Source organism: Paenibacillus sp. JT22N1, assembly GCF_059692155.1.
This window is the reverse complement of record NZ_JCAUAW010000038.1, coordinates 1-48,199: the sequence shown is the minus strand read 5'-3', so window position 1 is coordinate 48,199 and position 48,199 is coordinate 1. Positions and strand designations below refer to the sequence as shown.

44 protein-coding genes and 2 pseudogenes are annotated in these 48,199 nt (G+C 44.2%); 7 read left to right on the top strand and 39 right to left on the bottom strand.

Going from position 1 to position 48,199, the window contains the following annotated elements:
* Nucleotides 1-382: transposase (locus AC58UU_RS37850; RefSeq protein ID WP_497322596.1), on the top strand; the 382-nt coding region annotated here is incomplete at its 5' end.
* Nucleotides 383-676: 294 nt separating this feature from the next.
* Here the strand turns inward: AC58UU_RS37850 and AC58UU_RS37845 are convergent.
* Nucleotides 677-1,492 (bottom strand): dienelactone hydrolase family protein, encoded by an 816-nt coding sequence (locus tag AC58UU_RS37845; protein WP_497322595.1) that lies wholly within the window; start codon nucleotides 1,490-1,492, stop codon nucleotides 677-679.
* Between the two features lie 714 nt (nucleotides 1,493-2,206).
* Entirely contained in the window at nucleotides 2,207-3,043 is an 837-nt protein-coding gene (locus AC58UU_RS37840) for an RCC1 domain-containing protein (protein WP_497322599.1), read from the bottom strand.
* A gap of 509 nt (nucleotides 3,044-3,552) precedes the next feature.
* On the opposite strand from AC58UU_RS37840, the gene AC58UU_RS37835 reads away from it, so the two are divergent.
* Nucleotides 3,553-3,954 (top strand): VOC family protein, encoded by a 402-nt coding sequence (locus AC58UU_RS37835; protein WP_497322594.1) that lies wholly within the window; start codon nucleotides 3,553-3,555, stop codon nucleotides 3,952-3,954.
* A gap of 459 nt (nucleotides 3,955-4,413) precedes the next feature.
* Here AC58UU_RS37835 and AC58UU_RS37830 read toward each other — a convergent pair whose 3' ends face one another.
* From AC58UU_RS37830 to AC58UU_RS37810, 5 genes are all read right to left on the bottom strand, one after another.
* The gene (locus AC58UU_RS37830) at nucleotides 4,414-4,611 is read right to left on the bottom strand and encodes a YjcN family protein (RefSeq protein ID WP_497322593.1); all 198 of its coding nucleotides are present in this window, start codon (nucleotides 4,609-4,611) and stop codon (nucleotides 4,414-4,416) included.
* A gap of 111 nt (nucleotides 4,612-4,722) precedes the next feature.
* On the bottom strand, nucleotides 4,723-5,019 hold the full coding sequence (locus AC58UU_RS37825; RefSeq protein WP_497322600.1) for a hypothetical protein: 297 nt from the start codon (nucleotides 5,017-5,019) through the stop codon (nucleotides 4,723-4,725).
* Nucleotides 4,916-5,149 carry a DUF3221 domain-containing protein gene (locus tag AC58UU_RS37820; protein WP_497322598.1) on the bottom strand — a complete coding sequence of 78 codons (234 nt, stop codon included), beginning with the start codon at nucleotides 5,147-5,149 and terminating at the stop codon, nucleotides 4,916-4,918. The genes AC58UU_RS37825 and AC58UU_RS37820 overlap by 104 nt, the downstream gene beginning before the upstream one ends.
* A 598-nt stretch (nucleotides 5,150-5,747) precedes the next feature.
* Nucleotides 5,748-6,014: a hypothetical protein gene (locus AC58UU_RS37815; protein WP_497322592.1), complete on the bottom strand. Its 267-nt coding sequence runs from the start codon at nucleotides 6,012-6,014 to the stop codon at nucleotides 5,748-5,750.
* 746 nt (nucleotides 6,015-6,760) lie between these two features.
* Nucleotides 6,761-8,332 (bottom strand): hypothetical protein, encoded by a 1,572-nt coding sequence (locus AC58UU_RS37810; RefSeq protein WP_497322591.1) that lies wholly within the window; start codon nucleotides 8,330-8,332, stop codon nucleotides 6,761-6,763.
* Between the two features lie 612 nt (nucleotides 8,333-8,944).
* On the opposite strand from AC58UU_RS37810, the gene AC58UU_RS37805 reads away from it, so the two are divergent.
* Nucleotides 8,945-9,388: a hypothetical protein gene (locus tag AC58UU_RS37805; protein ID WP_497322590.1), complete on the top strand. Its 444-nt coding sequence runs from the start codon at nucleotides 8,945-8,947 to the stop codon at nucleotides 9,386-9,388.
* 586 nt (nucleotides 9,389-9,974) lie between these two features.
* Here AC58UU_RS37805 and AC58UU_RS37800 read toward each other — a convergent pair.
* From AC58UU_RS37800 to AC58UU_RS37785, 4 genes are all read right to left on the bottom strand, one after another.
* Nucleotides 9,975-10,865, bottom strand: a complete 891-nt coding sequence (locus AC58UU_RS37800) for a carbohydrate ABC transporter permease (RefSeq protein WP_497322589.1) — start codon at nucleotides 10,863-10,865, stop codon at nucleotides 9,975-9,977.
* Nucleotides 10,866-10,890: 25 nt separating this feature from the next.
* Nucleotides 10,891-11,748: an ABC transporter permease gene (locus tag AC58UU_RS37795; RefSeq protein ID WP_497322597.1), complete on the bottom strand. Its 858-nt coding sequence runs from the start codon at nucleotides 11,746-11,748 to the stop codon at nucleotides 10,891-10,893.
* 178 nt (nucleotides 11,749-11,926) lie between these two features.
* Entirely contained in the window at nucleotides 11,927-13,558 is a 1,632-nt protein-coding gene (locus AC58UU_RS37790) for an ABC transporter substrate-binding protein (RefSeq protein WP_497322588.1), read from the bottom strand.
* A gap of 254 nt (nucleotides 13,559-13,812) precedes the next feature.
* Nucleotides 13,813-16,074, bottom strand: a complete 2,262-nt coding sequence (locus AC58UU_RS37785) for a helix-turn-helix domain-containing protein (RefSeq protein WP_497322587.1) — start codon at nucleotides 16,072-16,074, stop codon at nucleotides 13,813-13,815.
* Nucleotides 16,075-16,193: 119 nt separating this feature from the next.
* Between AC58UU_RS37785 and AC58UU_RS37780 the strand changes: the two genes are divergently transcribed.
* Entirely contained in the window at nucleotides 16,194-16,445 is a 252-nt protein-coding gene (locus AC58UU_RS37780) for a hypothetical protein (RefSeq protein WP_497322586.1), read from the top strand.
* 248 nt (nucleotides 16,446-16,693) lie between these two features.
* On the opposite strand, the gene AC58UU_RS37775 is transcribed toward AC58UU_RS37780, so the two are convergent.
* The 10 genes from AC58UU_RS37775 to AC58UU_RS37730 form a co-directional block, all read right to left on the bottom strand.
* A complete protein-coding gene (locus AC58UU_RS37775; protein WP_497322584.1) occupies nucleotides 16,694-17,560 on the bottom strand; it encodes an NAD-dependent epimerase/dehydratase family protein in 867 nt (288 codons plus the stop codon).
* 62 nt (nucleotides 17,561-17,622) lie between these two features.
* Nucleotides 17,623-17,952 (bottom strand): aldo/keto reductase, encoded by a 330-nt coding sequence (locus AC58UU_RS37770; RefSeq protein ID WP_497322583.1) that lies wholly within the window; start codon nucleotides 17,950-17,952, stop codon nucleotides 17,623-17,625.
* Between the two features lie 36 nt (nucleotides 17,953-17,988).
* Nucleotides 17,989-18,942: an aldo/keto reductase gene (locus AC58UU_RS37765; RefSeq protein WP_497322581.1), complete on the bottom strand. Its 954-nt coding sequence runs from the start codon at nucleotides 18,940-18,942 to the stop codon at nucleotides 17,989-17,991.
* Nucleotides 18,943-18,990: 48 nt separating this feature from the next.
* Nucleotides 18,991-20,190, bottom strand: a complete 1,200-nt coding sequence (locus AC58UU_RS37760; RefSeq protein WP_497322579.1) for an MFS transporter — start codon at nucleotides 20,188-20,190, stop codon at nucleotides 18,991-18,993.
* Between the two features lie 90 nt (nucleotides 20,191-20,280).
* Nucleotides 20,281-21,228, bottom strand: a complete 948-nt coding sequence (locus tag AC58UU_RS37755) for a hypothetical protein (protein ID WP_497322577.1) — start codon at nucleotides 21,226-21,228, stop codon at nucleotides 20,281-20,283.
* A gap of 31 nt (nucleotides 21,229-21,259) precedes the next feature.
* Nucleotides 21,260-22,240 (bottom strand): Ldh family oxidoreductase, encoded by a 981-nt coding sequence (locus tag AC58UU_RS37750; RefSeq protein WP_497322575.1) that lies wholly within the window; start codon nucleotides 22,238-22,240, stop codon nucleotides 21,260-21,262.
* 52 nt (nucleotides 22,241-22,292) lie between these two features.
* Nucleotides 22,293-23,246 carry an aldo/keto reductase gene (locus AC58UU_RS37745; RefSeq protein ID WP_497322573.1) on the bottom strand — a complete coding sequence of 318 codons (954 nt, stop codon included), beginning with the start codon at nucleotides 23,244-23,246 and terminating at the stop codon, nucleotides 22,293-22,295.
* A gap of 728 nt (nucleotides 23,247-23,974) precedes the next feature.
* Entirely contained in the window at nucleotides 23,975-25,054 is a 1,080-nt protein-coding gene (locus AC58UU_RS37740) for a GerAB/ArcD/ProY family transporter (protein ID WP_497322572.1), read from the bottom strand.
* Nucleotides 25,055-25,099: 45 nt separating this feature from the next.
* Nucleotides 25,100-26,260: a Ger(x)C family spore germination protein gene (locus tag AC58UU_RS37735; protein WP_497322570.1), complete on the bottom strand. Its 1,161-nt coding sequence runs from the start codon at nucleotides 26,258-26,260 to the stop codon at nucleotides 25,100-25,102.
* Nucleotides 26,257-27,786, bottom strand: coding sequence for a spore germination protein (locus AC58UU_RS37730; RefSeq protein ID WP_497322569.1), 1,530 nt, complete (start codon nucleotides 27,784-27,786; stop codon nucleotides 26,257-26,259). The genes AC58UU_RS37735 and AC58UU_RS37730 overlap by 4 nt, the downstream gene beginning before the upstream one ends.
* Before the next feature lie 308 nt (nucleotides 27,787-28,094).
* On the opposite strand from AC58UU_RS37730, the gene AC58UU_RS37725 reads away from it, so the two are divergent.
* On the top strand, nucleotides 28,095-28,580 hold the full coding sequence (locus AC58UU_RS37725) for a CBO0543 family protein (protein ID WP_497322568.1): 486 nt from the start codon (nucleotides 28,095-28,097) through the stop codon (nucleotides 28,578-28,580).
* Nucleotides 28,581-29,256: 676 nt separating this feature from the next.
* Here AC58UU_RS37725 and AC58UU_RS37720 read toward each other — a convergent pair.
* From AC58UU_RS37720 to AC58UU_RS37670, 11 genes and pseudogenes are all read right to left on the bottom strand, one after another.
* Complete coding sequence (locus AC58UU_RS37720) at nucleotides 29,257-30,684, bottom strand: serine hydrolase domain-containing protein (RefSeq protein WP_497322567.1); 1,428 nt, start codon at nucleotides 30,682-30,684, stop codon at nucleotides 29,257-29,259.
* Between the two features lie 98 nt (nucleotides 30,685-30,782).
* The gene (locus AC58UU_RS37715; RefSeq protein ID WP_497322566.1) at nucleotides 30,783-31,892 is read right to left on the bottom strand and encodes a HAMP domain-containing sensor histidine kinase; all 1,110 of its coding nucleotides are present in this window, start codon (nucleotides 31,890-31,892) and stop codon (nucleotides 30,783-30,785) included.
* The gene (locus AC58UU_RS37710) at nucleotides 31,877-32,551 is read right to left on the bottom strand and encodes a response regulator transcription factor (protein WP_497322564.1); all 675 of its coding nucleotides are present in this window, start codon (nucleotides 32,549-32,551) and stop codon (nucleotides 31,877-31,879) included. The genes AC58UU_RS37715 and AC58UU_RS37710 overlap by 16 nt, the downstream gene beginning before the upstream one ends.
* A 458-nt stretch (nucleotides 32,552-33,009) precedes the next feature.
* On the bottom strand, nucleotides 33,010-33,498 hold the full coding sequence (locus tag AC58UU_RS37705) for an NUDIX hydrolase (protein WP_497322563.1): 489 nt from the start codon (nucleotides 33,496-33,498) through the stop codon (nucleotides 33,010-33,012).
* A gap of 134 nt (nucleotides 33,499-33,632) precedes the next feature.
* Nucleotides 33,633-33,755, bottom strand: coding sequence for a hypothetical protein (locus AC58UU_RS37700; protein ID WP_497322562.1), 123 nt, complete (start codon nucleotides 33,753-33,755; stop codon nucleotides 33,633-33,635).
* A 135-nt stretch (nucleotides 33,756-33,890) separates the two neighbouring features.
* Nucleotides 33,891-34,368, bottom strand: a pseudogene (locus AC58UU_RS37695) (GNAT family N-acetyltransferase).
* Between the two features lie 581 nt (nucleotides 34,369-34,949).
* Nucleotides 34,950-35,411, bottom strand: coding sequence for a peptide-methionine (R)-S-oxide reductase MsrB (gene msrB / locus AC58UU_RS37690; protein ID WP_497322560.1), 462 nt, complete (start codon nucleotides 35,409-35,411; stop codon nucleotides 34,950-34,952).
* Between the two features lie 356 nt (nucleotides 35,412-35,767).
* Nucleotides 35,768-36,106, bottom strand: coding sequence for a bacillithiol system redox-active protein YtxJ (ytxJ, locus tag AC58UU_RS37685; protein ID WP_497322559.1), 339 nt, complete (start codon nucleotides 36,104-36,106; stop codon nucleotides 35,768-35,770).
* Between the two features lie 196 nt (nucleotides 36,107-36,302).
* The gene (locus tag AC58UU_RS37680; RefSeq protein ID WP_497322558.1) at nucleotides 36,303-37,049 is read right to left on the bottom strand and encodes an SDR family NAD(P)-dependent oxidoreductase; all 747 of its coding nucleotides are present in this window, start codon (nucleotides 37,047-37,049) and stop codon (nucleotides 36,303-36,305) included.
* Nucleotides 37,050-37,249: 200 nt separating this feature from the next.
* Nucleotides 37,250-37,702, bottom strand: a complete 453-nt coding sequence (locus AC58UU_RS37675) for a DinB family protein (RefSeq protein ID WP_497322556.1) — start codon at nucleotides 37,700-37,702, stop codon at nucleotides 37,250-37,252.
* A 356-nt stretch (nucleotides 37,703-38,058) separates the two neighbouring features.
* Complete coding sequence (locus AC58UU_RS37670; protein WP_497322555.1) at nucleotides 38,059-38,220, bottom strand: hypothetical protein; 162 nt, start codon at nucleotides 38,218-38,220, stop codon at nucleotides 38,059-38,061.
* A gap of 355 nt (nucleotides 38,221-38,575) precedes the next feature.
* Between AC58UU_RS37670 and AC58UU_RS37665 the strand changes: the two genes are divergently transcribed.
* Together AC58UU_RS37665 and AC58UU_RS37660 are read left to right on the top strand one after the other, a co-directional pair.
* Entirely contained in the window at nucleotides 38,576-39,166 is a 591-nt protein-coding gene (locus tag AC58UU_RS37665; protein WP_497322554.1) for a TetR/AcrR family transcriptional regulator, read from the top strand.
* Nucleotides 39,130-39,391: pseudogene (locus tag AC58UU_RS37660) on the top strand (IS66 family transposase); the annotation flags it as partial. The gene AC58UU_RS37665 and the pseudogene AC58UU_RS37660, both read left to right, overlap by 37 nt.
* Nucleotides 39,392-40,217: 826 nt before the next feature.
* Here AC58UU_RS37660 and AC58UU_RS37655 read toward each other — a convergent pair.
* From AC58UU_RS37655 to AC58UU_RS37625, 7 genes are all read right to left on the bottom strand, one after another.
* Complete coding sequence (locus AC58UU_RS37655; protein ID WP_497322553.1) at nucleotides 40,218-40,421, bottom strand: hypothetical protein; 204 nt, start codon at nucleotides 40,419-40,421, stop codon at nucleotides 40,218-40,220.
* Nucleotides 40,418-41,521, bottom strand: a complete 1,104-nt coding sequence (locus AC58UU_RS37650; protein WP_497322552.1) for a GerAB/ArcD/ProY family transporter — start codon at nucleotides 41,519-41,521, stop codon at nucleotides 40,418-40,420. Before AC58UU_RS37650 ends, AC58UU_RS37655 begins: the two co-directional genes overlap by 4 nt.
* Nucleotides 41,522-41,528: 7 nt before the next feature.
* Nucleotides 41,529-42,677 carry a Ger(x)C family spore germination protein gene (locus AC58UU_RS37645; RefSeq protein ID WP_497322551.1) on the bottom strand — a complete coding sequence of 383 codons (1,149 nt, stop codon included), beginning with the start codon at nucleotides 42,675-42,677 and terminating at the stop codon, nucleotides 41,529-41,531.
* Between the two features lie 15 nt (nucleotides 42,678-42,692).
* Complete coding sequence (locus AC58UU_RS37640; protein ID WP_497322550.1) at nucleotides 42,693-44,141, bottom strand: spore germination protein; 1,449 nt, start codon at nucleotides 44,139-44,141, stop codon at nucleotides 42,693-42,695.
* Between the two features lie 535 nt (nucleotides 44,142-44,676).
* Nucleotides 44,677-45,996, bottom strand: coding sequence for an epoxide hydrolase family protein (locus AC58UU_RS37635; RefSeq protein ID WP_497322548.1), 1,320 nt, complete (start codon nucleotides 45,994-45,996; stop codon nucleotides 44,677-44,679).
* Between the two features lie 279 nt (nucleotides 45,997-46,275).
* Complete coding sequence (locus AC58UU_RS37630; RefSeq protein WP_497322547.1) at nucleotides 46,276-46,689, bottom strand: CBO0543 family protein; 414 nt, start codon at nucleotides 46,687-46,689, stop codon at nucleotides 46,276-46,278.
* Nucleotides 46,690-47,153: 464 nt separating this feature from the next.
* Nucleotides 47,154-47,789 (bottom strand): 2OG-Fe(II) oxygenase, encoded by a 636-nt coding sequence (locus tag AC58UU_RS37625; protein WP_497322546.1) that lies wholly within the window; start codon nucleotides 47,787-47,789, stop codon nucleotides 47,154-47,156.
* Between the last annotated feature and the right edge of the window lie 410 nt (nucleotides 47,790-48,199).

The following is a 48,199-nucleotide window of genomic DNA, read 5'->3' as shown; positions in this document are numbered from 1 at the left end:
TGATTTAATCCAATCGATACCCGGTATTGGCACTAAGATTGCTGCAACAATTTTAGCTGAGATCGGGGAAATCGATCGGTTTGATCACGCAAAGAAACTGGTGGCCTTTGCCGGTGTTGATCCAAGTGTTTTTTCTTCAGGCAAGTTTGTAGCTACCCAAAATAAAATCACTAAGCATGGCTCCAGGAGACTTCGTACTGCCCTATATCAAGCTGTACGATGTGGTATTCGTAGTAATAGAAATAAGAAATTAAGGGCTTATTATGATAAGAAGCGTTCTGAAGGAAAGCTGTTCAAAGTAGCGATAATTGCTTGTGTGAATAAACTCATCCACTGGATTTTTGCCATCTTGACTACTAAGGAAGCATTCCGTTTAGAGTAAGTAACACAAAATGGAATTATATGGAATATATTTCCGTACTTTGCGGGACGGCTCTTTCCCATGCACTTTTTTAAGTATACCACCTCATGAATCCGACATTAATAATTAAATATTGACAAGCTATTAGCTGGAATAGTTGCCCTATAGTTGCCCTATAGTTGCCCTATAGTTGAGCAACAAGAGTGGAGCATCGCTTGGCCGCTGCTCCACTCTTGTTGCCCCCATTAATTCAGTTTCTTTGTGAATTAAAATGCCCGGAAGCCATTCTCCCGGGCATTTCTACTTTGTGAACGGTTAGACAAGATACTCGGCAAAAAACGAAATCGTTCGCGCGAAAGCATCTCTCGCCGCTTTTATGCGGTAAGTCGGACGACCGTCGTTGAAGAAGGCATGCGGCGTTTCGGGATACACATGAACCTCGATCGTTTTGCCGAGCTCCTTCATAGCCGCTTCAAACTCCGGAACTTTATCGGTAATCGCCGAATCTAACCCGCCATAGTGACCCAGAACCGGACATTCGATCGAGGACAGCTGTTCCTTCTGAATCGGCGATCCGTAAAAGATGACAGCAGCGTTCAGGGAAGAGTCCCGGCTTGCAAGCAGCGCCGACAACATTCCGCCCATGCAAAATCCGACGGCACCAATGCGACTTCCCTTCGTTTCCGGCCGTTCGTTTCGCAGCCAATGGCTTGCCGCAAGCGCCGCATCGATGAAAGTTGCCCGCGTAGCAGGATCGAACATTTGTTTCATCGTCGTCTGAATCGACACGCGTTCGTTCTCCGGATATGCACTCAGCGCCTCTTCGCGCTTTGCCGGATCCTGCCAATGCCCGTGAGGCAATTCGTCCATAAACCGGCGAAGCAGAAGCACGCTGTCCGGATCTAGTCCTGCCTTGTAGCTGCCCTTCTGACCGAACAATTCTGGAGCAAATGCAGCGTATCCCGCCTGCGCAAACCGACGCGTTACATCTTGAATATGAGCGTCGACGCCCCATATTTCCTGGAGCACGATTACAGCTGGCAAAGCGTTGTCATCCCGATCCGGTTTCGCGAAATAACCGGAGTAACTCTCCTTGCTCCCAAAACGTACCCACTCCGTGATCAAGCCCATGCTTCCAACTCCTATGACAGATTCTAGTAATAACTATACCACACTCAAACCACAATCGCTGAGCCACTCTTCCAAGGTTGACTCGATCAATCATGTTCTTTTTCCTAATGTGGTAATTAGATCGAACAGTGTCATAAGTATCAAGTCCTGGTAAAGATTCGCTCAATCCCTGCGATCTTCTTCGCTGAACTCTTATCATTTGAACAAGTTTTCCATCCCGGACTAATCACGTATAAAGGCATGATCGAGGGAGGCTTTGTTACATTATTTTTACCTAACGATATTTAATACAATCGTCACATAATCTTAAGTCTAATTTAAGCAATACCGGCTATTCTATAAATAGACCCCCTTTATATATAAGGAAAATCAGACTTACAACATTAAAACGGTGTAAGTCTGATATTCATCTATGCAGCATGTGAACAGTTTGAAGAGAAACTCACCGTGTACTCGTAATGGCCTCGTACTCGTTTTGACGTATACACCATTCTATGTGCTTTTTTTTCTTCGATTAACTTGCTTACGTTAGTGAAAAAGCTTACCTACCTAATTACAGTAACGTTCACCGTTAGCTTAACGGAAAATGATACTACCCAATGGTGTCGCTTAAACGGTACGCTATCATAATTCTTCAAATAACCATTTTAATTCTGTGTCCCCGACGCATCGGCACTTGGCTTTCATTATTATATGTATTATTAATATTGAAAACTAATTGCCGGGTAGTTGGATGCCGCGCCAGCCGCTTACATCGCATTGGCCATATTCATTATCACCCACAGCAACCACCGTGCCGTCCGATTTAAGACCGACGGTATGGGCACAACCCGCTGCAATCACCACAATATCGCGCCAATCACTTACATTACATTGGCCATACTCATTCCAACCCACAGCCGCCACAGTACCGTCCGATTTAAGGCCGATGGTATGATTACTACCCACCGCTATCGCCACAATACCGCGCCAGCCGCTTACATCGCATTGGTCATGATTATTCAAACCCACAGCCGTCACAGTACCGTCCGATTTAAGACCGATTGTATGAAGATAACCCGCCACGACCGCCACAATATCGCACCAGCCGCTTACATTGCATTGGCGATACCGATTATTACCCACAGCCGTCACCGTGCCGTCCAATTTAAGACCGATGGTATGCCAGTCACCTGCCGCGACCGCCACAATATCACGCCAGCCGCTTACATTGCATTCACCTTCATTATTTCGGCCCACTGCTACCACCGTGCCATCCGATTTAAGCCCAATGGTACGACGCCAACCCGCCGCAACCGCTACAATATCGCGCCAGTCGTTTACATCGCATTGGTCATGCTTATTCCAACCCACAGCCGCCACAGTACTGTCAGATTTAAGACCGATTGTATGAGAATTACCCGTGTTCGTCGCCATATGAACATTACCAGCCGCGACCGCCACAATATCGCGCCAGCCGCTTACATCACATTGGCCATATTTTTTATCACCCACAGCCGTCACCGTGCCGTCAGATTTAAGCCCAACGGTATGACGACGACCCGCCGCCATGGTATCTTTAGGCCAGCGTTTCACCTTTAACGCCGCCTGTCCGAGCCAATCACCTTCAATGTTCACTTGTTTATCACCTCCTATTTTTGATTGCATATTCCACTAATCTACCCGTTAGCATAAAAGCTGCACGCGGCAGCCTCTTTAGATTTGTTCAACTATAGTTCTGCTTTAGTTTAATACCTTGGGGCATAAATACGATCAGTATCCGTATCAATTACAAAATCTGTTTGAATACCTTTTAGATTCACACCAGGTAATTGTTCGAATTCAAATAACCTACAAAAAGATTAATGGAAAATCCCTCATGTGCGAAATCCATTCTTGGCCAGATTGATACCTTGACGGAGACGATGCTGGAGCAGACAAGTAAATAAGTTTACTAAGGATACCGCAGGATGCATGACAGGAATGTCATACCTTGCGGTTTCTTTAATAAGATTCGCTTCTGCTGCCAGAAGTAGAGTATAGTAGGAGTAGTTGAAAATATATTCCAGGAGGCTACAGCCATGTCACAGGAGATTTGGATTAACCTGCCGGTCAAAGATGTTGAGAGGTCAACTGCCTTTTTCAATGAGATTGGATTCCATGCGGTGAGCGTTGGTAACGAGAGAGCCAAGCTTGCCATAGGCCAAACAACGATTCTGCTGTTCCCGGATGCGGCGTTTGAGAAATTTACAGGTTCAAAAACCGCAGATACTTCCCATAGCGCAGAAGTAATATTTTCCATTGGCGCTGAAAGCAGAGAAGAAGTAGATACCTTTATTCAAAAAGTAGAGTTTGCCGGAGGAAGCATCTTTGGCAAGCCGAGTGAAATTGACGGCTGGATGTACGGCGCAGGATTTGTCGACCTGGACGGTCACCGCTGGAACCTGCTGTACATGGATGAGAGCAAAATGCCGAAACGATAATATGGAAACGCCGGTCACCTGCTTAAGGTCACCGGCGTTTTTTTACACCCCGTATAATCTCATATCTGTCATTCAAATCAAAATCGTTGCTTAGAAGGAAAAATTCGTGGGTTAAACTAATACAAATCACCTGGGTTAGCCCGTGTTAATTTATTGGTCTTACATAAACTATATTAACACATATTGGAACTAACCTGCCCGTTACTTGAATGAAAACAGCGACAGCTGCCGTGGCCACTGTTCCCTGTTTGTTTATTGAACTAAAGTTCCTCGTTAGTTGAACAGGCATTAAACCTTATTAACCCTATTACCCCAAAAACTCCAAACTTCCTCCCCCACTGTTGTCTGTCGGCATTGGACCGCAGTGCGTTCGTAAAAATCATGGTCCAGTTCCATCCGCAATCACACGATAACCTAACCTATTTTTCTTCACCCAAATAAACGATCGGGATACATCACCTACATAGACAATTTCGCTCCCCCAAAAGAAGTACTTCCCGTCCCTTTAACTTGAGCACTGAAAACCTTAATCGGATGGAGAGAGAAGAATAAATGCTTCCTAACCGCTAATTCCGCCGTTGGAGTGGGAAAGAAAAACAAATAAATCACTAACAATGTCGTGATAGATATAACCCAATTCTGCTTTCTCTTCGACATCGACATTGTATCATCCTCTCGTACATTATTATCCTGGTTTTAAAGTCTGTGCAAAGGTCTGCACGAGACAGCCCTATTGATATTGAACTATTGTTATCCGTTAGCTTAATGTTATTTATCTGGAACTTGCATACTATGTTCTTCAATTGAACTATCCGTAATAATTGCACTTTTGTATCGAACAGTCCAAATTGCTGGTTTTTCATCATAAACTACTTCATTGATAACAAAGATGTTGATACTTGAAATATCCTTGTTTAACAGTGCTTTGCGTATTACTTCGTCTTGAGACAAGATTGCTTTTTCAGGTTTTTGAATTTTGGTTATGGTGACCTTCGAAGCTTTTCCTTGAGCAGGGTATGAGGTTGCTATGGTACCCTTCAAACCATACATTAACGTATTGTCCAACCTCTACTTCTTGGGGCATATTTGAAACCCATATCGCTTCGTAGAACTCTTTTCTTGTTTGATTTATTTCTCTACTTATCGGACTAACCACTAAGGCTCTTTGATTTTCAAGCTTGGTAATATAACCCACAAGTTCCGCTGAACTGGATTTATTAGTTTCCACTAATGGAGATTGCTTAGGTTCGACTTTGTTGGTACAAGCATTAAGAAAAAGTGATGCTATTAAAATGAATAATAAACAAAGTTTTCTCAATTGATAACCTCCTTTGCGTCTTACAGAATAGACGTGGTAATCATTTTAATGGTTGCAAAGTTATTTCGTATCCTTCATAGTTTGTTGAGAAAACTGCCCGTTACTTCAATGAAAAAGAGGAGCTGCATCGCTGCAAACTCCTCCACTATCGTTCTCCCGTTAGCGTAATCACTTCTTGAATATTTTGGGGTTTTTAACCCTCATTGAAATTACCTCTCCGCAATCTAAGCAAATGGTAAGAAGAAGAGGAACACCTAGGCTAAAGAGCTTATTTTGGGGGTGCACTTTACCTTCGCCTCTTGTTTCACCTTCACCAAAATTAGTTCCACCACAGTTTATACAAGGTCTCATTAATCAAAATCCTTTCAAAAAAAATCTTGAGCTTATTATATTTCTTATGGTGATTTTCGCCTCATCCTTGGTGTTTAAACTCTCGTAATTCGTTAGCGTAATTCCGACTCCTCAGGGTATCAAACTATTTCTTCATTCTCAATATCTTCCCAGTATAAAAAACAATTATTCCGAGTAGCAACAATCCCAGGATTTCTATCGTTCTCCACATTGGGCTTGATATATATCCAAATGAGACTTTATGTTGTAGATAATCAACTGACTCATATGTCTCGACAATATCTGGAACGTAGTTCATTGTGAGATACATCCCTTGAATAATCTCAAAAGTATAAAAAACAAATACAAATATTAGTCCTACAACGAGAGCTCGAAAAAATTGTTTTTTCATCGTTTCCTCCTGGTTTTCAATTCAATACCCTTATTTTACCATATTATACCAGCAATATAACAATTAAGCATTACTATCCGTTAACGAAATAGGCAACCGAGCGATTCACCGGAAACCAAATTGGTACAATTTTATGAAGCTAACGTTCCTCGTTAGCGTAATGAAAAAGGAAATACTGCTCCCCTTAGCTATGTCCCTTACGTCTCTCTTTTCTCTTGTAAAACCTGTCTATGAGAAGGATTAAGATATGTACCATGGTTATAAGCACTGCCATCTGTATAGCCTTAATAAAACTAACCCCTACAAAATAATAAGCCAGAAGCAAAATGGCACAAAAATAAAAAGCAATCCCTAGAATTGATTTCATCATTTTTACCCCCCTTAGCTTACTAATTTTACCACACCCCTCATCCTCCTGTATTGAGCCAAACTGACCGTTAGCTGAGCGCGCACTTTAAACTTGTCGGCATTCGGTCAATGTTCTTGACACAAATCGGCAATCGGATTAAGTTCTTGACATCCGACAAGTATTGTCGAGAATGGAGTTATTTAAAAAAGTTTGATTCCACTAAACTGCCCTTTAGTTTAACGCTGCAGTTTAGTACTCCTTTATTAAAACTCAACGTCGTTTACATATTAACCCACTTTTACCATATGAGTTCACAAAAAAGACTGCTTTCAATTTACTTGAATGCAGTCCATATCAAACTTGCTATGAAACCAAGGAAGTTCCCACTTCATCGACTCTACGCCAAAAATTTCTTTATATCCGTAACAATAATATTCAGCAGCGGAGTGATCTGTTCGTATCTAGCCAGCTTTTTCGGAAAAATCGTGTGAAATTGAGGATTGAAAAAGCGTTGTAAAACCGTCTGCAGCACGACTCCGTCGCCCGCTCCCAATACAGCAACAGAGGCAAGTACGTCCCCTGCCGGGCCTTGAAACATGCCATAGGATGATACTTGCAGTAAGCGTTCCTTAATCTTAGTTATCTTTTCGGGGGTAGCGCTTCTCACGTTGGGATATAACGCCTCAAGTTCAACTTGGTACGGGGTCATGAGTTCCACGAGTTCCTCCTGACTCTCGTTTAGCTCCACAGGATCTTCGTCACGCTGCTGAACGGCCACAGCTCTTCGGTTCTCGTCGCTCATTCTTCCAGACACCTCGTGCTGTTTACGCGCAGTATCCAGTGAGATTGGATTAGCAGACACCTTCACAAAAAAGTTGTTGCGTCCTTTACTATCGGGCACCACTCTCGGCTCCTCTAACAATATTAGTTCACTCTGCAGCAGCGTCACTTCGCTTTGCTTCGCGTTCAAAGGCTCAGGACCGCCTAGTGGCTTCTCGGCTCCCGGTCGGCGTGCTTGAAACAAGGCCGGATAGTTCACAGGCACTTGTATTTCGAAGATGACCCCTTCCGTTGGACTCCATTCCTCAGCAAAACCACGCTCAAATGCCGTGGAAAAAGGTAGCATTTCCATGATCACATCGCCTTTTTTCAAACTTTGTAAATGACTACCTTTGACGCGGCGGAACAAGGTTATCCATAGTTCGTTCGGCAGCTCTTCGGGTGGGGCTGTACCTGTGAATGCTTCAAACTCTTTTGCTCGGTCTAAAACACCCTGTCGGTTACCCGTATTCATACTCGCATCCCAGCCGCCGGTCTTGTCCTTGACCGAGGTGAACGTTCCGCTCCGTACGGATGAGAGTGCTCTAGCGGAAGGTCCACTTTCTTGCAGCTCTTTCTGTGCTCTCGATAAATTTTGTTCGACATAACCATCGATGATTTGATTTTTGACCACATGAATATTCAGGAGATTAATCAGTTCATGATGTCTGGTAGTAATCCTCTCCATTGCTTTGACGCCTGGTACGCTATCATCAAATATCGCATTCTCATCCGCCTCTGGGAGATTATAGGCCGATATAAAATTCAAAAATTGGGTATCGCTCGTTTGAGAGGGCACACGGTCGTTTGCATGAATGCTGTTCATCTCCCCGATGGCAGTTCTGCGCTCCGTGCTATTCTCGAGAGTGGCTTGATTCAACACATCACTTTCCCATTGCTTGGCCAATTCCAATGCTTCGGGACTGATTTTTCGCTGAATGATAGGTTTTGAAGAACCAGTTGTTTGTATCTGATTCTGCTGACCACGGATAAGCCTTCCAACCGCTTGATTACCAATAAGACGCTGTAATTGAAGATAAGTAGATTGCACTGCAACAACCGGTACCGTGACTTGGATGCTTCCAGACGCAATAGGAGTTGAACGGTTATTGTTATGGTTACGGGACGGATTGGACTGTGAAAAATACATGGATCTCCACCTCATTACCTCTAGTCATATAATTATGTTCCAATTATATCCTAAAAGTTTCCATTAAACGATAGAAATACAGAGGCCCCCTGCGCTCACCTTTCTTCAGCGAAAAGGAATTTATGCTTGGTACAATAATGCTGATTTTGTAGCGTTAAATTTCATCTTGTAACGCAAAGTTCCCTCAATATATAAATATTGAGGGGAACTCACTTGCAGTTATAAATTAAATGGTTTTTAGGGTACTTAAACTTGACTTCTTCTTTTCCTTTTTACATATTGCCTTACACAATTTTTTAAAAGGATATTACTACTTGTGCTTCTCTGTTTTCCGAATTGAGAGCAACCACCTATTATTAGACAGACTCATCCCCCGTTAGTGCTATAACTGAATCGGTGTCTCGGCTGCAATTTGGCGATTTCGTCAGCGGCTAAAAGTTCCGCTTCGCGCTTGCAGGACTGGATATAGTCGGTCAGCGTTTGACCCTCACGTTGATTCTTTCCACCACTCGATAAGCCTGCTTATACATCTATTCAATGTTATATGCCCAAACATAACAGGGGGTGTAATTCATATCCTATAAAGAAATTTTGAAAAAGAGGAGTATTTAAATGAATAATGCCGTTAGATTTCCAGGATGTCCGAGACCGAAGAAAATTACACTTAGAGATCGGCTTTCTCAGTTAATTGGAAAGCGTGTTAGTCTTGCTATTAACAAAACACCTGAATTAGGAAGAGACACACTAATGGCTTTCGAAAAAACTCCGATTACTGAGGTTGGTAATTCATTTTTTAAATTCGGAGAAATCATTGTTCCCTTCGGTTCGAGTTTTAACATTACGATTGAAATCAACCCTCGCCAAATAACCGATATTGCTGTTTTCATTACTCAACAGGGTCATCCACCATTCACTAACAGTTTAACATTAATACAATTAGGTCAAGACTTTGTTGAGATTAGGGCGGAATTTCAGCTTCCTGGAACTTCGGGAAGATTAATATTTCCGCTTAATAAATTAGTTTCACTTGAATGCGAACCACCGCATGAGGAATAACCCGCGATAGGTAATGATAGATAGGTATCCCTTCAAAATAAAAAGGACATGTCCGATCCTGTTTTTGGTGGTTCAAGAACAGAATAAAAAATGGCTGCCGATCTAGCGGGAATGATCGGCAGTCGTAGGGAATCTAAGAATTGGGTTATTATGCCACCAACATTTGGTGAAATAGAAATGAATCAAATAGGTTCAAAACTCTTACGATTGCTTAACCAGTGAGCAACTATATAAATAATTAGGTATATAGGTACGAAGTACATATACGCCATCGGCTGTCTGCCACTGGCTGCCAACTATTCTCGTGGCAGATGACCCTCTGTCAAGGACACTTGAAAAAAAGAGGTTGTTCTAATATTTAGGCAGCAACAATAGATGATTCCTGTATTGTCTCAGTATGTCATGGCATCCTTCACAAACCAAAATTTTAAATCCATTTCTCGGATCGCCACAGCCACGGTGTTGGCTATGAGATTGGATAGTTTATAGGCCGCCTTTTGAAGTCGTGTTTATACCGCAAAATAAAATTAAAAAAAAAACACGACTTCAACAGCGGTTGGAACCCCACATCCATCACTCCCCACGCTCACCCTTTTATAGAGCCAATCAATACGCCTTTTTCAAAGTATTTTTGTATAAAAGGATATAGAATTAAAATCGGCAGCGTAGATACGATGATCACACCATACTTGATTTGATCGGCATATCTTTGCGCATAGCCTCCCGCATCGCCGCCAACGCCTGCTCCACTCGCAAAAACCTGATTCGATAAAAGAATATCCCTTAATATGATTTGCAGCGGCTGCAGCTCATTTTTTCTTATATAAATTAAAGCCGTGAAGAAATCATTCCAGTGTGCGACTAAGTAATAAAGGCCGATAACGGATATAAGCGCTTTGGACAAAGGCATAGCCACCTGAATAAAATACTTGAAATGAGAACAACCATCCATAGCAGCTGCCTCATACAATTCCGATGGCAATGTTTCAAAAAACGTTCGTGCAATAATGAGATTGAACACATTAACGGAAAATGGCAAAATGAAAACCCACATCGTGTTTGTCAGGTGCAGCCCTTTTATTAATAAGTAAGTTGGTATTAAGCCTCCGTTAAAGAACAATGTTATGACGAAGATCAACATTAAAGCACGTCTAGCCATAAATTCTTTCCTTGATAACACATAGGCAGCCGGTAAAGTGAACAGCAAATTTACAAAAGTTCCGAGCAATGTGTATACAATTGTATTTCGATAACCGTCCCAAATTCTGGCGTCTTTAAAAATTTCCTGGTAGCCAAAAAAACTGATGCCTTTTGGTATAAACAAGACATGACCGGTTGAAACAAGGGTAGAGTCACTAACAGATGCAATAATAATAAAATACAAAGGATATGCAATGATTAGAAAGATCAACACACATAGCACAAAGAGAATAAGACGAAATACGATGTCATTGCCATTCTTACTTAATAGACCCAAGTCCACTGCCTCCTTAGACATTCAATTACCATAGACTCATATTTGAAAATCTCTTTGAGATGGTGTTCATGGCAATCAAGAATATAAAATTAATGACCGTATTGAACAAACCTATTGCAGCAGAGTAACTGAATTGATTAGATACAATGCCTATCTTATATACATAAGTTGCAATAACCTCGGAAACAGGGAGATTTAACGCATTTTGCATTAAAAAGATTTTTTCAAAGCCGGTGCTGAGCACGTTTCCCATGCTGAGAATAAACAAAATAATCATTGTAAGAACAATAGCAGGTATATCAACATAACGTATCGTTTGCCATCTACTGGCCCCATCTATTTTGGCAGAATCATACAATTGCGGGTCGACCGTGGAAAGTGCAGCTAGATAAATAATGCTGTTCCATCCGCAGTGCTGCCAAATATCAGAAAGCACATAGACAGGTATGAATGTTTGTGTGGAAGCAAGTAAATTTATATCGCCCATACCAACGGACTTCATCAAATGTCCAACAATGCCGGTTTCCGGCGACAACAGAACATTCAGCATCCCGACCAGAACGATCGTCGATATAAAATGCGGTAAATACACCGTCGTTTGTAAGAGTTGCTTTGCTTTTTTTCTTCTGATCTGATTCAGTATCAATGCCAGAATAATAGGGGCGGGAAACCCGAGTACAATCGACGTCAAGCTAATGGTAAACGTATTTTTCATTAAATCGACAAACAAATAGCTGTTAATAAATTGTTTAAAGTAGTAGAGTCCGTGCCATGCTCCACCCGTTATCCCTTTCGAAAAATCATAATCCCGGAAAGCGAGTTGAATGCCGTACATCGGAACATAATTAAAAAGCAATATGACGGCGATTGCCGGAAAAATCATAATCCACAATTGATGGTCGCGTTTGAAAGTGCTTACAACAGTTGGTTTTCTAGCTAACCGGATACCGGCAGTACCTTTGCCGATTTCACTTATTTGAGAGCTCATCCAGGCATTCTCCCTTTTTAGATAGATGCTATGCTGTCCGCATAGAAAGCATAGCATCTATCATCATGCTATTTTATTTGTTCTTGCTCATGAAGCTATCGTAGTATTTCTGCATAATCTCGATATTTTGCTGCAAACCGGCTTTTTGACATTCTTTCACATAAGCATCCCACCCAGCATCAATGCCGCCTTTCGTAACCCATTGCGCAAATTTGGGATTCGCCAAATTCATAAGGTTCGTGTTGTTCAGGCTTAATGTGCTATTGTCCGTAGTCGAATATTTGATGAACAAGTTAGGGAAGACGTCGGTCTTCGTATTCACACTCAGAGCGCCCTTCAGCGACTCGGATTGCGTGAGAACCTCACTCATATCTTTGCCGAGATTCAATTTTAAAGCATCTGCGATATAGATAGGTCCGTTATCCGCCATTGTAGACGTCCATTTCCATGTTCCAGGATCCATTTTCGAATCTGTCGGAGGTAATACGCTATAAGTGTCATCTCCATTATCCTTGATATTCGGACCTAATGAACCAAACAAGACCTGCATGCTGACTTTAGGATCATACAATTTATTGATGAAATTCATAGCCGCGTCTTTATTCTTCGTTTTCGCCGACATAACTACCATGTTGCTTCCAAAATTCAAGGAGTTGTAATCATAGCTCCAGGATAGTTTTGCGTTAGAATCTGCTGACCTCTTTAAGGGGGACATCGACGCATATTGCGGCGCTACCTTGTCTCCAAATCTGTCCGATGCGACCCAACCCCATGTGAAGCCGACCTTAGCTGTATCTCCCGTGCCGCGGGCAATCGACTGGTATTTCGTGTAATCGTGCGTAAATACTTCCGGGTTAATCAACCCTGCTGCATAGCATTTGTTCAAAAATACAACCAAATTTTTAAAACGGTCGTCGATCAGGAAGTTTTTCACCTTCCCGTTTTCCACATAGTAACCTTGGCCGCTTCCATCGGATAATGTAATGCCCTCACTTCCCAAGAGAACAGCAGGATTGAAATATCCGCCGATACCTCCCGGCCAGTCCATGGGGATCTCATCATTCAGATCGCCGTTACCGTTAGCGTCTTTTTCTTTAAAGGCTACCAGCACGTTATATAATTCATCCCACGTTGTCGGCATTTTTAATCCTAGATTGTCCAACCATTTCTTATTGATAAATTGTCTTGTAGCAGAAGCGGGCCAAAAGCGCTGGTATTTGGGCAAGCCGTAAATTTTCCCGTCAGGTTGCGTGGCAATCATTTTTGTTTCAGGTTTTGCATTAAACATCAGTTGAACATTCGGAGCGTTTTTGTTGACCAAATCGGACAAATCTTGGAACAAGCCTTGAAATTGTGCAAAATCGGCGTCTGTAATGACGTTAGGACCAACAAATAAATCCGGAACATCACCGCTGGCAAGCATAGTACCCTTTTTCTGTCCCCAGTCCGCGGTAATCTCTTGCCACTTGACTTCAACGCCGGCTTCTTCTTCCGCCTTTTTCAACCATTCCATTTCTGCAAGCGGCTTTGTCAGCGGGTGCTTAACCATTATGCCTGTTAATTGTACTTTCGCACCGCTTTTACCTCCATTCCCCGAACCAGAGTCACTAGTTCCTCCGGCTTTGGAGCTGGATTCGCTGCAGCCTGCCAGTACTACGGCAGAAACCATAAACAACGATAGTATAACTGCTAATTTTTTACGCATTGCCGTCATCACCCCTCAAAAGTATTGGTTTTGCAAAATCCTTGCCAATTCCACCTTAACTTTAATCTTCGATCGAGGAGGCGTAAACGATCAGTTTTTGATGAATCTCCATTTTTTGAAAACGCTTAACACCGGTATTGGAAAACGCTTGCAGATGCGTCTTACAGGCAGATTTCAAAAAATGCATATCTTCAAAAAATGCATCTTTACGAAAAAAAACGGCTACCACGCGGTCTTCAACGGGTAGCTTCCTTTCATTTGTTTGAATCCCGGTATTGGCCCGGAGTAATCCCGACCACTTTTTTGAAGGAGCGAATAAAACTCGACGTATTCGAATAGCCGACCTGCTGCGCGATCAATTCCAGCGTTTCATCTGATCTTCGAAGTAATGCGATGGATTTTTGAATACGAAGCTGATCGATATATTCTTTGAAATTTTGTCCCATCGTTTTCTTGAAGTGATAGCTGAAGCCCGAAACCGACATATTAAAATGATCGGCAATTAGTTGCAGCGAAAATTCAGGATACATGCCATTTCCTTCAATGAATGCAAGGATGTCATTCTGTGACGCCGTTCTGGAAGATGGCTGGGAGCTGCGAATGAGATCGCAAAGCTTAGAGCAGCTTTCATGCATGATATCGATCATCTGCTCGATTGTGTATCGATGGAGGTAAGAGACGCTGGTCAATTGCAGCAAGTTTTGGTCGCCCTGCCGGAAACGCTGTAATCCGTTGAATATGACGATAACCGTGTTTAAATAAACGGCTCTGACCATATGCGGCGGCGTACCGTCGTGTCCGATATAGGCGATGATGCGCTCCATAACCGATTCAACTGCGGAGACGTCGTTTTTTAAAATGAACAGCTCAAGTGATTGCAGTTGTTCCGCAAAATAGGAAACTGCGCTAGTTTGCTGGAGTTCGATTTCGTTGAAAACAAGAACTGAGTATTGATTCCGTACTCGCAGATGTTCGGCAGCGCGAATGGCTTGCAAATAAGATAGGTGAGCCCCTTCCGGGGATTCTCCCGTTGTTCCAATTCCGATCAGTGTACGTATGCTGGTGTGTTCGTGCATCATCTGCTGAAGACCGTAGAGATACGCCTTCAATTGAAAGCTAGGGGCGTGGGAACATACAAAGACGATCTCTTGATAATAAATGCTATTGAAGAAGTACCCTTGAAGTCCTTCAGGAAATCTGTTTTCCTCCATTCGGCAATATTCAGCAACCGCTTCGATGCCGCCTTCTCTTGTTTCGCAAGAAAGGACAGCCACCGCAATATGAGAATAGTTGAAGAATACCCCGTACGGAGTGGACTCCTTTTGAAACGCGTCCCATGAAGGGTAGCGGTCGCATATCAGCTCAAACAACAGATTATCACGCATGACCGGCAGCGTGCTTTTCACCCTTTCGTCGAGCCTGCTGTTGGCGGAGGAAAGTTGATCCAGCGCATACCGTATCGTATCGAATTCGTTCATTGTTCTCGGCTCTCTTGGCGTAAACAGGTTTTTGGCGAAATGAACCAAACCTTTGATCGGATGATAATTTTTACGGATGGACACATAGATGACGATCACTTCGAGCAATAAAATTAGAATAAAAAGAACGACGGTATTGCGCTGGATCAATCGAATTTCTTGCAACGTTTCAGACACAGCCATCAAAGTGACATATTTCCAACCATTTTTATCTGATACTTCGTGCGAAACGATAAAAGATTTGCCGTTGATCCGATAAATACTAGATCCTGACCGACGTTCTCCCAAGCCAGACACCAGATCTTTGAATTCACTCGAATTGGAGTAGGAGGTCTCGTTTGAAGCGACTAACTGGTTTCCCTTTTGATCAAAGATAAAGAAATCACCATTATACGCTTCGGAAACCGACTTCATCAGTCGGATAATCGTTTCCTCTCTCACCATAATGAGCACCGTACCGGGAGAATTGAGGCCGCCTAACGGCAACGGCGATAAGAATGTCAGCATTCGCGTCCGATTATTGCCGGATACGATGACGTTTTCCGCCGGCCTGACCGTTGGTGTTGTTAAATTGTTCAATACTTCAACCATGGCTTTATGCGGCCAGTTTTCGTAATAATACCCGACGCCTGGACTCTCGAAATCGTGAATACTGTAGGCACTTCCTGTCTTGGCAAACAGAAAGCCGATGCTTTTGACATACAAAAAGGTGTTGTCGATGAATGCATCCGTCGCATTGTATTTTCGCATTTCATTTGCAATAACGATTCTTTGATAATCGTCGTCCCCAGCCAAGTACAACTTGATCTCCTGGTTGTTCACCAGTTCTGACGGAAGGTTGTACACATAACGGGTGAAAATATCCATCGAATTCATAAACTGCTCGGTGACATGCGTGTTCCAGTCCATTTCCTTTTGCTTCACAACTTCCGTCGAATTCGGGTAATAGTAGAATAGAATAACAATGACGGGAAACAGCAGCACCAATATATAGGAAATCAGCAATTTGGCCAACAGGTTAAACCTGTTTTTTTTCATAAGTGTCCCCCTTCTGGAATACGCCTCAAAATGCAGTGTTTGAAGTAAGCGGTTACATGAAGAGATAAACCAATGTTTATGAAATCACCGACTTCTCATGGGGTTAGATATCCTTTGCTTTGTTCCAATATCCATGGTTTATCACCGTCTTTGCTATAAGAAGCTACGTATATGAACTGCAAATTCCGAAAAGCTATCTTAATCTGACAGAAGATACTGCTCTCCCGCATGGCGATTATGCTTGGCATCCTAGACAATCCAGCTATCTTGGTTTCTTCCGTTACATCGAAGGAGACGGAGACCATTTTACCACCGTCCATACGAAACCAGAAATGATAGCAGAGAAATACGTGGAAGCCGGTAGAGACTAAATTAAGGACAAAAAGGGCATCGGCGGAAACTCTCGAAAAGTATTAATGGCCCATTAATAAACAAACAACAGCACCTGACAGACAAAATAGCGATACATTTGGCATGTTCATAGCCTAAATTATCACAAAACTTCCCAGACCAATATGAAAAGCCCGAGAGACAGGAGAAATCTCGGGCTTTTTTCCTTCATGTCCCATTAGACATATATTACTACCATTTCGCAAAATTCTAAATCAAATGTTTGGATTTACTGTTCCATGAAATAATGCTGCTGTTTCCAGCCGAGAACTTCTTTGATCTTGGCATTCGATAGAAAGCTGGCTCGTCCAGGTATATGTGGGACATACTCAGCAAGCTCAGGCATAAACATACGGATCAGCTCTTCACTAGAAAGATCGGATGAAGTGTCGTCAGCCGCCAAAATAAGTGATTGTGCGCCAAGCCCATCTTTCTCTACAGCCAGTCTGCAGGCTACTGCCATATCTCTGACATCGATATAGCTCCAAAGAATCCGAAGTCGTTTTTCTGGATCAGCGTAGGTCTCCCTTACTCGCGGATAATCTTTCGGTTCCAAAATATTGCCCAAACGAAAAGAAATGACCTGCATGCCAGTCCTTCGATGGAAAGCCTCCCCTGTCATTTCATTAACCATCTTCGATAATCCGTAGCTATCTTCCGACAATTGAGGATGACTTTCATCAATTGGAAGGAATTTCGGCGCGAAAAATTGACTTGCAAACACGATGCCATATGATGATTCGCTGGATGCGAGTACCACCTTACGGATACTTAGATTAGCTGCAGCCTCCAAGATGTTATACGTATTCATGACATTATTCCGAAATGTCACGTCATTCGGATAAATAAACGCTTCCGGTATTGCGGCGAAGTGAATCACAGCTTCCACGGGTTGTCTACCCCTGCCATTGTATTGGGATAAGGCATTGTGAACCTGACCTAAATCATTTAAATCAACAATCTGTGTCTGGCACAAGGGTACTTCTGGCAGCTTCCAATCCAAATTCAATACCTCATACCCCTGCTCAACCAACTCTTTCACAATCCATTTACCGGCTTTTCCGCTTCCGCCCGTCACGATGATTCTCTTTTTCATATATATCTCGCTCCAGTTCATCTCTATGTTTTCTATATTATTTTCAGGTTTACTCGGTGAAATTATTCGACAGCAATTTTACGAATTTCAGCAAGTGTGGACTCATCCAAAGTCAGATCGTTGGCCGGCAGTACGCTTAAGATGTGGCTCGGCTTGCGAACGCCTACAAGAGCGCTGGTCAAAACTGGATGCGAGAGAACATATGCGATTGCAAGCTGAGGCATGGTAATACCGTACCTGTTCGCGATAACTTTCAGTTTCTCGACCCGGTCCACGTTTCTCCTTAGACCCTCCCCCGTATGTGCAACGTTTCGGGAGCGCCAATCGTCATCTGAGAATTTGGTGTCATAGGTATAAACCCGATTACGTACGATCGGTTTGACGTTGTTCATGTTATGGCTAACCGGGAATCAGTTGTGAAACGATTATCAAAACGGAGGGGAATAGATAAAGTCTTTACTTACTTCATCGAGCGATTTCAGAACGTCATCTGTAAGGTCTAGGTTAACCGCCTTCAGATTCTCATCAATTTGCGATTCACGGGTCGCTCCGGCGATAACGGTGCTTACCGCAGGTTGGTGCATCAACCAAGCCAGTGAGAGAGCCGTGGCAGATGTACCGATCTCCGCTGCAATTTTTGCCACCTGTTCACCCAACTCCACTCGGGCGGAGTTCACACGTCGCACAAAGTTAGGGTTCATGTCCAACTGTGATCCGCTTGGTACAGAACCTCCCGAATATTTCCCTGTTAGTATTCCTCCTGCTAAAGGAAAATAAGGAATGATTCCGATCCCCTGATCTACGCAGAACGGAATAAGTTCCCTCTCAACACTACGATCAGCTAATGAATAGCCGGGTTGAACCGAAACATACTTGATCAGATGTTGACTTTCGCTAATGGCTAAGGATTTCATCATTTGCCACGCTGAATAATTCGAGGCCCCTACGTATCTCACTTTTCCGGATGTCACTAGATCATCCAAAGCACGGAGAGTCTCGTCAAGCGAAGTCTTCGGATCAAAAACATGGATCTGATACAGGTCTATGTAGTCCGTTCGTAAGCGACGCAAACTCCCCTCGACTTCCTTTAGAATATGCTGACGCGAGGAACCTCTGGTGTTCGGACCTTCTCCTAGCTTAATACCCACTTTCGTCGCAAGGAGCACCTCATGACGCCGTCCTTCAAACGCTTCTCCGATTATCTCTTCCGACTTCGTGCCTGTATAAATATTGGCAGTGTCAATGAACGTTATCCCATTGTCAACAGCGTGATGCAGCACTCGAATCGATGTATTTTTGTCTGCGCGTCCACCGAATGCATTTGTACCCAAACCTAGCACCGAAACTTCCAATCCACTAGTCCCCAAATTCCGATATCTCATTCCAAATCCCTCCAGTTTTTTAATTTTACAAACTTTTTGTCGCAGTCTTCATAATTGCTCGGTTACTATCGAATTTCTCATATTCGATCCTCTTTCCCTGTACAACACCATTCCGATTATAAGTAATGACAGTGCTACAAGAACGCTTGGTATGATGAATATGTTCGGCGTTATTCCCTGAATGATTAGAGGTAAGAAATATCCGATTAAAGAAGCTGTCTGTGATATGAACACGTATAAGCTTGCCCCAAAGCCTGTTCGGCTTAAAAACATCCGCTGCACATATCCCATGGCAACTCCGTACAGAATCGAAACAAAGAACGAATACAACGGCTGGACGGCAAAGAAGACAGAAAGCGAGGAACTGCTCGTATATGTCAAATAAGTGGCGAGCGCGAAACAACCGCCAAGAAAAATAATCTTCTTACTACCGTAACGTGCCGCCAAATATCCGCCCAGTGTCATGAAGAACAGCTCGAATACCGCCTGTGCGCTCCATATATAGGACATTATCTCCGGCTTATCGAATAGTTTTAATACAACAAGCTGTAAATATAATCCTCGAATGGCATCAGCACAAGAGAGCATAAGCAGTGCAACCAGCATAACAAGGGAGAACGGTTCTTCTTTCACCACTTGCTTTGCTCCCGGTCCCCCCGTCGTTTCCTTATACAACAGCAACAGAACCACTAAACACACATAACCTGCCATATTCCCCCAAAGTACGCCTTTAAACGTTGCAATAAGGAAGATGTTCGCTCCAAGCAGCAGCCCCGCAAAAAATCCAATACTATAAGAGGCCCGAAGCCATATTTGGGCCATCTCCACAATGTCCCCGGCGCTATGGGAAAAATGATTTCTAGCCATGCCAAACAGCTGCCCCATTATCAATCCAGACGGTGCGACTGTTATCGTCATTCCAATGAGCGCACTCCGAAAACCAGAAGCATTCATGTAGATGGTCAACCCGATTATGCAAAAAAAGGCAGCTAATACTGGGAGTTTCTTCTTGGTTTTCAAACGGTCGCTGATCCAACCAACTGTAATCGTAATGGCTAAGTTGCAAAACAATGATACCGCGAAGACGGCAACGATCTGTACTTTAGAAAGCCCAACGCTCTCGTTGAGATATACCGCGTTCATAGGTGCTAAAATGCCTGTTCCTATACCGTAGAGAAATAACATGGTAAGCAGCGTTCTCGCTCCGGGGATTGAAACAAACTTGCGAACGTCACGAATGATATGCATGAATACCTCTCGTTATCCTATTAATATTGAACTATTATTACAAAATCATATGTTAGTGTACCAGCATCGTGACCCCTTGAAACAATGCGTTCATTGGCTTAGACGATCCCTAATCACTTCAACTGAGAATTTAAACAAGAGGGCTTTATCCGGATCTTGGAATAAAGGGGCTCCAGCAAACATTTGCAATCCAAAAGACGGTACTTGGGAAGTCGCTGATCTCGTAAGACTCTTCGGAAAATCCAAAACATCCAGGATCAGTTGAACATTACAATCCCGGGGTACGAAATGATGCGAATGCTCGAGCCAAGTCCTTCCCCATCCCGGATTTTGGCCGCTTTTTTTGCAGTAGATGACAGGTGTGAAAACGTCAATGGATTTTTTTAACAATTTGTAGTCCTGGGCGAATATTCGTGTCAAAGCCCCGTCGAATTGTTCGGGAGTCCAAGGGCACATGTAAGCACCAATTATACATTCTGGTAATTTGTTCTTTATTATCTTCGTATAATGAAGCGCAAATCCGGCTATTTTCCGGCAGTTGTGTAATGTCCATTCCTTAGCGTAATTCGATAATATTTCATCCGATGTCGTTGCATCAATGTTTGTATGATGACAAAAATCCTCGATACATGTGGAACAAAAACAGCTTTCCTGCAAATCGGGTTCCGGCTCTTCGAACCAACCTCCGTAGGTCAAATAGTCGAGCCATATGCCTCTTGGTTGAAATCTTTTCAGCCCCTCTGTCAATTGCTCCTCGATTTGGGACAGATACTCTTTTTGCGATAAGCATATGCCCTGCACCAGTTTGCCATAACGAATCGGCTTGCCGTCTTTTCCTATTGGAATAAGTTCAGGATGCTGTCCAAAATCTGCTCGAAACGTTTTAAATTCCACACAGGCATGCAGATCCCGTTTTTCACATTCTGCGAACGAATTTTCGTGAAAACTGTGAAACCACACAGCATTGACCCCATAATCCTTCACATTATCGGGCAGCTCTGCGCTACCGTAAGGACCGAACAATAAAGGTATTGTCATCGCAGCAATCTCCTTACAAGTTCAAGGTTTTTTAAAACGGCAGCTTCATATCAAATTCTTCGGCAGCATTGGATAAAGTTTCTTTATGTTTAGGATCGATAGGAATACCTGACACGGCCCAATCCCGCATACGTTGTGATTCAAGGGCACCTGGTAGTGTCGCCTGCCCATAACCGGGCATAGGCTGCATCTGACTTGTGATTCTCGTGAAAGCATCCATCTCACTTTTAAAAATATCGAGATCTGTGAACCGACTAATTTCCAGCGCAATGATCAAAGACCCCTGATTTGCTCCGGCATATTCTCGCACAGCCTTGTTTTCTTCCACCGGAATTCCTGCTAAGAATCCACCAAGCGCTTGGCACATAAAACCTAAGCCCATGCTGCGAAAAACGAGTCCTGGAGCCAAGCTGAACAACTCTGCGACATTTGGAGAATTCTCATATAAGTCATGCATTGCGCCAAAATCAAGAACCATTGCATCTTCTTTTCCCGCAGGCACAGCAAATGACATAGGTGAGCCACCGGCTGCACGCATGATCGATTGTTCGGGTTTCAAGGATAACTGATGTCCGGACGTCACGTAACCTATAAGGCCATGTTCAGCCAAAAGCCTGGAGTAAATTCCCGCGGCGCCGATATGCCCGTGATTACGGGTAACTGCTGCTGCGATCCCGTTCTTTCGGCATCGTTCAATCATCTCCTGTACTCCTCTGTAAGCGGCAAAATAACCGAGTCCGCCGTCTCCGTCTACAACAATCGTAGAGGCGGATTCATTGTAAGTGCGTGTTAAAGGATCCGGATTTATGTGTCCATCACGCATGATGCGGGCATAAGTTGCAATTTGTCTGGAACCATGACTGAAATTTCCTCGCAGGTCGTTTTTCACCAAAAGTTCCGCTAAAAAGTCTGCTTTATGTTTCGGCATGCTAGCAATTTGAGCGAGTGATGAAACAAAATCTTTCATCTTCTCCGGCTCTACTCTAGTAAACGTTTCAGGTTCAATATTCATTGTTCGACCTCGCTTCATCCTTTTCTCTCTACAACTATCATTCCATTGCGTTTTATTCGGCGAAAGCTTCATCCAACTGACGTACATGCTCATCGGAGAGCTCCCAGCCGACTGCCCCAACGTTTTCCTCCAGCTGCTCTAATCGACTCACACCTATGATTGCCGAAGATACGGCCGGACGATGGACGATCCAGTTCAAGCTGACTTGTGCAGGAGTTTTTCCCAATTCGTTTGCTATTGCCCTCAACTGCTTGACCGCGTCCTGAACCTTTCTCGCCTTTTCGGCGACTGCCGGCTCCATGTACCCGCGGCTACCTTCGGGAATAACATTCTCGTACTTTCCAGAGAGAATCCCTCCGCCTATTGGGCTGTACAGAATCATGCCAACTCCCTGATCCACGCAGAGCGGCTGCAGCTCTTTCTCCACAGCCCTGTTGATCAGGCTGTAATTCGGCTGAACGGATACAAAACTTGAGATCTTGTTGACATCGCTGACCCATAACGATTTGGTGAGGACCCATGCCGGAAAATTGGAGCATCCTATATATCTCACTTTGCCCTGACGAATCAAATCGTCATAAGCGCGAAGCGATTCATCCAACGGGGTATCCCAATCTACGCCATGAGCCTGATACAGATCGATGTAGTCTGTTCCTAGACGCCGAAGGCTATTTTCCACTTCTCTAATGATATGTTGACGGGACTGCCCTTTGTCGTTCGGATTACTCCCTACTTCTCCGTGTACTTTCGTAGCTATGACAATCTTATTTCTCATTCCCTTGACCGCTCGGCCGAGAATTTCTTCCGCTTCGCCGCCTGTATACCGATTGGCATTGTCGATTAAATTGATTCCTTTATCCACTGCGGCATGAATAATCCGTATCGAATCCTCCGGGCTCACTTTGCCCGGTTTTCCCCAACGCGGTGTCGCGCTTCCGAAGTTCCAGCATCCCAAGCTGATCCGCGATACCTTCAAGCCGGATTTCCCAAGCTTTACATATTCCATGATCTCTCACCTCTCATTAAAAATGTAAAAAATTACTTTTTTTTACAAACATGTGCATTCTGTTTTAGGAAAGATATTCATCCTTCCCAAACATATCATCTAACATTTTCAATTATAGATAGTCATTCCTGTTATGAGAAGAAGTGAAAATTTTTAAACTAAGTTACCTGAAGTTAACTGTAGCTTGAATGATATGCCTTCATAACCCCCTCTTTTTTTAATCATTGATTACAAGCACCTGCATTTCCGTTAACTGTAACCTCTACATATTGGTATAAAACAAGAAATGTAAGTGAATTTATTTTTTGGAATTCCAAAATCCACCAAAAAAAAGACGACTCATCTCCATTTTTTATGGAACGGAGCCGTCTTTTTTCTGTTCTCACACACGTTTTTTTGCCAGACTCTAATCAGACAGTTTCAATATTCGCTTTAAAATTATTATTTCCTTATGTCTAAAGCAGCAAATACATTGGCGAATCCGTCCGCGGAATACTTCAACTAATTTGCGTAAGGGGAAATATATTGGCATATTCAAAAATTTTCTTGATGTTATTCATAGGCTAGTGCAGGTTTAGTTGCAGAAACTCTTTAGCTGTCATTGCGGATTCCCCTATTAATGCGTCAATAACGAACATATCCATAAGAAATTAAATAGATAATTCATGTACAAAAACTTGTGAACATGTCAAAAGGAGCCGCCGCGGCAGCTCCTTGATATTGTGGATTTATACCTTTACGAATTTCCTTTTGGCAAGCGAAATGATCCATAATATAAGCGGGATCCCGATACCGCAAACGGGAATTACCACAAATCCCCAAAATTGTTCGAGTAATAATTCTGAAGCCACATTCGGAATCATAATTGCCACTATTAACATCCCCGGTGCGAAGAACCAAATGGATCTTCGCCATTTTTTAACATTGAACCATTGTGACATTCCGTAGCTGGTAATAAACAAATATAATGATAATTTAGCAGTCATTCCGAAAATCGCTATAAAAATGACGAATATATCGACGTTTTGAATGAAATTTAAAATATCGATAGTTCTTACAAGCATAAAATAAGCATACTGGAATTTGGCTGATACATCCGGTCCAAAAACTAACAGCACCATAATTGTGGCAATAAGAGCCATGAATCCGGCAATGCCTACGCCTAACATCGATCTCGAAAGAGCTTTTTGGGGATGTTGCATAAAAGAGACGATAATCAATAAAAAGATCGTTTCTGCGAGAAGAGCAGCAGGAGTAAGTGATCCCTTTAAAATGTTTACCCATCCGGAATCTGTATAGACAGGCAGTAATCTATGCCAATCCGCGTTACCTGAGTTTAAAATGAAACTGATAACAAACGTTAAAAAAGTAATGGGTCCCACTATTTCACAAAATCGACCGATTCCCGTAATACCTCCGGAATAGGTCAACCAAGTCATTAAAACTGCTAGGAGTACCAGAAGCATCCATACGGGTGTTGTATCGAGGAGAATAAGTTGGATAAAGTCTGCAACAGAACGTAGTATATTAGCGGCTATCACAAACCAGGCAATGAAATACGGAAGGACAATTATTCTCCCTAACCATTTGCCCAGCAGAGCTTGGCTAAATTCGACCAGCGTTTGATTGGGGTGGAGAATGCTCAAACGAACGACAAGGAAGGTTATAGCTAAACCGATGACACCCGCAACCAGCATCGAAAGCCACGCATCTTGTTTCGATATATCGATCGCTGCCAATGCCCAGATCAACGTAACGACATCAAGCGTTGCAACAATCCAAAAAATTTGCGATCCCGATAGCTTCACAAGTCATTACCACTCCTTATCGATCATATATAGTCCGAACCAGGTTTAGGGCATAATTTTCATTGACGCCTTGTTTTGGCCCGCATCTTTGCATTGAAGTTCTACTTTGACCGAAACATGAAGTTGAGGAAAGGTTTCGTTCCAATCTTGTTTCAAGGTTTTCCACTGATAAGGGTATTGTTGATGAACACTTTCACCAAACCCGAAGATGTCTGTTTTGTACTGCTTCTGAACTTTCTCGATCAGCTGTTCTATCGATTTCTGAGTCGTTTGACTTAGTTCATCTTGTATGATTTGGAGATCTTTAGATTTGGATGGATCCAAGTTCGCATCGTTTTCGATAATGGTTCCTTTTCCAGTGAGACGAATGTCAATTTGCAATTGGTTATTGACCAATTTCACACGGATACGTTTACCTAAAGACTGCACTTTTAGGGTAACGTATCCATTCCCAGGGGTGACAAAAGAAGTGATGCTAAAACCGGTTTGTCTGTCCGTTATCCAATAGGCATGGAAAGTTTCTTCCGTATTCAAGAAACCCGTCAATTTCAAGCCATCGTCTTTGTTAAAAATGGCAGAACCAATATATTCAAATTTCTTCTGTAAGGCATCTTTTCTAACCGCCGGAACAAGGGGATGCGTTCCTTGACTCCAAGCATCTGACAAAAAATTCCGGAAATAATACGGTTTCAAACCTAATGTGTTTTGTACGCGCACGAGCCCTGTAGATACAAATGGATCAAAAATCGGCTCTTCTGAAAATATGTCTTTCGCTTGACCGTCTTTCACAACCATCATCAATGAGCGCAATTCTGATTGAGGATAACGAGTAAAAATGTCGAGATAGTTGCCTAGCCCATGCTCGGCTAATGGTTGTCCGACGACGATGATCTGGCGATGCCCGAAAAACAAACTTCGCGACAGCTTTGTCTGTAATTTTTGTGACCCGTCGTAAATGTTCTTCCCACCAATAGAGCTCAGCACATGGAATTTTTTTTTCTTATTTCCACCCCCACCGTCTTGTCCGCCACCAGAACCTGAAGGTATCGCTATTAGAAGAGATGATTCAAACAGTCCCTCTTTTGTTAAATCCAGCCCTGACCCCGTAACGTATGCGAGTTGATCCGGTTCCCTAAGGTCCCAGCAGCCGGTTGTGCTCGATACGATTAGGAGCAATACGCAACAAAGTTTACCTGCTCTCTTCATGGATGATCCGCCTCATTTTTAGGTTCAGCATGTATGGCAACCTTTCGAAGCTTTCGCATCAACACATCCTTAAGTTTACGAGTGATGAGCGGAGCTACCGGGGTGAGATAAGGAGTCCCAAACGGATTTAATTGAATCAGGTGAATTAAAATCGCAATGATCCCGATCGCTGTACCAAATAGGCCAAAAATTCCGGAAAGTATCAATATAGGGAATCTAATCATCCGCAGGGGAAAACCAAATCTATACCGGGGAATGATAAATGATGAGATTCCAGCAGCCGATACGACAATGACAATAGGCGCGGAAATGATTCCGGCACGGACAGCTGCCTCCCCAATGACTAATGCCCCAACGATGCTTACGAGAGGACCAATCTGTTTGGGCAAGCGAATCCCCGCTTCCCGTAAACCTTCAAACATGATCTCCATCAAAAAGACTTCAATCAATGTCGGGAATGGTGACTTTTCCCGCAGCGATGCAATACTCAACATCATATTTGGAGGAACCATATTCGGATGAAAGTTGGTTAACGCAACATAAACAGAAGGCAATAAGACCGAAATGATGGCAAATACATAGCGAATCCATCGGTTGAAGGATACAAACAAAAATCGTTCATAATAATCATCTGGCGCCTGTAATCCATCCCAAAACGTCATTGGAACAATAAGTGCATGTGGGCTTCCATTGGTTAGTACGGACACCTTTCCGTCAAGCATTCCGGCAGCAACAACGTCAGGGCGCTCACTGGTCAGCATTTGCGGAAAGGGAGAAAAGGAAGTATCTTCAATGAATTCCTCGATATACCCCGATTCCAGAATTCCATCGATTTCTATTTGATTTATTCTTTCACGAACTTCATTCAGAATGGACATCGAAACAACGCCTTCGATATAAGCAACGACTACATCGGTCTTCGTCAGCGTTCCGATTTGTAGTGATTCCATTTTCAGCTTCGGTGTTGTAATTATCCTGCGCAGCATCGTGGTATTCGTTCGCAGGTTCTCCGTAAAACTTTCTCTCGATCCGCGAAGGGTTGTTTCATTAGCAGGCTCTTCTATGGCTCGGGTCTCAAATTTTGAGACAGCGGCTAGAAGGGCAGTGTGTTCACCATCGGCCAAAATAGCCAAATTTCCCTTTAAAATGTGATCCGTTATAACTCCAAAGCTGGATAATTTCTTGGTTTGTATAACGGAAACGAACGCTTGCTCGCACATTTGTTCGAGACTCTCTATTGTCCCAAGACCTTGAGGCAGCCCTTCGTACATTAATGGTTTTAGAACGTTTGCAGTGATGAGATCTGTATCGATCATACCGTCAACGTAGATCAACAGCAGCTTGATTTGGCCTTGAATCGTGATTTCACGAAAGATAATGTCCGAACAATTTTGAAACATGTGTTTAAAGGTTTGCTCATTATCTAAAATGTTTTTTCCAATATTATTATTCCAATTTTCGATGGATTGGTTGTTATTGGTTATAGGCTTGTTTTTCCATAACTTTGATTTTCCAAACCAATCCATGATTGTACTCCGCCTCGTGTTGAAGTTTTAAGGTATTATTCCCAATTTTATTAGAGCTATACTTTTGTGAGATTCTCCCTTTCTCGGACAAACCCAACATACCGAGGCGCTCCTTTTTTGACAAAGGCTATTTCTTAGCCCTAACAGAAATGTTTACTTCAACGACAAGTAGACTGGCGCGGCAGTCTGTTTTATTTCTATCGCTCTTCGTTAGTGCTTAATAACCCCTTCGTGTATGTATTAAACATTCTCCTTCTTGGAAATATATAGTTCATGAATCATTTTGTTCATTTAGGTGAGGTAGCCAAATGTTTAATCAAATTATTCAATGGTCTGTTATTGTTCTTTCTTTAATTATTTTAATCATAACCTTAAAGAAATCACTTATCGGAGATTGTTTATACGTATATCTAATCACCGTATTTTTTAGCAGTTTTATTCCCGTAATTCTAATTGAACAGCATTATTACGAACATCCCGTCCGATTTCTCAGTCAATACTTTTCATCAGCGGTTTTGTTCGATTATCTTGCATTCCCAACGTTAAATGTGCTCTTCAACCTAACAACGAAACGTTCGAAGCTTATCCGGGTATTGGTACAGGCATTTTTATATAGTTCTCTAATGACAACAGTGGAATTCATTTTAGAAAGGTATACCGAATTAATTAAATATTACAGTTGGACCTGGATGCACTCTTTTGTAACCTTTATTGCATTTTTTTTGTTCGTGAGACTTTTAATGTCCCTCATCCGAACAGCGGATGAAAGAGTAAGGAGCAGAGGAGTGGGGTGAATCAGTCAAACCCATTTGGAGTGGAATTTCTGGAATTTATTGGTTGTTAGAGGCGGACGAACTTTCACGAAAGGTGAGATCGAAAGGTACCATAAATCCTTCAATATCATAATAAAAACCCTTCCAAGTATAAGTTACCTCTAGCTTTGCTAGAATTGGGAGGGTTTAATCTTTATTGCTTATGCACTGTCGTTCTCCGTTAGTTTAGTTCGCCAACATACAGTGTACATTAAGAGACCACCTTATTAAAAACAAACTTTACTATTAACATATAATAGATCTGTTTCTTGTTGAAATAAGCGGAAAATTTTTGTGCGTTCATATATATATCGTAATTTCACAATCAACATCGATTTGATCTTGATTTTTTGTATTCGTATTACAATTCTGTTTATTACTGAGTATTCCAAGGCTATCACCTGGCACAAACGAGTAGTTAGATCCTGCATGTATTTTGGTATTGCTTATTATGAAGATACATGTGGCATCACCTATCAGATTGCTTAAACTTCATAATAAGAGCGCCTCTTTGATGGTGTTGGGTTAAACTCTTTGACAAACCCATCATACCGAGGCGCTCCTTTTCTTTCAAAGTCCAATTCTTAGGACTAACAGGAATGATTAGTTTAACCCGCCCATCGGGTGTGGCACATACGACTATTCCAGGCACGCGACTTCATCGGGCGTCAGTTTCAAAATTACTCCTCTTCTTAGTACGGTAATACAATTTGAAACGGCATACCAAAATCGTTATATTTACCAGCGATAATACAAAAAGCCATATAATTAGAGATGGCATGGTAGTCCATAGTCCGAACCAAGGTAAAACTCGCCCAGCGCCAATAAATGTAGTTAGTGGTGACAGAAACAAGAGAATCAAGATAGGAAGCAGTCTCCCGACCGATGAAAAAATCAATTTTCCGGCCGTGATGCCCTTTTTGCTCATATTGATACGAAAGTGTGTATATAAACCCCAATAAAATGTCGTAATCACCAGCAGAATCATAACCCTCTCCATATTTCTGCCGTTAACAATAGAAGTTTCGGACTTTTCGCCCTTTATAATCCGTGCGATCCCGTCAACAAAAGCTGAATAATCGACAAAAGCGTTTAAACCGGAGTTAAACATCATCGTGATGCCCAACTGCTGATCCAAATATATCGTTTCTTCCGCCTTATACGTCCAGAAAATTCCACTATGGGAAATCGTCCTGCCCCCATGTTCATCCTCATCTGCAAGCCACCCCATTCCATACGGGCCGCTCTGTCCGGCTTTATGGTATTGCTCCATCAGCTCTGGGGCTAGAAGACGGCCATTATATTGGGCAAGCATCCATTTTGTCATGTCTTCTGCAGTTGACATAATACCGGCGGGACCGTCAATAAACCAGAAGGGTTCGGCTTGGTTTACAGGATAGCCAAATAATAGATAGTGTCCCCGCGGAATGGCAGGATTCTCATTGATTTGCTGTGTGGTACTGACGTTGAAGGTATGGTCCATCCCTAAAGGCTCAAATATATTCTTTTCCAGGTAAGCAGAGAAGCTCTGTCCGCTTACTTTCTCCACAAGAAGAGCCAAATATTGATAGTTAGGATTGTGGTAGCTAAAGGCTGTTCCAGGATCAATGGCAAGCTTAACCGTGTTCAACGATTGGTTAATCTCTTGCAGCGATTGATATTGAGGGGAATTTGTCATGTCGGGATTCACTTTGTCATTAAGACCGCTTGTCTGATTCAGCAAATTCCGGACCGTAATATCGCGAACACGTTCGTCCTCAGGCGAGAGGTCGGAAAAGTAAGATGTGTATGGCGCATCAAGGTCGATTAGTCCTTTTTCCACCATCTGCAGGACGGCTAGTGCCGTAAATGATTTGCTTAATGAAGCAATGGGAAAGGGGCTACTGCCGGTGATATCGCGACCATCTGAAAATGCACCGTAACCTTGAGCATAGAACAACTCTTCGTTATTGGCTATTGCAAGAGCCGCGCCCTTAATATGATTGACTTTCATGTTTTTTATGACGTAGTCATCAATTTCATGCTGTATTTCAGTTTTGTTTCGGACTTCAATTGCGGAAACAGGTTTAGCCAAGATTGTCAACATCAATAGTAAACAACTCAAGCACAGACATATTTTCTTTTGCACTATTGTCATAGTAGCACCCCTTAATCACATGATAAGGAAATGCTAATGGATAATTTTCAACTATTTATCAACCCCATAAAGAAACTTGCTGTTACGTTTCCGCCACCATCGAAGCCGTTTTCTACATGCAGACTCCCCTCATGCTTTTCGCACAGTACTTTGCTTATATAAAGTCCCAGTCCATGATGCGCATTCGCATCCCATACCTCTCCGCGATAAAAAGGAAGCACGGCCTTTTGAAGCGCTACGTCAGAAAAACCGGCGCCGTCATCCGTGACTGTTATGGAAAAAAAGCCCTTGCAGACATTATAATTAATACTCACATGGCCGGCAGCATAACGCGCTCCATTAGCTATCAAATTCTCAAAAACCTGCATCACCAAATGTATATCGACAGCTATTTTTTTCGAATCCGCAGCAATGGACGAGCCGAAAGTCTTGCCAAATTGTCCGGTTATTTGTCGGGCGATGTCATTCAGCAAGGAGGTCAGAAGATCCATTTCAACCGCATGGCTGTGTACCGGCATGTCCTCCAGCTTCTGAATCGAATTCATGGCCTCAGTGTAACTTTCAAGACGTACAATATGGACTTTCATGGTTTGAATCGTGTCCAGAATTTTTTCCTCGGATAAGTTGTTTTGGGGCAGATAGGTGGTCAGAAACTCGGAATATCCTTTCAGGACAGATAAGGGCGTCCTTAGGTCATGGGCAAAAATAGCATTAAGTTGTTTGCGTTCCTCAACCGATCGCCAAAGAGCTTTATAATTTTTTTCCAATTGTCCGCGCATTTTTTCAAATACACGGCATAGCTCGCCCATCTCATCCTTGCCATCATAAGAAATATGAAACCCCAAATCATTCGCCGATATTTTCTCCGATGCCTTCATCAGTATTTCAAGCGGCTTTTTCAGTTTCCATCTATAAAAGAGGCTGGCCATCAGGACAATACCGCCGGCAACAGTAAACAGCACCATCGCAACGAGGGAAGGTAACACCCAATCGTTTACGGAAGAATGGTCGGCAAATCGTAGCCGTATGCTTTCCGCCCATCTAAACTCTAATACGATGACGACTAGAACGGTGATGAGCGTAAGACAGCATAAAAAGATGAATGATTGCAGCAAGGTCATATGCTTCAGTCGCATCCAGCTTATGATTTTCGCCATTTGTATCCTACTCCCCAGACGGTTTCTATCCTGTTTTCACAGCCATGCTCTTTCAATTTGAAACGAATTCGCCTGATATGTTCCGCTATCACGGTGCTGTCGCCTTCATCGTCCAAGCCCCATACTTTTTCATAAATCCGCTCTTTATCAAACACCATTCCGGGATGTGTCGACAACAGCTCTATAATATCGAACTCCTTTTTAGCCATGGAAATTTGCACGTCATGGAAGTAAAGCGCACGAGCCGAATAATCTATGACCAAATCTTCACTAAACTTTATCGACGTTTTATTTTGACTGCGCATTTCCCTGCGTAAATGCGCCTCTACCCTTGCGCCCAGTTCATGGATACTGAATGGCTTTAGAATATAATCATCCCCTCCAGCCCGAAACCCAGATATTTTATCCGCATCCTCAACGCGGGCTGTTAGAAATAAAATAGGGCAGGACACAAAGCATCGGATTTTCCTGCATAATTCAAGACCATTAAGTTCAGGCATATTGATATCCAGCAAAACAAGGTCCGGTTGATTTTCAATTTGTCGCAACGCCTCATTGCCGTTCTTCGCCGTCATAACGAAATACCCATTAATTTCAAAGTAGTCCGTCAACAGTTTTCGAAGATCGGCTTCATCATCTATGATCAATATCTTTTTCATATGGCATACCCTGCTCCCATTTCAAATCATCTATATCCAGCATAACAAAAATCGTTTGCCATCCCAAGCGATGTATAACGGAGCCTACTCCGATTGTTTCGCGGGGACCCCGATGTTCGAGCTACGCTTCCCCCTGCTTCGAACCCCTGACCTCATCGCTGTCAGCGATGCGACTCACAGCTGAGCTAGTTCCCGTACCCTAAATTTGTTGCAGGTAGCTGAGTTAAGCCTCATCTATTCACTAACCTGCCCGTTAACGGAATAGGCTGCCCAGTGAATCGGCGGCAGCCTAGACTGTTCTATATTATGGAGCTATCGTTCTCCGTTAGTGCAAAGATTTTTGAAAAAAGTGGCTATACAGTCCTTTGTTTTCATATAGACTTCTTCCCAAATATCATGTTTACCGTCCGGAATAATGGTTAATTTTCCTTTGCACTTGCATAGAAACCCTCGTACAACTAAACACGCCTTTGAAGCTTGACACTACATTCTGACGTTGTCGCAGTGACGTACTCCATATAATTCACAGAGCCGTTAAAGTTCAAATAAGCTTCATAACGCATGCGGATTGCGGGTAAAGTAATCAAATTCAGAACATTTTCCTTTGGAACCCACCTACACTCGCTCGTTTCATCAGAAGTAGCTAATTCTCCACCCACAGCTTTGCATACAAAATCAAACATGACCTTCGTAGGAACATCAGTCACACCATCATACCACTTATGAATCGCTGTATTGGAAACAACACTAATTAAATGGCTAACAGTGGCGTCTATTCCACTTTCCTCTTTGATTTCACGAATCACGCCATCAATCAGGTTTTCTCCAACTTCTGTTATCCCACCAGGATACACCCAACCATCGTCATGGGCTTTTACTAATAGGATATTTCCATTTCCATCTTCTACAATTCCGCCTGCCGATACAATATGTGTCGGAAATGCCAATTCACGACCTCCTTATACGGTAAAGTTTTATATTTATTCCACATGGTTCCTGTACTTTCCTGCCGATCGTATTATAGCTTAATGAGGCTGCCACTCGTTTTCGCGGCGGCAGCCTCAATTTGTAGTTTATTGAACTAACGTTCTCCCGTTAGCGCAACGACTTGTATGCCGTCATCATTATCATTTTTGAACTCGATCAGTAATATTGCATTGTTTTCAATGATTAATGCACAAGCGCGAAGTCTTATCTTTTCCATTCTCTATCACACCCTATTAAGTATATTGCGTTCTACTGCCAGTTAGGGGAAAGGTGCCTGCAGCAATGAATGTCAGCGATGGATCGGTTCCATCGCCGCGCTATTGTCTTTCGATAGTTGAGTCTCCAGTGCAAATCAGAGTAGCAATATGGTGATTAGCTCGTCTCCTAGGATTTCGCCGTTGTCACGAAATCCGAAGCTTTCATAAAGCTTTTTGGCGTGCAAGTTATCTACCTTATAAGAAATCCAGCAGTATTGTGCAGGCCCGGCTGGAAAGGTGCGGATAAATTCCAAGATTTTTTTCATGGCTTCCCGACCGTAGCCCCGGTTCTGGTGGTGCTTGTCAATCATCAGTCGCAAGATGCAATAGCTGTCGTGTACGATTGACGGGAGGTCGTATCCGATGATTCCAAAAGTCAACATAACAAAACCGACCGGCTGCCCATCCGAGTAAATGGCAAAACGGAAATGGATGTCCCCCATTGGTTGCAAGGACATAGCATGATGCCGCGCTTGACAGATTGGACGCAACGAAGCGCCGTTGTTCTTCTGATACTTCTAAGTTAAATATGGCGAGCCGGTTTTCCAAGGTAATTTTTCGGAGCGTAATCATGCTGGTATTCTCCCTTCATCCCTCATCGTTTTGCGCCGCGGTCGCATAAATAACATACAGTTTTCACCAAAAAATTAATAGACTTATGTTGATTTTTTTTATATACTATCATTTATCCATGGCTTTTTTAGGGGTATCCTTTTTGGCATTTTGGCAATTAGTTAATCGGCACAATTATGTGCCGATTTTATTTTTTTGTTAATGTAATCTGCCCGTCCCTCAACAGGCTACAGGGCTGCAATCAACTTACACAGATTAATTTGATGAGAAGTGAACAGGTTCACATCTTTTCGATCCATTTCGGCTATGGCAATAATACTTTATTCTTGTCCATAAAATAAAAAAACCGCGCTGCACGTGGATCTCTATAGAAATATGTTCTTGTCCTCTTACAGCTTGTGACAGATGACAAGAATTTGTTCCGATAAATGACAAGTATCTGTTCCGATTCCCCGCCTCTGGATTTTTTTAGTTATGTTCATTCTGCTTCTTCTAAATTATGTAAGAACCCCATAAAAGCTTTTGGTCGAAATAAAAAATGCAGCCCCAATTTTTATTGGGGCTGCATGATCAACAGTATCCTATTCATCGCTAAATTTCGCGGCATAAGCGCCATAACCTCTTTTTTCAAGATCCGCTTTTGGAATGAATTCCATGGCTGCAGAATTCATGCAGAATCGCATTCCCGTTGGTTGAGGTCCGTCTTTGAACACGTGGCCCAGGAAGGAATCCGCATGCCGGCTTCTGACTTCGGTCCCCAAAAATAATCCTTTGTGGTTAAGCACAACGTTGTTTGACTCCAGTGGTTTTGTAAAACTTGGCCAGCCTGTACGGGGATCGTATTTGTCCTTCGAGCTAAACAACGGCTCGCCCGATACGATATCTACGTAAATACCCTCATCTTCATTATCCCAGTATTCGTTACCAAACGGCTGCTCATCCATGCCATGCTGAGTAACGTTATACTGGAGTGTATTCAGCGTCTTCAACTTTTCTTCTTTGTTAAAATCTTCATTTGCACCTTGCTCTGATCTAATTTTCACTTCGCGAACACTCCCCTACTTTTTTTTCAAAAAAGAAACCGCGACCGGAGGTGAACTCGCTTACCTTGTACTTTCTTGTTAAGCGGACTTTTTGGTAATAGTTGTAAGTTCTGCTTCGGTAACATACACATGAAACAGACGGATGGCATTCTTTCAAAAACCATGCCGGATGAAAATCCCGTCTGAGTTGGACTTGTCAAGTTTTGAAGCTGAAGCGATATATCCGATTAGAGCAGCTACAACGGATACCCCTAAATAACCCCACAATACCATATTATTCTTTTTGTTTTCCGAGAAGAAAAAAAGGGTTGCCCCACAGGTCAACCTTTTGACCTTATGTGACAACCTCTTCTAGATTAGTCTAGTACTACTGTCATATGCTCTTTCGTAACTGCCCAGTGGGAAGTAGCCCAGTATTTGGCTTTATCCTTGATGAAAATCATTTGCGGGGATTCGTGTTTAACATTCAAATCCTCGGTAATCTTGTTTGACACCGGACGTGATTCGAGAACTTTGACAAGCGTGTAATCTATCTCTTGATTCGGGGTACTCTTCAAATAATCTTCATATTCACGAAGCGCGTTAGCGCTAATCGGGCATGTCGTACTATGTTTCAGAATAACCTGTCCGCGTTCTGTCGACTTGTCCACTATTTCATTCCACTCGTCCAGCGAAGTAATTTCATTCCATTTCATTTAAATATGCTCCTTTGTTAATTCAGCTTTAACTATTCTTTCGTGTTTACCGGGACAACAACATTTTTTTTGTAAATGGAGTTGGCAGCCCGATCGAGAAAATCGTTCAGCTCTTTCGCTTTCGTTCGAAAGATCGAATACAGCCTAGGCCAGTCAGAATGGATAGACTACCTTTCCGTGAGGGAAACTCTTGTCCTTAATGCACGCCGCCGGATGCGCTGATTCTCTCACCCGTCAGCCATGCGGCGTCATCTGAGGCGAGGAAGACCACTGTCGGGGCTATATCTTCCGGTTTCCCAAACCGGCCGCCAAGCGGCGTAGCCTCAGCAAGAGCCCTTCCGGCCTCGCTGGCGACGAAACCGGCGTTGCCTTCCGTATCCGTAAAGCCCGGGGCAACGATATTGACGCGGATATTACGCGGACCGAGCTCCTTCGCGAGTGCCATCGTCATCGTATCTACCGCACCTTTACTCGAAGCGTAAAGCATGGTAGTCGGAACCGGGTTCTTGGTTGCGATCGTGCCGATATTGATAATGCTTCCGCCTTCTGCAGGGAAATGTTTCAACGCTTGCTGCGTGGTCAGAATCGGCCCAAGCACGTTAATGTTATACTGGCGATGGAACAACTCCTCCGTCACTTCCTCTAATGGCTGGAACTCGAAGATGCCGGCATTGTTGACCAGGATGTTCGGCGTACCAAGAGCATTTTTCGTCTCCTCGAACAGCCGCTCGACGTCCGCCGCTTTGGACATATCGCCCTGAACCGCGATTGCTCTGCCCCCTCCTTTGGTAATTTCTGTTACAACACGGTCCGCCCCTTGCCTGCTGGAGGAATAATTGACGGCGACGGCCGCACCGGCCTCCGCCAATCCCTTTGCGATGCCGGCACCGATTCCCTTCGAAGCGCCCGTTACTATTGCCACTTTACCTGTTAAATTTGCCATGTTTTATATTCTCCCTCTCATAATTAAAAAAATATGTTTTTTGAACTTTTTCCGTTTTAAAAAAACGACCAATTATCCATGTAATACAGGAATTGCCTCGTAACGGCTCAATGGATGCCGCCGGAAGCGTTGATTCTCTCGCCTGTCAGCAATGCGGCATAAGAAGAAGCGATTGTACTTTTTTTCTATTCAACGAAAGATTATTGTGACAATACTCTTTTATAGGTGGAGAAGACTCCGGCGTGCAATCCTTCATGGTACAGGTTGTAACGCAGCGATTGCTCAGGAGTTACCAGAGGGAGTCCCGTGGAAGTATTAATCGCATCTACACTTTCGTTCAAGCGGTCCATCGGATACTGCTTGCGGATTCTGTCCAGTTGTTCTGTCAAGAGGATTTTCAGTTCTGGCAATGTCGGTTTTGGAAGGGAAGCAGGGTAATCCAACGGTCCCTTACCTGATCCGAACCGTTCAACAAACCCTTCCGGCAGATTCATCGAAAGATTCAGTTGCGACAGCGTCAAGTGCTCTGTAACGAAATAGATATGACCAAGTTGCCAACGGATATTATTGCGGCAACCAGCGGGAATACGATCCGCGAGTTCCTCAGTCAGGCCTTCCATTGCTAGCAGCGTTTGTGCTCTAATAATGCCCAAGTCTTCGAAAATCGTTGTTTTCATTTTATCGACTCCTTTATTGTTTATAGTTTAGTGTGCTGCCAAAACTGTGCACCGATTCATCTCGCTTTTACCACGAAAGTAACTATCTATTTTTAATCGCGACGGCTTGCATGTAACTTTCTTAGGCATGTTTTGGATGTTATTGCGATTTGTGACGCGCCCGAAATCTGATATTCCCGCGACAACCGTTTCGGTTATCACAAGCGGGTTTTTAAATAGAAGATTACTCCCGGTCGTTTTGAAATGTATCTAGAACATACGATCCGCGATTTCTGCCTTCTCTTTGGCCACCAAAGTGACCGCGATTAATTTAAAGATGGCGATTTTGCATCCTAGCAAGGAACGTACCGATCCAAATGAGTCCGCCAACGGCCGATCATAATAGCCCGGTACATTTCTGGCGCGGCGACGTACTCGGTATAAACAGCGCTCGCCCCCATGCTAGGAAAGCGAACCATGCCGAAAACTTCATCCGACGGAGAAGCCTTGTCCACCCGTGGCTACCGCCTCGACGACGCCCGAACGTCCAACCCCAGAATGAAGGGAAAGGACACCGCCGGCTGCCAATCAGGAGGAAGATCCTTATACGCCTCACGCAGGTACCGGTTGGGGGGGTGATGCCAACCGCGTGAACAAGGACAAGCACCTCACCTGGCTTCAGCTCGGGAAGCTGCGCCTCCTCGTAACGCAGTACCTCAGGGCTGCTAAATTCATGCAAACGAATCGCCTTCATTGTATCTGTAGAAATCTTGCTTTCTCCTTACATGCAGATGAGTTATACTTACCAGAGCAGTGCTCCACATAAAAGGATCACTGTTCCGTTTATGATTATACGGAGCACCGCTCCAGTTGTCAAGGAGGAAAAATATGCGAGCCGATGCGAAGAAAAACTATGAGCACATACTGGCAGTCGCGAAAGTGGTTGTAACCCAGCACGGCGCCGATGCATCGCTGCGTGATATCGCTCGTAGAGCTGGCGTAGGGCTCGGCACATTGTATCGTCATTTCCCGACCAGAGAAGCGCTGCTAGATGCATTACTCCGCGCAGGCTTCGACGAGCTGACGGCAAAGGCACGTGAGCTCGAAACTGCGAGTCCACCCGATGATGCACTTGTGTCGTGGCTACACGATGTCGTTACATTCACGGGTAACTATCAAGGGGTTGTGGCAGCTATGATTGCAGCCATCGAGGACACGGATTCCGCACTCCATGCTTCGTGCGTCACGTTGCGAACGGCAGGCGCGCGGCTTCTCACTCGCACTCAGGCCGAGGGTCTTGCGCGTGCCGACATGAATGGTGATGACTTGTTCTCGCTAGCTGCTGCGCTCGCGTGGCTCGGTGACCAGCCCTCATCCGCGCCACGAGCTGAGCATCTCTTCAGTATTATCGCGAGTGCGATCATAACGAATCGAGCGAGCGAACGATCAAGCCATTTGTAATCCGGAGAAAGAACTGGCTGATAGCCAACATACCGCGGGGCGCAAAAGCGAGTGCGACGATCTATAGCGTAATCGAGACAGCGAAGGTGAAAATACAACGACTTCAATTACCTCTTCGAGCAGTTGTCGCAGCTCTCCGGTCCGCTGGATGCGGAAATACTGGAATTGTTCCTGCCCTGGTCAGCCTCGCTCCCCGCCGATTTTCGGATGAAGCAGAATCCATAGAAGTACATCCCAAGTCCGCTCCCGCCGCTAGGTGGGGGCTATTTGACGCTCACCACAAACAAAGCGACTCCACAACACTCAAAAATCAGCGTACAAACGCTCTGGACATTTTCCTGAAACTACTTTGACCTATGTGCTTTCCCGACAAAAGGACACCCGTTATCTTTCATTACATATTTTTACATATATATTTAAAGGTGGTATCAGAAACGCTGGTACTGCCCCTTATTGCGGGAAATGTTCCCGCCGGATGCGTTGATGCGTTCGCCCGTCAACCATAGACCTCGTCGGAAGCTACGAACACGACGACAGGCGCGATATATTTTCCGGTTGGCCGAAACGGCTTCCAAGTGGTGTGTCGGCTACCAGCAATTTGCCGTTGTCGCTTCCTCCGCGGGGAAGAATTTCAGCACCTGCTAGGCGGTCTAAATCGTTCCCAATACGTTGGTGTTGTACTCCCTGTGGAATTCTTCCACCGTTATATCCACTACCGGTTCAAATTTAAAGACACAGGCGTTATTCACGAGAAATCTGGGTTCGAAGCCCCTGATTCGTTTCCTCAAAAAGGCGCTGGACATCGGCGATCGGCGATATTGGATTTATCGCCTTGAATCGCAATCGCTTTGCCGCCATTTGCGGCGATTTCTAAATATATTGTCATTTATCGGTAGATGTTTCTGACAATAGACAACAAGAAGCCGGCATCTTTGGGATACCGGCCTTTTATTTTAATTACGTAAAATAATAATTTGGCGAATTTAGTTTCCAGGCATCTCGCCTACGTCTCACTCACACATTTCTCTCATCCCGGCGAAATAATGTAGATTTAGGGCAGGACCCGATCGATGATGAAGGCGATCGCATCATTCAAATCTAACGGATGACGCAGAATGATACTGAGCCACAAAACGGCTCCGATAGTTGCGATTGAGAGGAAAACTGTAGTCTCTTTGCCGTTGTAGGTGCCGAATTTTCGCATCGCATAACCGACTCCGATGGTTAAGGCATAGACGGCGACCAAAATCGTCATGCAGAGCCGTCCTTCTTCATCCGCCGACCGTTATTTCTCCATTTGGCCGAGACGATGAAGAGGATGGGAAGAGCCACGGCGAATAAGAAGTAGTATTCGAACAAATATTTTTTTATCCAATCGAGATTTTCGATGTTATTCATAAACAGCATCGAATACGCAGAAATGACCCACACCATCGGATAAATGACGCTGTTTCGCTTCTCAATTTTGAACAGCTGGCAGACGCCCAAAACAGCGCAATAGAATAGTATGCACAGCTTAATACATACTACCAGCACAATATTCACAGCCAGAATCGCTTCCAAATGCTCGATGAAGCCGGTAAATCTCATTTCGCGGAACATCGAAAAGATTGGGTAAACCAATTGTTGGCCGCGATACACGCCTAGAACCCCAATCGAAATAAAAACGCAAGCGGTCAACATTGCGCCGGCAACAGCGATTCCCGTAATAAACGCGATTTTCACTTTCCTCTGTACGAATGGAATAAGCATCAAGAACGCCACCGTCTCCATAAAGGGGAACGCCAACACGTATCGGGTTTGAATAACGACGTCGCTCAGCTGGAAAGGGTAGACGACGTGAAAATAGCGCCACTTCCACTCCCTCAGCATTATGACTATCGGAACCCAGAACGCTGAATAGAGGTAAGGCACCAGAAGTTCGTTCACCAAGGCGATTGATTCGATCCCCTTCGACACGGCGTACGCACTGACGAGCAATATCATGATATGGAATACAGAAATAGGTGTGAGCGGCATGAGATTAATATGCATGAAATCGCCAAGATTGTGGGTTACCCACGATGCGATTTGGATGAAAAAGACGATATACAGTAACGAGACGAGGCCGCCGGCCCACTTGCCGAATGCCTGCAAAGCGATCTCGACAAGTGTCTTTCCTGGATACAGCTTGGCAAGGTACAAGTAGCCGAAAGCAAGCACCAGCCCATACAAGGTTGCCCAAATGACGACAACCCAACCGTATTGTTTTGCGCTCGCGATGATCGGGCCGGGGAGCAAAATAAACGCAGTACCGATGACATAGATTTGCGTCAACAAGTGAAACTGCCACGCGCTGAGCCGGTCGGATTCCATATGCTCTTCATCCCTCCTTGCCTTCCTTGGTATAGGGATCATTCTTGTTGCCGGTCGTCGTAACGTCAGATGTGACCGAGAAATTCACCGACGTCCGCCGCCATGAATCCGAAGTAGCCCCTTCATCCTGCAAGCCCAACAGATCCCAGTTCTTTAGCCTTCCCAACACAACCATCTTCTCCGCTTTGTCCGCTACGACGCGATTAAACGCCTTTTCGATCTTGTGTACGTTTTGTAACGTTAATTTGGTATTTTGTTGGTTGTTCAATATGCGAAGATCAGCATGAATGAGGATGTTGAGATGGTTGGCGGATCGGTCCCATTTCCGTTTCACTTGGACATTATTCGTCTCGACGTCGACGTAACTTCCGTCTACTTTAACCGTTTCTGTGAATTTCCGATATTTCGTGTTTAGGATGTGATAATAGTATTTATTCTGACTGTCCAAGCGTCCCTCCATGCGTCCTTTGAAGAACACCGCGCTGTCCTCAAAAAAGGACGGCGCTTGTTTGCTGACGTCAATTTGCTCTATTCTCTCGGTAGTTTCCGCCGGTTTGCCGCGGTAGTGGATCATTGGTATGAGTGTCGGCAATCGGAATTCCATACCTGTCACGATGTCTTTGACACGGATCGGCTCTACACCCCCCGCAAATGACCCCCGCGAAAGAACGCGAACAAGCGAGGTGGCATGGCGCCCGGGCACCTTTTCGAGTGTCGTAAAGCTGTTCATTACGGCCTGTAGAGGGGAATCCGTCACAAACAGATAAGCGTTCATGCGCCATTCGGGAGTCGTTTCCAAGTAGTTGAGAATATCAATGATTCCCTGACGGGCCACCTCTTCGGATAATATATAGCAATGCAAATGTGAGGTGAAAAGCAGACGCGGCATCATCGTGCTCGATTTCTGAATGAACCGGCCCAAGCTATATTCCTTGAAACGATACGTGTAAACCGATGCCTTGGATCCGCCACCTTGCCTGGAGGAGAGAGCCGGAGGGTTGATTACTTGGTAATAAGCAATATACATGCCAGTCGATGGTTCTCGGTCGATGCCGATTGAGGTGACGATTGCCAGTTCGTTGATTTCCTTCTTGTCCCAGCAACCTGGACAGAGAAGTAAGGCGACTAGTAAGCTCAAGAGCAATAATTTTCGCAATGTTCGCCCCCTCCCCTATTTTTTCCTAGAGAACATCTGAGGTTTTCGTTTCATCCAGAACCGAGGAACGCGCAGGATAGTGTCTTTGAAGTCTGACAGCATCAAAGGCGCAATGGGAGACATGTACTTCACACCGAAGGAACGCAATGAGACTAGATGGATCAAAACAAACAATGTTCCGCACAGAATACCGTATAATCCCATAAAGCCGGCCAGGAACATGAACACGAACTGGAGGACCCGCTGCGCAATGCCAAAGCCGTAAATTGGCGACACGAAATTGGAGATGGCCGTGATCGAAACGACGATAACCATAGCCGCGGAGACGAGTCCTGCTTCGACCGTGGTCATGCCGAGTACTAGCGCGCCGACGATGGAGATCGATTGACCGGCAATCCGAGGCATCCGCAAACCGGCTTCACGCAAAATCTCGAACGTGACCATCATGATCATTGCTTCTAGGAACGCGGGGAAAGGCACAGCTTCCCGCTGCGCGGCCAGGTTGATCAAGAGCGAAGTCGGTAGTAGCTCCTGGTGGAATGTGACCACCGCAATGTATAAAGGAGGGATAAAGATCGAGAGCATGAAAGCGAACATTCGCAACCATCGCGAAAGTGTGGCGATATCCGGCCTCTGGTAGTAATCTTCTGGTGAGGAGAAGAGTTGGAAAAATGTCACTGGACCGATCAATGCAATCGGAGTGCCGTCGGTGAGAAGCGCTACTTGCCCGTCCAACAGTTTGCCAGTCACCGCGTCCGGCCGTTCTGTCCCGATGAGTTGCGGGAACGGTGAAAACGTCTTGTCTTGGATCCAATCTTCCATATAAGAGCTTTCCAGAATGCTGTCAGCCTGGATGGCCTGCAGCCGACGACGGAATTCTTCTACGACGTCAGTGGGGGCTACGTCGGGCAAATAGGTCAAATACACTTTGGTCTGCGTCTTAGTTCCAATGGTCATCTGTTCAAAAACTAAATGTTCACTTTTGAGCCGTTTACGGATGAGAGCCACGTTCCGACCGATGTCTTCGACGAATCCTTCCCGTGGTCCGCGTACTGTGGCTTCCGACTGAGGCTCGGTTACACTGCGATAGTCACTACGTTTGACGTCAAAGCTTAGGAAACGGTTAACTTGCATTGGAATCAGCAGGCACTGGCCCTCCAGCAGCAGGCGGACGCCCTCATCGGCATCTGTCCATTCCTTGTTTTGGACGAAGGGGATGTGGCGATGAAACCAGCCCAGGTCGTCCAGATCGTATTCCTCTTCCTCTTCGATTGGAACGGCGGCAAGCATGGGTTTCACGACAAACTCATCTACGAGAGCCGATTCCACAATCGAGGATAGATAGAGGCAGGTGAAAGCCGAAGATCCACGGAGAGGGAACGGCCGAATGACGAAGTCAATGGCCCCCTTCATACGATTTCGGATTTGCTCCTGCATCGGCTCGGTAACGGAAAGTTTATGCACTGTTGAACCCTCCATCATTGGTTATTGTGTACAACCATTAGAAAAATATACCACTGGAGCCAGCCCAGATCGTATTCCCTCGAATGACGAAATCAGGGGCCCCCTGCATACGATTTCGGATTTACTCCTGCACCGGCTCGGTAACGGAAAGTTTATGCACTGTTGAACCCTTCATCATTAGTTTTAGTTATTGTGTATAAACATTAGAAAAATATACCACTGAAGCCAGCCCAGATCGTATTCCTCTTCCTCTTCGATTGGAACGGCGGCAAGCGCTACGGATCTCCAAGGCACCATGCTATAACGAGCGATTAGAAAAGTATGGGATGATGGGATGATAGCAAGCCATTCTAGACGTGGAAACTGTCATGACAATACAAAAGGGTACATATTCTTGAAATTGGGAATCTCAAGAATATGTACCCTTTAAATAAAAAAGTGCTAATGTCCATGTTTTTATCGGTCTAATTTCTTAAGAACCGACACTTCTCGAAATGAGACGGAACATCCCTCCTATTGTCGACAATAGGTGGTATTATTTTAATTTGCGCAGCGCCCTGAGTCCATTTCGTAGTTCATTCACAAAGAGCATCGGCTGTTCCCACGCCGCGAAGTGTCCCCCTTTGTCGAGCTTATTGAAATAGATAAGATTCGGATACGCCTTTTGTGTCCAGCTCTTCGGCGCCTCATAGACCTCGTCGGGAAACACGCTCACGGCAACGGGAAGTTTGACACCCTTGATGCCAAAGAATGGATATTTATTCTCCCAGTAGAGGCGAGCCGAAGAAATCGGCGTATTCGTCAACCAGTAGAGCGTGATGTTGTCGAGAACATCGTCTCGTGAAAGGCCCCCTGGTTGTCCATTGAATGCCTGAGAGATCAGCGCCAGGCTCTTCGCGTCATGGTCCAGCATAAAGGCGGCCAAACCTACAGGTGAATCCGCGAGTCCCGTCAGCGTCTGCGGGCGCGTTCCCATGATCTGGGCGTATGCAACGTGCTTGTAAAAGAAGTCCAGCTGCTCGCATGCGCGTTTTTCTTCGCCTGTCAGACCAGGCGGGCAACCCTTGCCGGCCTGAATCGCCATCTCGAGATCGGACGGAACTACAAAGGGCAAGTTGGTGTGAATGCCGATTAGTCCACTAGGCTGTTGGACACCCATTACGTCTGCTATAATGGCGCCCCAGTCGCCGCCTTGCGCCACATACTTCTTGTACCCAAGACGATTCATCAGCTCTCCATAAGCACGAGCAATGCGGTCAGGGCCCCAACCGGTCGTGGTCGGCTTGCCCGAAAACCCATAGCCAGGCATCGACGGAATAACGACATCGAATGCGTCCGATGCCTTCCCGCCATAGGCCGTGGGATTGGTCAGTGGGTCGATTACCTTCAGCTTCTCGACAATCGAGCCGGGCCATCCGTGCATAAGGATGACTGGCATCGCGTCTTTATGCTTCGATCGGACGTGAATAAAGTGAATGTCCTCCCCATCGATATTGGTGACGTACATCGGCAAAGCGTTCAACTTGGCCTCAAATTTGCGCCAGTCGTAATCGTTCGCCCAATAATGGGCTAGGTTCTTCATCGTTGCAAGCTGCGTACCTTGCGTTTGATCCAACACCGTTTCTTTGTCCGGCCATCTTGTCGCAAGTATACGCCTACGCAAATCGGTAAGCTCCGACTCCGGAATATGCACCTGAAACGGTCGAATGGCTTTCGAATCCGCTTCGGATTCATGCGGAGCTCCATACGAATTCGCGCTAACCTTCTGGTCCATCGTGCCGAACGTCGTCAATTCCAAGGATAAGGTCACAAGCATGGCCAAACGAAACCAGAACTTACTGCTGTTTAAATTCAATTGTAGTAATTCTCCTTTCTTAAAGTTATTGGGTCATCCTTATCATTAGGTTCCTTAGAAACCAGAATAATTATGTACTAATCGGGCATGCGTACTATGTTTCAGAATAACCTGTCCGCGTTCTGTCGACTTGGCAACTATTTCATTCCATTCGTCCAGCGAAGTTATTTCATTCCATTTTCATTTAAATACGCTCCTTACGTGGAGCGAGCTCCTTCGCGAATGCCATCGTCATCGTATCCACCGCGCCTTTGCTCGACGCATAAAGCATTCCTCCTGTCACATGACTGCATTTGCAGTTAGCTCTTCGCTTTCGTAGTTCTTGTAGCTATGCTCATACTTGTTGTTAGATCTGATTTGAGCTGCTTCCGCGTTTACAAGTTTTTCACTTGGCACAAGCCTTCTTAGCAGCCCCACGAGCCCCCGAATTGTAATCAAGGTGAAACTGATGCACACAAAAGTATGCAGGATCGACCAAGACTTCCACTCGAACAACTTCGTTTTCTTTTCTAGCGCCCACTGGTGCACTGTCATCGGCACGCTGAAATATAAACTTCGGGTCAACAGTTCGGCAGGCTTGCTGTTGTAGCTCATTCTCACCCATACCACACTCAGCAGCGGGTAAAACAATAAGTCGAATAAAATGTTCGTGTCAAACGTCTTGGAAAAAGGCCGCGCCGGATACGCAATCATCTTTCTTTTAACAAAAAAGAGTCCATTGCAGTACAAATCACACCTTTCGCAAAAAACACGGTTAAGAGCATAAGCAGGTTTTTTCGTTTCAAAACAAACGGGGTTGAGGCCACGGAAGCCAGAAACAGCGCCCTTAGCAGCAGTTTTTCCAACGTGATTACCTACTCGATGGGAATATCTCTTACCGATATTGTGCTTTCAAATGCTTACATATATGAAGGAGCCTGTTTCCTCCTTTCGCTTATTTTCCCAATCCGTGCTTTTCTCGCATGCAATAGAAAAACCGTATCGACAAGGTTTTGTCAGTACGGCATGCTTTTCGTCGTGCTATCACATACTAGGATCCTGATTCAAAAACTCCCGGCCGGTCTCCTCGCTATACCATCATCTTACCATTTAACTATGCTGCCCGTTACTTCAATGAAAAAGAGGAGCTGCATCGCTGCAAACTCCACTCTCGTTCTTTAAATGTTGCGATGTCTTTGTCTTCTCATCCACTGGGTTGCTACCCATTTTTCCCCGACTTCTACGGGATTTCCTGCATGTAATGTTAGTTCATTTAAGCGATTATCGTTATAAAAATATTCAAAATAGACGGCACTGCCTTTTTTCGGCGTTACTGCAAAACGAAGCGAAGGGAAATACGTTTCACCGCCTTTTTCCACGGCATTTAAATACATCACCAGTGTGCTGATGCGATTGTTTACAACATTTCCGGATGTAAAATAGTCGAAATGAGGATGATACTGTTCCCCAGCTTTATAATGTAAAATTTGCAGCGGTTCAGCATGTGAAATCGGTATATTCATCAGTTCAGAAACTCTGGTCTCAATTTTTTGAATCAATTCATTTTCGCTTTCCTCAAAAAACATGTTGCTGCTTGTTCTAATATTACTTACTACGCGAGATTTGCCGATTTTAGCTCGCTGCATTCTGTTATTAGCTAAGTCAATCAAAGCGTCACATTCTGTGTAGCTTAATACATTGTCCAAAATTAAAATAAGCGGTTCATCCATTTTGCTGACAATATGAATCTCTTTATCTTTAGTAATAATTTTGTTTCCAAATGAATTGAAAATCGTCTGGTCTATAATGGCCATCGTTGCATCCTCCATTATTGATTACTGAGGAAGTAATCTACATTATGTCAGTCGATTTAAACAGTTCTTCGTGGAATCAGAAGTTCCTCATATTTTATAAAAATTATTCTATTGCGCTTTTTTTTAGAACAAACGAGGTTATTCTACTATTCATCTTCGTGCTATATGTACTCTCAGCAACTGAGTGTTGACTCCAAACATAAAAACACCGCCGGGAGCATACAGCCCACATGGCAATGTATTTAGCATGGTATTTCAGTAGAAAGATGAACTAAGGTCACCCCCATATGCTACGCAAAACTGCCCGTCCCTCGGTTTTAAGGGTTTATCTCACATATACTCACTCATTCGCAGGATTTTGACACCTTGGTTTGCAGATGTTGTTCAGGAGAGCGCTCATCAGATGTAGC

Excerpts from the sequence above, each read along its gene's own strand:
- AC58UU_RS37765 (WP_497322581.1), bottom strand. The coding sequence starts at position 18,942 with ATGAGATATCGGAATTTGGGGACTAGTGGATTGGAAGTTTCGGTGCTA.
- AC58UU_RS37625 (WP_497322546.1), bottom strand. The coding sequence starts at position 47,789 with ATGGCCATTATAGACCAGACGATTTTCAATTCATTTGGAAACAAAATT.
- AC58UU_RS37835 (WP_497322594.1), top strand. The coding sequence starts at position 3,553 with ATGTCACAGGAGATTTGGATTAACCTGCCGGTCAAAGATGTTGAGAGG.
- ytxJ (WP_497322559.1), bottom strand. The coding sequence starts at position 36,106 with ATGAAATGGAATGAAATTACTTCGCTGGACGAGTGGAATGAAATAGTG.
- AC58UU_RS37725 (WP_497322568.1), top strand. The coding sequence starts at position 28,095 with ATGTTTAATCAAATTATTCAATGGTCTGTTATTGTTCTTTCTTTAATT.
- AC58UU_RS37745 (WP_497322573.1), bottom strand. The coding sequence starts at position 23,246 with ATGGAATATGTAAAGCTTGGGAAATCCGGCTTGAAGGTATCGCGGATC.
- AC58UU_RS37785 (WP_497322587.1), bottom strand. The coding sequence starts at position 16,074 with ATGAAAAAAAACAGGTTTAACCTGTTGGCCAAATTGCTGATTTCCTAT.
- AC58UU_RS37655 (WP_497322553.1), bottom strand. The coding sequence starts at position 40,421 with ATGACGATTTTGGTCGCCGTCTATGCCTTAACCATCGGAGTCGGTTAT.
- AC58UU_RS37720 (WP_497322567.1), bottom strand. The coding sequence starts at position 30,684 with ATGTTGACAATCTTGGCTAAACCTGTTTCCGCAATTGAAGTCCGAAAC.
- AC58UU_RS37650 (WP_497322552.1), bottom strand. The coding sequence starts at position 41,521 with ATGGAATCCGACCGGCTCAGCGCGTGGCAGTTTCACTTGTTGACGCAA.
- AC58UU_RS37840 (WP_497322599.1), bottom strand. The coding sequence starts at position 3,043 with ATGGCGGCGGGTCGTCGTCATACCGTTGGGCTTAAATCTGACGGCACG.
- AC58UU_RS37815 (WP_497322592.1), bottom strand. The coding sequence starts at position 6,014 with ATGAAAAAACAATTTTTTCGAGCTCTCGTTGTAGGACTAATATTTGTA.
- AC58UU_RS37630 (WP_497322547.1), bottom strand. The coding sequence starts at position 46,689 with ATGATTGCGTATCCGGCGCGGCCTTTTTCCAAGACGTTTGACACGAAC.
- AC58UU_RS37790 (WP_497322588.1), bottom strand. The coding sequence starts at position 13,558 with ATGCGTAAAAAATTAGCAGTTATACTATCGTTGTTTATGGTTTCTGCC.
- AC58UU_RS37845 (WP_497322595.1), bottom strand. The coding sequence starts at position 1,492 with ATGGGCTTGATCACGGAGTGGGTACGTTTTGGGAGCAAGGAGAGTTAC.
- AC58UU_RS37810 (WP_497322591.1), bottom strand. The coding sequence starts at position 8,332 with ATGTATTTTTCACAGTCCAATCCGTCCCGTAACCATAACAATAACCGT.
- AC58UU_RS37770 (WP_497322583.1), bottom strand. The coding sequence starts at position 17,952 with ATGAACAACGTCAAACCGATCGTACGTAATCGGGTTTATACCTATGAC.
- AC58UU_RS37710 (WP_497322564.1), bottom strand. The coding sequence starts at position 32,551 with ATGAAAAAGATATTGATCATAGATGATGAAGCCGATCTTCGAAAACTG.
- AC58UU_RS37805 (WP_497322590.1), top strand. The coding sequence starts at position 8,945 with ATGAATAATGCCGTTAGATTTCCAGGATGTCCGAGACCGAAGAAAATT.
- AC58UU_RS37755 (WP_497322577.1), bottom strand. The coding sequence starts at position 21,228 with ATGACAATACCTTTATTGTTCGGTCCTTACGGTAGCGCAGAGCTGCCC.
- AC58UU_RS37680 (WP_497322558.1), bottom strand. The coding sequence starts at position 37,049 with ATGGCAAATTTAACAGGTAAAGTGGCAATAGTAACGGGCGCTTCGAAG.
- AC58UU_RS37735 (WP_497322570.1), bottom strand. The coding sequence starts at position 26,260 with ATGAAGAGAGCAGGTAAACTTTGTTGCGTATTGCTCCTAATCGTATCG.
- AC58UU_RS37775 (WP_497322584.1), bottom strand. The coding sequence starts at position 17,560 with ATGAAAAAGAGAATCATCGTGACGGGCGGAAGCGGAAAAGCCGGTAAA.
- AC58UU_RS37750 (WP_497322575.1), bottom strand. The coding sequence starts at position 22,240 with ATGAATATTGAACCTGAAACGTTTACTAGAGTAGAGCCGGAGAAGATG.
- AC58UU_RS37700 (WP_497322562.1), bottom strand. The coding sequence starts at position 33,755 with ATGGAAAAGATAAGACTTCGCGCTTGTGCATTAATCATTGAAAACAAT.
- AC58UU_RS37795 (WP_497322597.1), bottom strand. The coding sequence starts at position 11,748 with ATGATTTTTCCGGCAATCGCCGTCATATTGCTTTTTAATTATGTTCCG.
- AC58UU_RS37715 (WP_497322566.1), bottom strand. The coding sequence starts at position 31,892 with ATGGCGAAAATCATAAGCTGGATGCGACTGAAGCATATGACCTTGCTG.
- AC58UU_RS37830 (WP_497322593.1), bottom strand. The coding sequence starts at position 4,611 with ATGTCGAAGAGAAAGCAGAATTGGGTTATATCTATCACGACATTGTTA.
- AC58UU_RS37760 (WP_497322579.1), bottom strand. The coding sequence starts at position 20,190 with ATGCATATCATTCGTGACGTTCGCAAGTTTGTTTCAATCCCCGGAGCG.
- AC58UU_RS37730 (WP_497322569.1), bottom strand. The coding sequence starts at position 27,786 with ATGGATTGGTTTGGAAAATCAAAGTTATGGAAAAACAAGCCTATAACC.